We start from the raw sequence: 53470 nt of genomic DNA on the forward strand, positions 1-53470 counted from the left end.
TGAGGTGTGTCGGTCTCCCATCCGCCACCGCGCCTGCCATTACAGCCTCAAACGCGGCTTTCGGGAAGTTACAAGGTCGCCGCAAAGCGGCGGGTGGGGGTGAACAGCTGCGAGTTCGGCCTATCAGGTGATGGCAAGCGTGCTGCCGGTCACCCCACCCTGGAGCTTCGCTCCGACCCTCCCCCTCAAGGGGAGGGTGGCTCCGCCGCGTAAGTCCCAACCTTCCCATGCCTAAGACAGTCGCCACCCCGCCACCTCACTCGATCCGGACACGCGCCATCTCACCCTTGATGCGGATGTCTGGCTTGGCGCCCGGCGTGTTCGGCAGCGCGCTGTCGACATAGGAGGCAACCGCCTCGATCCCGTAGGAAACCGGCGTCGGCACGAGGAAGCGCAGCGTCGCATCCAGCATCTTGCCGGATATGCGGATTTCCTCCGTGTTCATGACCCGCTCGAAGGCGAGATTGGCCCGGAGCGCTGCCCCGGCAACAAGAACGGTTGTCGCATGGCCGGTAAAGGCGAAATCGCCGGCATCGCTGTCGATCCTGATTTCCGCAAAATCACCGGACAGCCGCATGCGGGCGGCATTCTGCCGGATCGAGACACTTGCCTCCGGCGCGAGCCTGGCAGTCAGCGTCAGCGTGCAATCGTCCCAGTCGTTCCAGCCGAAGAAGCCGCCACGCTCGCCCATGTCGACGCGCAGCGTATCGCCGTCGCGGCTCATCTGTGCCTGCCCGGTGCAGTCCCCGGCAAACCAGCCGGAGCGCCAGATCGCCCCCCAGCCACGCCGGGTGCCAGACAGCACGGCCTCCGTCGCGCCATCACCCCGTGTGGAGATGGATATGTCGCTGGCCGCGCCCGTCACCTCGAGCCGTGTGACGCCGGAAAGGTCGATCGGCCCGGAGATCCGATCGCTCGCCTGGATCACCTGCACGCTGCCGTCGAGGATGGCAAGGCCGACAAGACCGCCGAGAATGGAAAGGAGGATGGTACGTTTGCGCATCTGAGGCACTCCTGATTTGGTCGCCGCCTGTCCGGAGACCGGTTTCGATGCCATCATCTGCGGCCGTCCGCACATCATCCGCGACCTTGATCGCGATCCGGGTCGACCGGGAACGCGCTTTCGGTCATGGTCTGCCGACAATCCGATCCGCCATCACGAAACCTCCGCATGCTGCTTGTTCCGCTCTCCTTCCTCGTTGCGCTTTTCCTGTCAGTCTTTCTCGTGCGCCTCCTGCGCGAAGGCCGCGAAATCTGGGGCACGCATGGACTCTTCCTCGTGCTGCTGGCGCTTTATGTCGTCCAGAGCCTGATGGTTGGCCTGCGCTGGGGCTATGGGATGATGGAGGTCCTGCCGCTTCTGCCGGTCATGGCCAGCCTGGTGCCGGCACTTTCCTTCCTCGCCTTCCGCGATCTGACGCGCGACACCCCGGGTCTTGCCTTCAGCGACTGGCCCCATCTCCTGCCGACCTTGGCCACACTGCTCCTGCTCGCGATCGGCCGCATGCCGGTCGATCTCGTCATCATCGCCAATTTCCTCGGCTATGGCCTGGCCCTGCTATGGCTCGCGCGCGAGGGGCCTGATGGCCTCGTCGCCGCTCGCCTCGACGGGTCGATCAAGTCCTTCAGGGCAATGCTGCTGACCGGCGTGGCGCTGATCGCCTCGGCCCTGACCGACGTTGCCATCAGCCTGGACATGCTCTGGTCGGATGGCCGCTATTCACCGATGGTCGTCTCCGCCGCCACCACGCTGATCCTGCTGCTGCTTGGCATCGCCGCCGTTACCGCAGGCGGCGAAGACGCGGGCGAGGGGCGCTCTGCAGATCTTCAGGCCGGGACGCCAGGCATGGACGCGCCAACGCCGCCGCCAACCGGGCGCTTGCCCGCTGGCCTCATCACCCCTCTCAAGGCCGAGCTTTCCGACCAGGCCATGCCGAAAACCGCCAGCGACGAGCATCGGCGCCTGGCTGCGGATCTTGACCGGCTGATGACGGAAAAACGCCTCTGGTCCGACCCGAACCTCAACCTCGCCCGCCTTGCCCGCCGCCTCGGGGCGCCCGCCCGTGCCGTCTCGGAAGCCGTCAATCGCGTCAACGGGATGAGCGTCTCGCATTACGTCAACAACCACCGCATCACCGAGGCCTGCCGACTGCTGACCGGCACCGACATGCCCGTCACCCGCATCCTCTTCGAGGCGGGCTTCATCACAAAATCCAACTTCAACCGCGAATTCCTGCGTGTGACCGGCGAAAGCCCGAGCGACTGGCGACGGCGACCACTCCCACCTCCACCTTGAGCGTGGAGGTCGCCGCGAAGCGGCGGGTGGGGGCGATTGCTTGCGCAACCCAGAAAGGGTCACCCCTCCCCGGAGCTGCGCTCCGACCCTCCCCGTCAAGGGGAGGGTAAACCTCACCGCGAATACGCCGTGATCACCTCGAGAAACGCCTCCCCGTAACGCTCCAGCTTCGACTGGCCGATGCCGGAAATCCCCAGCATCTCGTCTTCGTCCATCGGCCGTTCGGTCGCGAGCGCAATCAGCGTCGTGTCGGGAAAGACGACATAGGGCGGCACGCCCTGTTCTTTCGCAAGCTCCATGCGCCGGGCGCGCAGCGCCTCGAACAGTTCCTGATCCGCCTGGTCCAGCCCCGCCTTGGCATTGGCGGTGCGCGACGCACTTGCCCCGCGCGCCGCCTTGCCCGTCGTCGGCCGGTCCTTGCGGAAGCGCACCTCGACCTCGCGCTTGAAGACCGCGCGTGCGCTCTCCTCCAGCGTCAGCGCGCCGTAAGCCGTGTGGTCGACGCGGATATAGCCGGCGGCCAGCAGCTGGCGATAGACCGACTGCCAGGTCTTGGACGACAGGTCCTTGCCCGCCCCGAAGACCGGCATGTCGCAATGGCCGAAGCGCTGGGTCTTCTCGTTCTCGGTGCCCATCAGCACGTCGATCAGATGTCCGGTGCCGAAGCGCTCACCGGTGCGATAGATCGCCGCCAGCGCCTTGATTGCAGCGTCCAGCCCGTCCCAGGTCTCGACCGGTTTCAGGCAGGTATCGCAATTGCCGCATTGGCCCGCGTGGCTTTCGCCGAAATGCTTGAGGATCGCCTGGCGCCGGCAGCCCGGCGTCTCGCAGATGGCGAGGAGCGCATTGAGCTTCGCCCGCTCCACCCGCTTGATCTCGTCGGCAGCCCCACCCTCGTCGATCATCCGCCCGCGCTGGATGACATCGGCCATGCCATAGGCCATCCAGACTTCGGACGGCAGGCCGTCTCGCCCCGCACGCCCCGTCTCCTGGTAATAGGCCTCGACAGAGCCCGGCAGATCGAGATGCGCGACATACCGCACATTCGGCTTGTCGATCCCCATCCCGAAGGCGACGGTGGCGACGAGGCAGAGGTCTTCCTCTTTGAGAAAGGCATCCTGGTTGGCGTCGCGCAGCGCCCGGTCCATGCCGGCGTGATAGGGAAGTGCCCGGATACCCTGCTCGTCGAGCCAGGTGGCGATCTCCTCGACCTTGGCGCGCGACAGGCAATAGACGATGCCGCTCGATCCCTTGTGGCGCGAGAGAAACCTCAGCAGCTGTTGGCGCGGCTGGTCGCGCTCGACAATCTCGTAGGCGATGTTCGGCCGGTCGAAGGAGGTGGTGAAGACAGCCGCATCCTGAAGCCTGAGACGCTCGATGATATCCCCGCGCGTATGCGGATCGGCGGTCGCCGTCAGCGCCAGTCGCGGCACGCCGGGAAAGAGGTCCGCAAGCTTGCCGAGCTCGCGATATTCCGGGCGGAAATCATGGCCCCATTGCGAAACGCAATGCGCCTCGTCGATGGCAAACAGCGCGATCTCCACGCCCTGCATCATCTCGACGAAGCCGGGCGTGGCCGTGCGCTCCGGCGTCACATAGAGAAAGTCGAGCTCGCCGCGATCGAGCGCCCTGCGGATCTCGATATAGTCCTCGCGCGACAGCGTCGAATTCAGCGCCGCGGCTTTCACGCCGAGCCCTTTCAGCGCCTCCACCTGGTCGCGCATCAGCGCAATCAGCGGCGAAACGACGACGCCAACGCCGGGCCGGCAGAGTGCGGGCACCTGGAAGCAGAGCGATTTACCCGCCCCCGTCGGAAACAGCACCACGGCATCGCCGCCGGACACCACATGGGAAACCACCTCCGCCTGCCGCCCGCGAAAGGCCGAATAGCCATAGACGCGCTTCAGCACCGAAAGCGGGCTCTCGCTAGTCTGGTCTGAGAACAGGGGATCGGTCAGGGAGTGAGTCGGCATGCGCAAAGGTCTAGCCGACAGGGCAGGGGATGGCCACCACGCAGGCATGTTTCCCGGTGGAGAAGGTTCATGCCGCCTTGCCAGTCCCTCCGTCGGCTGCTCCTGATCGGTTAACCCCTCCCAAGCATCCGGATCATCTCCCATGTCCCTCAAACTCTACCTCGCCGGCCCCGAAGTCTTCCTCCCCGATGCCCGGGCCATTCTCGACGCCAAGGCCGATCTGACCCGCGCTTACGGTTTCGAGCCGATCTGCCCAGGTGACCTCGTCATCCCCCCGGCGCCGACGAAGCACCAGTTCGGCCTGAACATTTCCGAGGTCGACGAGGGCTTCATGAACCGGGCCGATGGCGTGATCGCCAATCTGACGCCGTTTCGCGGCATCGCTGCCGATCCCGGTACGGTCTTCGAGCTCGGCTATATGTGCGGTGCCGGCAAGATCGTCGCCTGCTACACCAATGTCGCCGACAGCCATTATCAGCGCAGTGCCGATTTCTATGGCGGCGCGGTTCATGTCGGCGAGGATGGCCGAAAGCGCGCGCCCGATGGCACCATGCTCGAGGATTTCGAGATGATCGAAAATCTGATGCTGCATGGCGGCGTCGAGCGCCGCGGCGGCCCGGTGGCGGTGCATGCCGCCGATCCAAAGCGGCTCTGGACCGACTTCACCGCCTTCGAGCAATGCCTGAAGGCGCTGGCGGGGAGGGGATGATGTCGGCACCTTGATCAAGGTTTGAACGCTGATATCCTATGCGCGTAAAGATTGATAATAGGGTTGAATTTATATAATCTTAAAGTTATGTTTCATGTCGTGGGAAGTTGTTTTTGATGACGATTTCGCCAGGGAATTCGCGGACTTCGAGCAAGAAGTCAAAATTGAGCTGCGTGCAATGGTCCTTCTTCTTAACGCGCGGGGACCTGAACTCGGAAGGCCAAGGGCGGACACGCTCAAGGGTTCGGGTTATCCCAACATGAAGGAACTGCGTTTCGATGCGGCTGATGGTGTCTGGAGGGTGGCCTTTGCCTTCGATCCTGAAAGGAAAGCCGTGATACTCGTTGCAGGTGACAAGTCCGGTAAAGGTCAAAAGCAGTTCTATAAGACATTGATCCGTAAGGCTGATAGGCGCTACGCGGCCCATCTTGAAGCCCTGTTGAAGAAGGAAAAGTCTTGATGGCCAGATCCGCCGACGACGTGTTTGCCGAAACCATGACGCCCGAGATGATAGCGGCCTCAGAGTATCGGGCAGCCGAGTTGCTGGATGAGTACGACACGCTGCAGAAGCTCAGAAAGGCGCTTGACCTCACGCAGGAGCATATCGGGCGCAGGATGGGTAAGAAGCAGGTCTCGATCGCCCAGTTGGAAAAGCGCTCGGATTTCCTGCTCTCCACCTTGCGAGACTATGTCGAAGCGCTGGGCGGTGAGCTTGATCTTGTCATCCGGTTCAAGAACCATGCACCCGTGCGTCTCGCAGGCATCGGTGAAAAGAGCCTTTCGGAGGTGCCACGAAGGTCTGGGCCCGCACGCAATGTCGGGCCTTAAGGCCAGATTGCGCGACCGCAAGTTCCCAATCCCGGTCCATCATGCGCTTCCCGATCCGCACGGATCACCGCATAGACATCAATATCGAGGGCCGACTGCACGCTGATGCGTCGGTAAAATTCCGCAGCCGGTTCGCGACCCGTCTGCTGCGTCTCATAGGCTTCCAGCGCCCGTTCAACGATGTCGGCGATCGAGCGGTTCTCGCGACGTGCGAGCCGGTGCGCCAGATCGCGGGCTCGGGCGCTGCGGACAGAAAGCTGTGGTTCGGCCATGGTCAATCTCCCTGCTGGACAATATTGCCCCGCGACTGCCCGCCATCAAGATGGCAGCAGATGGCGAGCCATCTGCTGCCACATCTGTGCACCAGTTGAATCCCGAACTGAGCTCTCAAGCTGAAGCTGTCACCCTTTCTTCGCCGCCGGTTTGGCGGTCGGATCTTCGAACCGGATGCCGCAATTGTTCTTCAGTGAAGCCATTTCGATCGCCTTCATCTCGCCCTTGAGGCGCGCGACTTCCGCTGCCGTTGCGCCGTCGCCCTTGGCGAAGAACAGCGCAGGCCAGAAGATCACCACGCCAACGCCGACAGCGACCGCATCATTGTCTGCCTTCTTCTGCTGTGCGCCGCTGGCCGCGATCGCGCGGGCGGAAACGGCGGTTGCCTCTTCGCGCAGGCGGTCGCAGGACAGGCTTTCATAAAGCGCCGGCGAGACATAGGCCGCCTCGATATCCTGCGGCTTGCTGGCGCAGGCGGAGAGAGTCGCAGCGACGGCGACGGTGACGATAATGCGTGCAGACTTCATGGTGACCCCCGGTTGTAAAAACAGATCCGGCGTGTCCCTTTGCGCGCGAGTCGTCAAATCCAAAGATTGCAGGTTTTCCGTAAGCCAGGCTGCGTCCACAGCCAAAAGTGGCATTGATCCGAAACGGCAACGTCTGCGTACCTCTCCCTCTTCCAGAAAGGGCAGGGCAGGCACGCAGCGTGTCTCACCGGGGTGAGTTGTGTCCGCATCACTTCAGCGGTTCGAACACCATCGAATGGCCGTTGATGCAGTAGCGCAGACCCGTCGGCTTCGGACCATCGGGGAAGACATGCCCGAGATGGCCGCCGCAATTGGCGCAGCGGATTTCCGTGCGGATCATGCCGAAGGACATATCGCGATGTTCGGTCACCGCATCCGGTTTCACCGGCTCGAAATAGCTCGGCCAGCCGCAGCCTGCGTCGAATTTGGTGTCGGAGACGAACAGCGGCTCGTCGCACGCGGCGCAGCGATAAAGGCCCTTTTCGAAATTGTCCCAGTAGGGACCGGTAAAGGCGCGTTCCGTGCCGTGTTCGCGCAGGATCCGATATTGCTCCGGCGTCAGCTGTTCGCGCCATTCGGCATCGGACTTGACGATCTTCGGGGCGGTGGTGGAGGCGGTCATGGTCTTCTCCTTGGGCCGGCGCGGGGCGGATAAGCATAGCCCCGCTGAAAGTGAACTATAGATAGGGTGGCATCCCCATGGCGGCAATTGTCCCGCCCACGTCCTTTGTCGTCCGGAGCGTCTCGTCCTTTCACGACAAACTGAACGGATCGGCTTGATTTCACCGAAACGTGGGTTGACGCGTCCGTGAAGGGAAAGGGTTCCGTTTTTGCTTGAGACGAAGGTTGGGTTGTCCTAACACCGTATCACCTTGTATCGACTTATGATCGAGCGCCGATCCGATACCCGCGGGGAGATGGAATGCCTGAGATGACGAGCGACATGACCTGGGTCGCCATGCTGTTGCCGTTTGCCGCCGCCGTTCTGGCGCCATGGATCGTCTCCCGTCTCGGCGCACATGGCGCCTGGGTCCTGGCGCTTGCGCCCGCTCTGGCCTTTGCCCATTTCGCCGGCTTCCTGCCCGAAATCGCCGCCGGCGAACGGGTGACCGGCGGCTATGCCTGGGTGCCGAGCCTGAACCTCTCCTTCTCCTGGTTCATCGACGGGTTGTCGCTCACCTTCGCACTGCTGATCACGGGCATCGGCACGCTGATCGTGCTCTATGCCGGCGGCTACATGAAGGGTCATCCGCAGCAGGGCCGTTTCATCGGCTTCATCCTGCTCTTCATGGGCGCCATGCTGGGCCTGGTCGTCTCCGATAGCTTCCTGATGCTCTTCGTCTTCTGGGAGCTGACCTCGATCACCTCCTTCCTGCTGATCGGCTTCGACCACACGCGCGAGGCCTCGCGCCGCGCCGCATTGCAGGCGCTGGTCGTCACCGGCGGCGGCGGTCTGATCCTGCTCGCCGGCATGATCTTCATCTGGAATATCACCGGCGTCAGCCAGCTCTCGCTGCTGCTCTCCACCGGGGACGCGCTACGCGAAAGCCCCTTCTATCTGGCAGCTCTGCTGCTGGTGCTCGGCGGCGCATTCACCAAGTCGGCGCAGTTCCCGTTCCATTTCTGGCTTCCCAATGCCATGGAAGCGCCGACCCCGGTCTCCGCCTATCTGCATTCGGCCACCATGGTGAAGGCAGGCGTCTATCTGCTGATGCGGCTCAATCCGGTGATGGGCGAAACGCCGGCCTGGGAGATCCTGCTCCCCTTCTTCGGCGGGATCACGCTGCTTGTCGGTGCGGTGCTTGCCGTGCGCCAGACCGATCTGAAGCTCATGCTCGCCTACACCACGGTCGCCTCGCTCGGTCTGCTCGTCATGCTGACCGGCTTCGACACCGAAAGCGCCATCGAAGCCGCCGTGCTCTACCTGGTTGCCCATTCGCTGTTCAAGGGCGCGCTGTTCATGGTCGCAGGCGCCATCGATCATGAGGCGGGCACGCGTGACATCACGCGGCTCGGCGGGCTTGGCAAACTGATGCCGCTCACCTTCGCTGCTGCAATTCTGGCGGCCGTCTCCATGGCTGGCCTGCCACCGCTCTTCGGCTTTCTTGCCAAGGAAGAGATCTACTATGCGCTGGCCGGCACCGATCCGCGCGCCATCCTCTTCACGACGGTCGCCGTCATCGGCAATGCGCTGATGTTCGTCATCGCCTTCGCCGTCGGTCTCAGACCCTTCATCGGCAAGGAGGGCAAGACGCCGAAACATGCGCATGAGGGCCCGCTTCTTCTCTGGATCGGTCCGCTTCTTCTTTCGGTTCTCTCGCTCCTTGCGGCCGTGCTCTCAAGTCTCACCCACCGTTTCATCTCCTCGCCCATGGCAAGCGCCGTCGATGGCGAGACGCAGCCTGTGACCATCGGCCTGATCCCCTCGCTCGGGGTGGCACTTGCGCTCTCCGTGCTGACGGTCGTCATCGGCCTCGTGCTCTATCTCGGCCTTGATCGTCTGCGCGCCACCGTGGATCGCCTTGTCACCGGTCTTGGCATCAGCCCCGACCGGGGTTTCGACCACTTCATCTCGGGCCTCGTGCGCTTCTCGACCGCCATCACCCGTTTCGTCCAGAACGGCCGACTTGAAACCTACATCACCCTGTCCTTCGTCTTCGTCGCTGTCGTGCTGCTCGCGACCCCCTTGGCCTTTGGCGAGTTGCCCACGGCTCTGGCCCTGCCAACGGATGTCGACCTGCATGAAATGGCGATCCTGGTGATTGCCGTCATCGGTGTCGTCGCGGTGCTGACGGCCAAGGACCGCCTGACCGCCATCGTCTGCCTTGGTATCCAGGGCTTTGCCGTCGCGGTCATCTTCTTGCTCTACGGTGCGCCGGACCTGTCCTTCACGCAGTTCATGGTCGAGACACTCTCGGTCGTCATCCTGGCCTTGGTCATGACCCGCCTCAGGCTCTCGCTCTCCGACCATCGCCCGATGTCGGCGCGCCTGCTCGATGGCTCGCTCGCGATCGCCTGCGGCCTGGGCTTTGCGCTGATGCTCGCCGCCTCGACCGCCGGTCCCTTCGATGGCTCGCTCTCGGCCTTCTTCGCCGAGCATTCCAAGATCATTGCCCATGGCGCCAATGTCGTGAACGTCATCATCGTCGACTTCCGTGGCGTGGATACGCTGGGCGAGATCGCTGTCGTGATGATCACCGGTCTGTCGATCCTGGCCCTGATCCGCATCCGGGTCGGCCAGCCCGCCATCCCGACACCGGCGCCCTCCGCCGTCGTCCCGTCGCCGGCACCGGCGAAGAAGAAAAAGGGGGCAGGCAAATGAGTCTGGTCTGCGTGATGTCTGAGTTTGTGGCCCACCCCCCTCTGTCGGCTCCGCCGACATCTCCCCCTCAAGGGGGGAGATTGGCCACGACCGTTTCGCTCGCCTCCCGCCAATTCCAACATCTGCTGCGGGCACTGGAGCCTGCGGGGGTCCGATCTCCCCCCTTGAGGGGGAGATGCCCGGCAGGGCAGAGGGGGGTAGCCTACCCACCAAAACTTGCATTCTCCCGCCACCCATCCGTGGAGGCCCGGCCATGAACACCCTGATCTTCCGCACCTTCGCACCCTTCCTTACGGTGCTGATGCTGGTCTTTTCGATCTTCGTCCTTCTGCGCGGCCACAATGAGCCCGGCGGCGGCTTCATCGGCGGTCTGATCGGTGCCGCAGCCTTTGCCATGTACGGCATCGCCTTCGGCGTCCAGGCCGTGCGACGCGCCATGGTCTTTCATCCGATGTCGATTGCGGGCCTTGGCCTGCTCGTGTCCACCGTCTCCGGCTTCATCTCGGCTCCGCTCGGTTACCCCTTCATGACCGGCATCTGGATCTATCCGAGCCTGGCCGGCGTCGAGGTGCCGCTGGCCACGGTCATCTCCTTCGACATCGGCGTCTATCTCGTGGTCGTCGGCACCTTTGCCTCGATCGCGCTTGCACTCGAAGAAAGGGATGACGGCTGATGGAAGTCATCTTCTCGCTCGTTGTCGGCATCTTCTTCGCCGGCGCCGTCTATCTGATGCTGTCGAAGAAGATCGTCCGCATCCTGCTCGGCCTCGTCTTGCTCGGCAATGCCGTCAACATGCTGCTCTTCACCGCGGGTCGGCTGACCCCCGCCATTCCGCCCATCATTCCCGGCGGTGTGGACGTTCTGCCCGCGGGCACCGCCAATCCGCTGCCCCAGGCGCTCATCCTGACGGCAATCGTCATTTCCTTCTCCTTCTTCTGCTTCCTGCTGGTGCTGAGCTACCGCGCCTATCAGGACCTCGGCACCGACGACACGGGTGAAATGCGTGTTGCAGAGCCGCTGGACGAACCGCTGCCGCCGCGCGGCTACTGAGCGGGAGACACGAGGACCTCATGGCTGCCCCCACATCGACACCTGCCGACTACGCCGCCGCCTATGTCATGGAGCCGATGACGGCTGCCCACTGGCTTGCCGTCATGCCCATGGCGCTCTGCATTGCCTTTGGCGCGATCCTGATGATGATCCGCCACCGCACCGACTGGCATCCGCCCGTCGCGCTGACGGCACTGGCGCTGCTCGTGCTCAACAATGCCATGCTTTTGATGAAGGTCCTCAATGATGGACCTGTCACCATGATGATGGGGCGCTGGCTGCCGCCCTTCGGCATTGCCATCACCGCGGATCTGACCGGTGTCCTCATGGCGCTGGCGGCTTCGATCGTCGCCTTTGCGGGGGCGCTTTATGCGCAGGTCGAGATCAACACCAGCGGGCGTCGCTACGGCTTCTATCCGCTGCTTCTGCTGCTCATGGCCGGTGTCTGCGGCGCCTTCCTAACCGGCGATATCTTCAACCTCTATGTCTGGTTTGAAGTCCTGCTGATCTCGTCATTCGGCCTGCTCATTCTCGGCTCGGAGCGGGAGCAGATCGATGGTGCGCTGAAATACGCCGTCTTGAACCTGATGGCGACGACGCTGTTCCTGATCGCCGTCGGCTACCTCTATGCCATCTTCGGCACGCTCAACATGGCCGATATCGCCATGAAGGTCCCGCAATACACCGAGACCGCACCGCTGATGACGCTGTCGGCGCTCTTCATCCTCGCCTTCTCGATGAAAGCCGCCGCCTTCCCGGTCAATTTCTGGCTGCCGGCCTCCTACCATACGCCGCGTGTCGTCGTATCGGCTCTGTTTGCCGGCCTGCTCACCAAGGTTGGCGTCTACGCGCTGTTGCGCGTCATGGTCATGCTCTTCCCCGTCGAGCGCGAGGCGCTGAGCTTCGTCATCGCCCTCGTGGCGGCCCTGACCATGCTGATCGGCGCCTTCGGCGCGCTGGCCCAGAACGACATTCGCCGCTTCCTCGGCTTTGTCGTCATCGCCGGCATCGGTAACATGATGGCCGGTGTGGCGATCGGCGGTGACATGGCGGTCGGTGCCGCGATCTTCTACGCATTGCACTCCATCCTGCTGATGACCGCGCTCTATCTGGTGGCGGGCGAGATCGGTCGCATCGGCGGCAGCTTCCGGCTTGATCGCGTTGGCGGGCTCTGGATCGCCGCGCCCGCCTTCTCCGCGATTTCCCTCGCCCTCTTCTTCGCCGCGAGCGGTTTGCCTCCCTTCTCCGGCTTCTGGCCGAAGGCGCTTCTTGTGAAGGCCTCGATCGACATCGGGGCCTGGTGGCTGGTGGCCGCCGTGCTTGTCTCCGGCTTCCTGACCACGATCGCCTTCGGGCGCGTCTTCCTGTTCTCCTTCTGGCGCCCGGTTGCGGTCGAAGGCGGGGCAGGCGGGGTGGTCTCGGCTCCAGTGCCGGCCGGCGCCGTGCGGTGGCGGATGGCACCCATCGTCGTGCTGACCGGCTTTGTCGTCTGGTTCGGCCTCTTCCCGGACAGCCTGATCGTTGCCACGCAGCAGGCTGCCGCCGGCCTGTCGGATCCCACCGCCTACATCCGCTCCGTCTTCCCCGAAGGAGGTGCCCCATGAGCCTCTATGCAATCAGCATCCTGATGGCGGTGATCTGGGCCACCGTCTCCGGCAGCTTCACGCTCCTCAATCTGATCTTTGGCTTTGTCCTCTCTCTGCTGACGCTCTATCTGTTGCGCGAGCGCTTCGTGGGCCGCGATTACACCAGCCGCGCCCGCCGGGTTCTGTCGCTGGTTCTGCTCTTCCTCGTCGAACTGGCGAAATCGGCCTGGCGGGTCGCACACCTCGTGCTTAAACCGAAGATGGACCTGAAGCCCGGCATCTTCGCCTATCCTCTGACGGTGAAGAGCGACTGGGAGATTTCGCTGCTGGCAAACCTCATCACGCTCACACCGGGCACCCTCTCGGTCGATGTCTCCGAGGATCGCCAGACACTCTATATCCACGCGATCGACTGCTCCGATGTCGAGGCCGCCCGTCGCGACATCGCGGAAGGCTTCGAGAAGAAGATCATGGAGGCCTTTGCCTGATGACCCCGGAAATCATCGTCGAATACGCCTCCGTTTTCGCGATCGTCATTCTGGTGATCGCGCTGCTCTTGACCGTCTATCGCGCCGTGGTCGGTCCCACGCTGCCGGACCGAATCATTGCCCTCGACATGCTGGTCGGCATCGTCATCGGCTTCATTGCGGTGATTGCGCTCAGAACCGGCTACACGCTCTATATCGACATCGCGATTGCGCTCGGTCTCGTCGGCTTCCTGGCAACCGTCGCCTTTGCCCGCTTCATCCTGGCCCGCGGCCGGGTGGGGGAAGGCGAGGAGGTTCAGGCCGGGCCCTCGCCGAAACAATCCGCAGGCAAGGGCGGAAGCTCCAAATCCTCCAGACAGGCCCGGGACATAAAGTCGCCGACATCGCTCGGCAAGGAGGCCAAATGATCACGCTCCTCGTCGCCATTGGCATCGCGCTCCTGACTGTCGTTGGAGCATTGTTTTCGCTGATCGCCGCGATTGGCCTCAATCGCCTTCCGGATCTCTACACTCGCATGCATGCCGCCTCGAAGGCGGGAACGGTGGGCTCCGGCCTGCTGCTCCTGGCCGTCGGCCTGCATGCCGCCGATGTCGCGACCTTCGGGCGCGCGGTCGCCGGCATCGTCTTCTTCGTCCTCACCGCCCCAATTTCCGCCCATCTTTTGGCCCGCGCGGCGCACAAGGTTGGCTATAAGCTCTCCGCCGTATCGGTACGTGATGATATGTTGGGAAAATGAAACGGCTTGTATTGTGGGTTGAGTGACGCATCTCCATTCAAATCTGAGCTTTATCCACCAGTTCAAAACCTGTGATCAGCGAATAAAAAAGGTTTATACCCGTCATATCTAGTAGAATTATGATGTGGACATTTGCGAAGGGGATGATAATCCACTGTTGAGGGCGCTGATCTGTCGCGTTCACGATATGTAAGCGAAGTTGACTATTCGGTACTGGGCCTGTCCCACGTCTGATCTTCGCTGAAATCGATGTCGCAGAGCGCCGGACGGTTTGGGGCCGTTGCGGCAAATTGGTGATCTTCTCGGGGGTGTCTTTCATCTTCCGGATCGCGTCAGCGGTTCGGGGGAGCCACGATGTATTGACTGCTGGAGCGGCGGCTTTTGCAGTTTCTGAACAGGAGAACTCAATGAGTGAAGTACTACAGGGTCCGAGTCAGCAGCTGCTGGTCGAACTCACTGCGGACATCGTCGCTGCCTATGTCAGCAACCATGTGGTCCAGGTCAGCGATCTGACCAATCTGATCGCCGATGTCCACCAGGCCTTGAACAACACTGCCTCGCCCGCACCGGCGCCTGCAGTCGTCGAAAAGCCCAAGCCGCCGGTTCCGATCCGCAAGTCGATCGAGGACGACTATCTGATCTGCCTCGAGGACGGTCAGAAGTTCAAGTCGCTGAAGCGCCACCTCATGACCCACTACAACATGACCCCGGAAGAATACCGCGAGAAGTGGGGCCTGCCGGCCGACTACCCGATGGTTGCCCCGGCCTATGCCGAAGCGCGTTCGCGCCTTGCCAAGGAAATGGGTCTTGGCCAGCGCCGCAAGCGCGGCAAGTAAGCGGCCGCCGCCTTAAAGGCGGGAAGAGCTGAAGGCCGGTCCCCCGACCGGCCTTTTCTGCGTTTTGGCCTAGGAAAATAATCATTCCTTCATGGTCGCAACTTCGGATCATTCCGGGCAAGCATGCAGAATTTCTCGTCCCCCTGAAAATCGGGGGTTCAAATCATCGCACACTCTGATAGCTTGAATAGGAATAAAATCCTTATCCGGAGTCTGCGATGTCCCGTCTCGAACAGCCTGCCTCCCCGCAGCCGCCCATATCCGTTGCGCCCTCGCTCGAATGGTCGCCGGATGCAGAAGAAGACGAGCTTGCCGAAAAGGCACTGACGCCGGAGCGGCGGCTCCTCTGCATGATCGTCCGCCAGCTGACCGAAGAGTTGCTGCGCGCCACCGGGCTCGACCACGATCAGGAGCCTGGCCGCCGATCCACGAGCCATGTCCGCCAGGTCGCCATGTATGTCTGCCACGTGGCCTATTCCATGCCGATGGGGGAGGTCGCCCAGGCTTTCGGGCGCGATCGCTCCACCGTCGGCCATGCCTGCCGCATGGTCGAGGATCGTCGCGACGACCGCGCCTACGACACCTTCGTCGCCATCGTCGAGCGCATGGCAAGCGCTGTGCATCTTTTGGCCGGCAAACGCATCTGACAGGGGAGGGAAGCATGAACCGCCACGAAAGGAAGGAAATCCGCCAGATCCTGCGCCGCGCTCTGGCCGCGCCGCCTGTTACGGTATCGAGCGGCTCGCAGCCGGATCGCCTGGCCCGTCTTGTGGCGGCAGGTCTGCTCCGGCCGACGCCCGGGGGCTTCGTCGCCACGTCGGAAACGGCAAGCTGGCTTCGCCGCGACCTCTGCGATCTCCCGGAGGAGGTTCACGCCAGCCAGCACCGGAGCATGGCGCTCGAAACGATCGAACTGCCGCAGGGGCGCCAGGTGGTTCGCCGCAACCTGCAGGAATCCCCGCTGTTTCCGCTTCTGCGCCTGAAGGAAAAGGACGGCCGCGCCTTCCTGCCGGAGGAAGCGATCGCCGCCGGCGAGCGGCTGGCTGCCGATTTCGAATTCGCCGGTCTGCAGCCAAGGGTCACCGCCAGCTGGCAGCCGCGTCTCTCGAGCCGCATCAAGGGCGCCCCGCCCAAAGCCGGTGAACTGGCCGACGAAAGGCTGGCAGCCCGCAACCGCGTCACCCGCGCCATCCACGCCATGGGACCGGAACTGGCGGGCGTCGCGCTCGATGTCTGCTGCTTCGGCAAGGGGCTCGAAACCGTCGAACGCGAGCGGCAATGGCCGGCGCGATCCGCCAAGCTGATGCTGCGGGCCGCCCTGCTGGCCCTTTCCCGGCACTACACCCCGCCACCCCCGCGCCCACGCCCCCGCCACTGGGGCGAGGAGGGATTTCGGCCGGAGATGGGGTGAGGGATGGCTCCGTATCGCCGGCTTCCGGCGTCGTCTTGCTGCTGGATCGATGCGCCGACAGCATCACCCGGCGCGTCGCGCTGAGCCGGCAACCAGCCACAGGTCATCCTATGGGTTTCCATCATCGAGAGTAGGTATCAGGTCTTCCAGGAACTCCCAATTGCGGCGCCTTCATCGACCTCGTGAGGAAAATCGACGAACTTCCGCGCGTCTTCTGGCCGTCTTCCGGCCCGGCATCGGGCAGGATGATGGTGCACCTTTTCATCCCATCTTCCAGAGCTCTACGAAGGTCGCGGCCTGCTTTTCGATCTCTCAGATCGGAGGAAGCGGCAGGGGCAGATCAGCGTCTCCCAACGCGACGAGGAGATCGACATAATCCCTCAATCCGATACGGCGTGTGGTTTCGCGACCGGAGAGGAGGCCCTTGGAGTAGGCGAGGAGTGTGTCCTCAGCGAATGCCTCCGGTTGATCCAGGGTCGTGTGCTTCAACATCGAACAAGCCTGCGTTAACGAGGCATTCGCATGCTGAACGCCACCCCAAAACAAGGATTGCCGCTTCGCCATGCCTGCTCAACGAGGTAGGCGGGCCGAGGCATGACGACTTGGCGTAAGGCAGCGCTCACACCAGCCGGCGGGCGGCCTCTTCGCGGATCCGCTGGATCATCGAGCGCAACCCGTTGGCGCGCTGGGCGGTCAGGTGTTCCAAAAGCCCGATTTGCTTGAAAAGGTCGAGCGCGTCGAAGGCCACGACCTCCGATGCCTTCTTGCCGGAATAGGCGGCCAGTACGATCGCCACGAGACCGCGCACGATGAAGGCGTCGCTGTCGCCGCGAAAGGTCATCTCCGGATCAGCGCCGTCCCCGGCCGAGACCGAAAGCCAGACCTGGCTCGCACAGCCCTGCACCTTGTTCTCGGCTGTCTTCTCGCTGTCGGGCAGATCCGGCAGCGCCTTGCCGAGTTCGATGACATAGCGCATCCGGTCCTCCCAATCCTCGAGGAAGCCGAAGTCGTCGATCATCTCTTTCAAAGTCGCCATGCTGCACCCGCTCGTTTCGTCGGACCGATATAGTTGAGACGCCGACGCTTTTGAACCGCCTGCGGCAAGGAAACCTGTCGGAGACAGTCATGCAGCGAAAGGCAGGGTTATACCAAGTGTCGATGATAGGAACCGATAGGATGGCGTATTGTGGGTTTCTGGCTAGGCGCGGTGCGCCGGGCGATGCTGTCGCATCGGCCAAGCGGCGCAACAATGCCAGCGGCCTACAATACGCCACCTTTGGTCGGCTTCCCGCCCGTTCTGGCGTCGTCGAGCTCCTTGACCGATGCGTCAGCATCGCTCTTCGGACCTCTCCTAGCCAGAAAGGGCGGTCGAGCCGATCCTATGGGTTCCTATCATCGACACTTGGTATGAGCCGAGGTCCCGGGCATCAGGATCGTCCAGCTCCGGCATCGGTATCTGCATGCGGCCATGCCGGATGTTTGCGATCTCGATGGCACTCTCTGTGAGCCTATAGTCAATCAGATATTCGCCGGCGACGAGTGTCCGAAAACCGGCAACTTGCAAACCGTGGTGAGTGTTGCCGGCTTCGGGAAACTGTTGCGGCAACGCGCGCGCTCGTTTCATCGTTTCAGACAATGCGCGTGCCGCGGCGGGGCTGCGTTCTCTGAGATCGGTGCTTTCCCCGCGCAGGTAGTCTGCCGCCGCGCGGGAAAGCCGGACGGATCTCATGACACCTTGCCCGCGATAAGGCGGTCCATCTCTGCGAGCACGGCATCGAAGTCCTCATGTTCTCCGGCATCCAGTTGCGCTTGCCCGTCTATCGCGGCAAGCACATCAGCCCCCTCGTTCAGGAGATAGCCCTTTAAGGCGCGCAGAATGATGAAGCTGCGCGAGCGTTCAGTCGCCGTCGCAATTCTGTCGATATCCCTGAGGATTTCACCCGGAATCCGAAGCGTTACGGACTCTGTCGATTTACCGGCCGACATAGCGTTCTCCCTTGCTCTGCAAGACACTGTAAGACAGGTCCGCGCCGATGACAAATTGAGCCAGGGAAAAGAAAAAGCCGCGCAGCTTGCGCTACGCGGCCCGGCAAATGCCGAATTCAGTCAGGGACAGGCAGACAGGCAACCGCCTATGGCAGGACGGCTGCAAGCGGAGAGGGGGCAGGCAACCGCCCCGGAATTTTTAAGTGACCGCGCCGGGGCGGCCAGGGTTTGCCGATGCCTTAAGGCTTCGGCGGCTGATAGGGTTTCGGCAGATGCTTCGGCCGCTCGGTCGGTGACACCGTGCCCGTCACGATCGGCGTGTCTGCTTCGACATTGGCAAGCTGCGGCGCCTCGACCTCTGGCTTGATGATCTCCACGATGCCGGACTTCGGCGCCGGTGGCTCGACTGCACCGTCGGCTGCCACCTTGCTTGCGCCATCCGCGCTGAACTGACTGTCCAGCAGTTGGTAGGCAACCAGCGCGCCTTCGCGGGCTCGCTGGCCGAGTGCCTGGAAGGTCTGCGCGCCCTTTTCGCAGACGTCGGGTTTTTCGACGCATAGCGAAGTCACATAGTCATAGGCACCGCTGGCGGCGGTGATGGCCGCGCCCATGTCGAAGCCGGCGCCACCCTTCTCCTCGGCGGGCGGTGCCGCGAGGAAGGACAGCGCGACAAGCGTCGCGGTGCAGTAGAAAGTTCCCTTGATCAGAAACCACATGGTCTTCACCAAATCCCTGTTGCCGGTCTTTGCCGGAACGGTCCGGGTTTCTCCCCGAACTCGTAGACGCCACCCTAGGTTTGATTCGCCAAAATCGATTTGCGATCGACGCTCGGTTTTGATGCGAATTCGCCTAAAATTTGAGTGATCTGCCCGTTTCGGGACGCCTCGATAAAAGTTTAGCGGTCGCCGTTAAGCATAAATGTGGCCGCGCGCCGGAAATCCACCGCTTCTTCGGCAGGCTGCGCGACACAAATCTTAACGACACCTCGAAAAACTGAATGATTTCAGCGCTTACGCCCCGTTAACCATATCAGGGAAAGCCTCGATTGCCTGTCCTGTTTCAGGTCAGATTGGCCTCTCTTGGGCCGCTCGGGGGCTTCGCCTTATCTATTCCTTAAGCGCGAAGGGCCTATCTTCCGCAGGTATTTCAGATGAACCGGTCGCGGATTTCTGGCGTGGTTGTATTGCGTAGAATGTCGGATGCACTGACGGTGACAATGGACGGGCTGCTCGCCCGGCTCCTGTCGCGTCATGCTGCCGGCCGGCCCGTCGACCGGGCGGAAATCGGCGCCCTGCGCAAGCTGACCTTCGCGGCTCTGCCGGCCGTCGTCGCCGTGCCTGTGGCCCTCACCCTGGTCTTCGGCATCGCGACCGGCCTGCCGATCGGCTTTGCCCTCGTCACGGCCCTGTATCTCCTGGCTGCCCTTGTTCTCGTCTCCGGCCTTCGTCTCGGCACCCCTGCCGATGCACAGACGGTCGCGGCCAGCAATCCGGTCGACCCCTACGATTTCTGCCCGGGCCTGTTTCTGACGCTCGATCCGACCGGCATCGTGCGCGCTGCCGGTGGTCGTGATCGCCAGATGTTCCTCTCCTTCCTGCGCGAACCGCTGTCGCGTCCCTTCGTCGAGCAGGTCCACGTCTCCGACCGGCTTGCCTTCGTTCAGGCGCTCGATGAACTGCGCCTCGGCGCAGACGTCGTGGTGACCGACCTGCGTCTCGACCGTCCGGTGATCGGTCTCGATCAGGCCCAGTTCCTCAATGTCCGCCTCGACATGACCGCCATGCGCGCCGAAGACGGCGCGCTGTCCGGCGTGCGCGCCCAGATGCTCGATATCGAGGGCGAGATGCTGATACGCGACGAAGTCACCCGCCGTCAGGCCGAGGCAAGTGCTGCCCATGAGATCAAGAGCCGCTTCCTGGCGGCCGTCAGCCACGAGATGCGCACACCGCTCAACGCCATCCTGGGTTTTTCGGACATCCTGGCCGGCGAGTATTTCGGCAAGCTCGAGAACGATCGCCAGCGCGAATATGTCCAGCTGATCCGCCAGTCCGGCGCCCATTTGCTCTCTGTCGTCAACACCATGCTCGACATGTCGAAGATCGAGGCCGGTCGTTATGAACTGATGCTGGAGGATGTTGATCTGGCTCAGTCGCTGACCGAATGCGAGCGCATGCTCTCGCTGCAGGCCCAGACCAAGGGCGTGAAGCTGACGAGCCGCCTGCCGCGCGGTCTGGGTGACATCACCGCCGACGGCCGGGCGCTGCGCCAGATGGTCATCAATCTCGTCGGCAACGCGATCAAGTTTACCGATGCCGGCGGCGCCGTGATCATCGACGCCGCAAGGAGCGGCAACGAGGTGACCATCAGCGTCAGCGATACGGGCATCGGTATTGCGCCGGAGAAGATGGCGCTGATCGGCCGTCCCTTCACACAAGTGCAGAACGATCTCAATCGCAACTACGAGGGTTCCGGCCTCGGCCTTTCGCTGGTAAAGGGATTGACGGCACTGCATGGTGGCACATTCCGCATCGAAAGCCGTCCGGGCGAGGGGACCGTGGTCATGGTCACATTGCCGGCCGACGGGTCTGGAGTGAGGGCCGCAGACGAAACGAACATGGTCGAGTTCCCGCCGCGCCTGGCCGAGACGGGACCCGACGTAAGGACGGGTGGGAAAGCACCGGGGCATGACAAAGCGGAAGCGAAAATCGCCTGAGAAGAAGAAGGGGGGCTCGGCGGTCCTCCTCGTTCTGTCGAAGGGCGCAGGCGCCTTGGCGCGACTGGCCGGACGCCATCCGCGGGCCGTCGGCGGTGCTTTTTGCTTCACGCTGGTTTTCGGCACGATCGCCGCCAATGCCCTGTGGTATCAGCCCGGCCAGCACCCTTCACCTTTGCTTCGCACCCGTGACGCTGCCGATTTCACGGCGCTGGCGGGGGTCCCGCGGGCGCCCCTCCTGAGCCACGAAGACGCCGAAAACGTCACGACCTTCCGCATCGAGCGCGAGAAGCCCGGCAACGAGACAGAGGCTGCCGAGGCGCCGACGCCGGTATCGGTCCCCGCAGCGGGGGAAACGGTTGCTGCCCGGCCGGCAAAACTGCCGTCCGATCTGCCCGCCAATGCCGAGGAAGCCGCAGAGCTGATCCGCAACGTCCAGACCGAATTGCTCCGCCGCGGTCTCTATGACGGTGATGCGGACGGCGTCATCGGTCCGCGCACGGAAACCGCGATCGCCATGTTTCAGAAGACCGTCGGCATGGAAGCCAATGGCCTGGTGACACCCGAGCTTCTGGCCGCTCTCGCGGTCGATCGCGGCATCACCGCAGCCGTCCCCGCACAGCGTCCCGTCATGGATGTCGATGCCGGAAGCGAGGATCCGGTTGCCGTAGCAATCCGCAGCGCGGAGACGCAGGTCGTGACCGCGCCCCGCCGACCGATCGCCCCGATCCAGCCGGTGCCTCCGAAGGCTGTCGAGCCCTCGGCGCCACCGCCGGTCCAGCAGGCCAATTTCGATCCGGGCCTCGTGATGGAGATCCAACGCGGCCTCTCCAACATGGCCTACAAGGATATCCGCATCGACGGCGTGCCGGGCGACGACACGCGCGCCGCCATCCGTCGTTTCGAGCGCCACTATCAGATGCCCGAGACCGGCGAGCCGAGCGCCGCCGTTCTGAAGAAGCTCAAGGCGATCGGCGCGCTCTGACGCCCCTGGCAGCCGGATCTACTCGGTCCAGGGCAGCATGGCCTTCGGCTGTGAGACGACCGGCGCCTTGAAACGGGCGGGATGCAGGCTCTCTCCCGCTTCGATCCGTTCGTAAAGATCGAGATAGCGTTCGGTCATCCGCTCTGCTGTGAAGTTGTCGCGGAAATGCGCGTGGATTGCGGCGCGGTCGAAGCGCCCGATATCCCGGATCGCATCGGCAAGCACCTCCGCCTTCTCGGAAAGGCAGCCCACATGCTGCGGCACGAGCTCCGGCAGCGATCCATAGGGGGTGGCAAACACGGGAAGGCCGAAATACATCGCCTCGATCACCGCAATCCCGAAGGGTTCATGCCAGCGGACCGGGAAGAGCAGGCCGGCCGCCCGGCCGAGAATGGCGGCTTTGCCCGCGTCATCCACCATGCCGTGAAAACGCGCATTCGGATCCAGCGTCAGACGGAAGCCCATTTTCAGGTTCAGCCGGTAGCCGCCGAGCACCTCGAGAGGCCTTCCTGCCCGACGGGCGACGCGGATCGCCCCGCGCACGTTCTTCACCTTCCAGGCTGCCTTGGCCAGGAAGACGAGTGACCGCCCGCCATGGGCGAGGTCTGGCTCGGGATAGACACGAGGGTCAAGCCCGTTATGCACGAACACGGTCCCGCCATGCCGCCGGGCGTGATCGGCCGATATGAAGATCGAGTTGCGGTGCAGTTCGGCTCCGGCTGCGTTGCCATGCACGGTCTGGCAGGCCTTGCCGTCGAAATCGGGGTCGAGCCCGATATGACTATGAAACACGTCCGCCTGTGCGGGGATCTGTGCCTCCAGCGGCCGATGCGGATCAAGGATCGTCAGGGGACCATAGGGCCAGCTTGATCCGGCTGGACCCAGCAAACCCACAACATGGCCCCTTTCCGACAGGGCCCGTCCGAGCCACAATATGATGCGTTCGGTGCCGCCATAAAGACGAGCGGGAATGCGGGTGTGTGAGGCGAGTACGATATGCATGAGGCCCAGCAGTCAAGTTTTTGCGATCTAACACGCCGGCTGCCGCTCGCGCAATTCGTGCCCCGCCTGTGTTTGCTGATCGTTGGCCCCGCACAAGACTTTCGGCTAGGTGAATTTTCGCAGTCTCTAACGCAACCTCTCGTTAAGTATGCGGTCGGTACTCTTCTCCGATTGGAGGAGGATGATCCATGACTGCTGCGATGACCGCGCGTTTCGACGAGAACGATCACCTGCACGCGGAGACCGGGCCCGACAAGGCTGCGGTCGTCGACACGGCGAAGCTGCGCGACATCGTCCAGCGGCTCGCCGAAGAGGCCTCGACACTGGGCGTAGACCTTGTCGATATCGCCGGCGCGATCCAGGATATCGCCGGCATTTCCAAGCGCCACGCCTCGACCTTCGACGGTATCACCAGGACAGCGCTGTCGATCGCCGAAACCAATCGCGACGTCGCGTCCAGCCTGCGCGAGACCGATCAGACCGCCGGCGAAGCTCGTCGCATGCTGACCGACAGCGCCACCCGGTTGACCGGCGCAGTCGGCAAGATCGACCATATGGTCTCGACCTCCGAAGAGATCGGCACGGAAATCGGCAGCTTCTCCCAGTCGCTCTCCGAAGTCGACAAGGTCGCCGAGGAGATCGGTACGATCGCCCGCCAGACCAACCTTCTCGCGCTCAATGCCGCCATCGAGGCGGCCCGTGCCGGCGAGGCTGGCAAGGGTTTTGCCGTGGTCGCAGCCGAGGTTCGGGCTCTGGCCCTCCAGACCTCCCAGGCGACCGGCGCCATTCAGGAAACCCTGAACCAGATCCGCCAGAAGATAGTCCGCCTGACCGAGGCCGGTCGCGGCGCGACCGCCAGCGCCCGTGATGTGCGCGAAACCTCTCAGGCCATGAACCAGTCCTTCTCGGCCATGGAGCACGTCATCACCCGCATTCTCGATGGCTCCTCTGCCATGGCTCAGACAACAGACCAAGTCGATCGCCAGTGCTCGGAATTTGTCGCTACACTCAGCGACATGTCCGCGGAAGTGCGCCAGTCCGACCATCACCTGCAGCAGACCGCCGGCCGCGTCGACAAGGTGGTGGCGCTCTCCGAAACTCTGATCCAGTTGACGGCCAGTGCCGGGATCCGGACCGCAGACAGCGACTGGATCGATACCGCTGTGGATGTTGCGGCCCGTATTTCGCAGGCCTTCCAGAATGCCGTCGACAGCGGCCGCATCCGAACGAGCGATCTCTTCGACCGCAACTATCGTCCGATCCCGGGCACCGACCCCGTGCAGATGATGACCGGCTTCACCGAATTCACCGATCAGGTGCTCCCCTCGATCATCGAGCCGGTCGCCGCCTCATCCGACCGCATCGGCTTCTGTGCGGCCGTCGACGAGAACGGCTATCTGCCGACCCATAACAAGAAGTTTTCTGCCCCTCAGCGGCCCGGCGACAGCGTCTGGAACACCGCCAACTGCCGCAACCGCCGCATCTTCAACGACCGCGTCGGCCTGGCCGCCGGCCGCTCCACGGCCCCCTTTCTCGTCCAGACCTACCGCCGCGATATGGGCGGCGGCAATTTCGTCCTGATGAAGGACATCTCCGCCCCGATCTTCGTCGCCGGCCGGCACTGGGGCGGGTTGAGGCTGGCGGTGAAGGTGTAGCCCCAAATCTCCAGGATCCCAGCAGGGACGATCGAGCCGATCCTATAGGCCCCTATCATCGAGACGGGGTGTAAGGCGTCGCTTCAAGGTCTTGATGGCAAGCATCGCTATGTTTGTCTTGCCGCTGTTCCGACAGATTGCACACCTCCATAAGTTGTGGGAGTTGTGCGTGAGGGGACTATGGGAGCGTGTACGCAATGCTAAGTGATGAAGAGCGTCAAGAGCTCGACATGCTCTATGGTCCCGCACGTCCTGCTGGCGGCAACGGTGTTCAGCCGCACGAACTGACCCTCCATCCACGAAGCTGGCAGAAGCTCGACAGCGCGTCTGCGACGGCGCTCGATGCCTATCTTGCACGGGCCGCAGCGCTTCATCTCAGTAACCTGTTCCCAGAAATCTTCCATCTCCTTTGGATTGTCGATGAAGAAGGGGACCTGTGGTTCTCGGTTGAAGAAGTCGTCGATCAATCCGGAGTCACGATTGGGATGTTGCCAAAGACAGTGCAAGCTCGCCCTCTTAACTTGATGAAGCTCGGCCATCCGGCGCTGATCGCTGATCCACTCAAGCTTGGCCGTATAGGCGGGGAAGTCGTGTTCGATCCGGATGATCCAGACGACAGCGGTCGAAACTTTTGTCTCACAAACGCTTCTGGACGCTACGGCCTGCGCTCAGGCCAGCGTCGGGAGCACCTTCAGTCTGTTGCTGGTAAATTCGAGGAAAATGGCCTATCTTTCTGGCTGGACTTCCAAACCCCTCGATAATGGGAGGGTAGTAATGGTTGATATCGCGAACATGCGTCCTTCCATGCTCCGGAAGCTGCATGCCAACCTGGCCGATGCGGACTATGCCGAGGAGTTTCTTGCCAGTCTTGCCAAGTATCTGGCCTTGAGCGCCCCAGATGGCGGTGTCGATACTGATCGACTCTACGTAATCGGCCTCCAGCTCAGCAACGCAAAGGTCTGGGACTGCTTGAAGCCTGAGGATGTCATGCGTCGCGCAGGTCATATTTCATCTGAAACGCTTTTGACCTTCACAGCCGGCATGCCGGATTCCGTCGCCCGATCATTTCTTGAGAGCCGCTTGCGCGAGGCTGCCGAGTAGCGGGTGAGCACGTCTTGGTGACCGACCGTCAATCGCCTCCAGCCTCGCCCTCGACGCCGCCTCCGCAATCCCCTAAACCCTAGCCCATGCGCATCCGCTCCGACATCTTCGTCTCCGCTCTGACCCGTCGCGTCTTCTCCGATGGCGGTTATGCCGCTGTCGTGCACAAGGGCTCCGAAGCCTCGGGCGCGATCTTCGTCCGGCAGAGGTTTCGCGACGGACTGGAGACGCTCTACGGCCCGGCACCGCAGACCATGATCGGGCAGGGGGATCGCGACAACAGGCTTTTCGAGCCGCGCCTGACGCGATCTGAGCCGGACGCAGTGGAGGCTCTCATTGCCCGTGAGCAGAAATTCGACGGTGATCTCTGGCTGGTCGAAATCGAGGTCGAGGATCTCGGCAGCTATCTGACGCTCGCGGATGACACAGGCTGAAGGTCTCCAGCCCTTCAATTGAAGGGAGGCTCGGAGCAAAGCTCCGGGGCGGGGTGACCGCCTGATGTCGCAGTTCATATGCCGGCACCAGGCAGAGAGACCCACTGCCGACGGCCCAGTCCCCACTGCCTCAATCCTGCCGATTACCGCTTGCGGGCCCTGAGCACCTGGCGCCCGTGTTCGTCGCCCACCGGTTGGCGCTTGGCCGAGGCCTGGTTGGCCGCAGCAAGCGGCATTGCCGAAGACGTGACCTCGCGATCGGCCGTGTCCCGCGGTTCGGTCACCAGTTCCTCGCCGGCAAAGGTGTAGCGGTCGGCTCGTACCCAGCTGTCGATCCGGTCTTCTGCCTGATCGGGATCCATGCCGAAGAGCAGGTTTTCCGCCCGGCTGGCGCCGTCCTCGCGGCGGGCGAGATGCGGATAGATATGCTCGAGGATGAAGATGGCCTCCTCGTCCTCCATGGCGACACCCGCCAGTGTCGTGGCCAGTTGCCGGCCGGAAATGTCGAGCAGGATGCGCTCGGCCAGCCAACGGCTGGAAGACAGCATGTCGGCCAGCGTGGTGGCAAAGAGCCCGCCGTCATGCATACGCGCAAAACGCACGAGGAGGGCCGTCTGCACCGGGGTTGCCTGACGCCGGCCGAGGCGGTCGCCGCGCGGCGGGCGCTGCTGATGCGCCATGCGCTTGATCGTCTGTCGCAGCGCCTCGTCGCGGCCCTTATCTTGGACCGGCGGATGAACGGGTTTGGCCTTGAGGATCGCCGCCGGAAGGTCGGTCATTTCGAGTTCGGCCATCACCCGGTCGAAGGTCGAGGCGGCAACGGCGGGCCGTGTCTCGGACTTGGTCTCCGCATTCTGTGACAGCTCGATCTTGGCTTCTGCACCCCTTGCCTTCTCCGGCCGTGGCGGCAGCGCATGCCGGAGCGACACGAGCGCATCGATCACCGTCGGCGACAGCCGCTCGCGCTTGACGATCGCCCGGGCGTGATCGGCCCCTTGCGTGCGGGCGATCATGATCAGCATGTCGTCAGAAAGGGCAGGTGACGAGGCCAGGAAGGGCGCGGCAATCGCAATCGGCTGCGACGCGATGAAGGCGCAGACCGAGAGTGGCAGGTTCGGGCTTTGGGAGAGGGCTGCCACGGCGTCGCGGCGCGCTTCCATCGAAGACCCCGCAAAGAGCGGCAGAAACAGCTCCGCGAATTGTCGAAGCTCCGATTTGCCGGGAAAGGAGAGCGCCTGGAAACTCGTGACCGTGGCCATCAGAACGACATCCTTGTTCCGCGCGCCGGCCGGCTTTTCAAGCTCCCTGAACTGTTCGCTCACGACAAACCCACTCCAACGCAATACAGATAGATGTGAGCCAGATTAGAACGAATTTGTTAGCAAGCTGTTAACTAACCTATGGCTTCTTGTCGGCAGGTGGATGGTCATATCAGATGATTCACCGCATGTTTCTGATATTAGGCATATGCGTACCCCTTTTCGTGGGGTGAACCGCGACAGGGGGAACGCGTCGGAGATAGGCGCAGATGACCCCGGTGCGTGCGAAACTTTCCGCAGCATGAACCGGATTGTGCCGGCCCTCGTAATGGAAGGGCAGGGCGAGATGAACCTCTCGACCCTCTCGATCTTTCTTCTCGAAAGGAGACGAGCATGGCGGACATCATCAGGATTTCGGACCGGCTGAACCCCGCTCGCCGTTCGGACCGCAAGGTGTTTCAGAAGGCGGAGATCCTCTTCTTCACCGGCATTCGCTACGAGCGACTGGACCCCAATGCAATCTGGCCTCGCGTCGAACTTCCGACGCTGCCCGCTCTGCCGGCACCCCAGGGCCCGGTTTTTGGACCCGATCGCCGCCCCTGGTGAGCAGCACTTGTCCCGCCATACCCAGGCTTGACGGCGGGCCGCGCCGGTCCGCGAGCGCCAAAACGCGGCCATTCCCCTTCGCTCCACCGCGCAACTAAATGTGAAATCGCGCGTTAAAAAATAAACTGCAGATTTCACTTACTTTTATAATCTAAAATTAGAACATAGGGCTGTATTGATTCACCCGATGTTTCAGGATCCCCGCCGGGATCCGTCTTGGGGAGCCTTGATCCCGTCCCATGCTTGTCAAAATTGCCAAGGACCGTATCCGCAAGGGCATGTTTGTTGAGAGCGTTGCCTGTCCAAGCCGTGAATTCGCACGGCGGCGCTTTCTCCTGCAAACCGATGACGAACTTGCCGCGATCCGCGCCACCTCGGCGCAGGAAGTGTCGATCAACATCCGTCTCGGGCTTGATCCGGATGGCCGCTCGCCGAACAAGGAAACGCGCAAGTCGTCGCGCGTTTCTGCCGATGCTCGGCAGAAACAGGCGCTACGCGGCGAAATCCACCAATCTGCCAAGATGCTGAGATCAAGCCTCGGCAACCTCGTCACTGGCGGGGCACTCGACCTGCAGAGCCTCTCACGCGCGGCGGAAGACAATGCCGGTATCTGGACGGACAGCACCTTGCTCGCGCTGGAGGTCACGAGGCTCAAAAGCAAGGACGAGGCAACCTACCAGCATTCGCTGGCTGTGAGCGGCATGATGACCCTTCTTGCCCGGTCACTGGACCTCGATGACGACACCACCGGCATCCTGGGCCTGGCGGGCATGCTGCATGACATCGGCAAACTCCTGATCCCCGACGAGATTCTGACCAAGGCGGGCAAGCTCACCGACCGCGAACGTCTGATCATCCGCAACCATCCGGAAGCAGGCTATCGAATTCTCACGACCTATCCGGAACTGCCGCCCGTCGTGCTCGAGATCTGCCGCCTTCACCACGAGATGCTCGATGGCTCCGGCTACCCGCTCGGGCTGAAGCAGAAGGATCTGAGCCTGCCCGTCCGGCTGAGCACCGTCTGCGACGTCTTCGAGGCGCTCACCTCCGTACGGCCCTACAAGCGGCCCTGGACGACCCCGGAAGCCCTCGACTGGATGTTCGGCAGACCGCATCTCTTCGATCGCAAGATGGTCATCCGTCTCGGCAGCATGCTGACGGACGCCCCATTGCATTGAGCCGCGCGGTCGATCCTGCTTCAGGGCGAAGGTGCGGCTTGTAGGAAAACGTCAGCGCCCGGTGAACGGCAGACATTCGGCCTCGGCGAGAAACGCCCTCGCATCCGCCTCATAGCTGGCCTGCGGCGCCAGCACACGAAGCACAACATAACCTTCCGTCCCCGGATGTTCGACGAGAATGGTCTCGGCGAGCGCCGTGATTGGCGTCTTTCTGAGTTGCGCCACCTGTACGGGCGTAGCCACCAGCACATCGAGATCGCCGGCAACCGATGTCCGGTCGTTCATGGAGAATACTTCGTTGGCGTCGCGGTCGTAGATCGCGACCGACCAGAAATCGACGCCGCCACCCAGTGCCACCAGCGACAACGGCTGGCGGTTGATGTCGAAATGGCAGACGGCGACGCGCAGATAGGGATCGAGACTGGAAAGCCCCACCGCATCGGGTGTCGCGCCGAGCGAATGGAAGACAAAGGGCGCTCCCTCTGCCGTCACCCGCGTATAGGCGTCACGGCCGGTGAAATGGGGCACGCCCAGAATGATGATGATGTGCAGAAGCACCGCACCGAAGAAGCCCGTGAGGATGGCGTAGAGAAGCTTGCTCATTCGCCACACCCGATCTGTTCGATGACCGGCATCGCAAGACCGGAGAGGCCGGTGGAGGCCGCAGCCGGCGTGTCGAGCAGCGTCAGCACCAGCTGGAATGAACCCGCATCGGGTATGGCAAGCCAGTTACCGGCCTTGGCGGTCCGCGAGATGACGAGATCGAACGAGCCGTCGCGCCGCCGCAGAACCGTCTGCGAATTCTTCGCCGTCGGCAGGTCTGCTCCGGCATTCAGGGGATTGCCCGCAGCATCGGCAGCATAGAGTGTCCAGAGCCGCGCAGCCGGGGTGCGCCCGCTCATCCGGTAGCTGCAGGTGCCTGTCAGCGTCAGCCCGTCCTTGTCCCGCGAGGCGGTGAACTGCAGGCCCTCCGCCGACCCATAGAGCAGCCGCCCGCCCTTGGCCCTGTGGGCCTTGGCATAAGGGTCGGCAGACGCCGTCTGCGCTGTCGGAAACGCCCGCCACCCGGCGACCTCGATCGCCCCGAAACCGACCGAGGCATTCAGCATCGACAACGCCGAAAGGATCCCGCCCCCGAAGGCGATGATCAGCGCAGTGGCGACGATGAGCGGAACACGAAACACGGGCGGGTCGAGACCTTCGGGTATGCTGGCGCAACGGCGCCGGTCGGCAGTGCCCGAGGCGTATCACTGATTCGGGGGAGAGGGAAGTTTGGGGGTGTGGGGAGAACCGCCATGCCGTCTCCGGCGCAACAACGCCATGGGCCTGCAATAAGCCTCCTTTGGGGTGTCTGACCGGCTGACGCTCGTGAGATGCTGTGAGCAAGCAAGATGTCATGGTCCAAACGGACCTGGATCTTCGAGGACTAGGAGCGGCAACTTTCTCCAATTTTCAGGAAAAACGGAGACCCGTCGCCGCCACCAATCGATTCGCAGTTGCCGAGCCCGGCCAAACAGTTCGCTTGGCAACACGAAATACACCATGCCAAATCCGGCAAGTGCTGCACCCCACGGATACTCAAGTCCATACTTGTGCCCGAGAGCCAATCCTGCAATCAAACCGAACAGAGCGATAATCGACTTCGCCACTGGCGGGCGAAGCGCATTTAGAAGCGTCATCTCAATTGTCAGGATTACCAAGAGGATTGAGAATTCGAGCTTTTGCAATGCGAGCTTCCAATATCTTGACGATAGACCATACCGCTTGAGGGCGACGTAATCAGACGCATTCATGATCTGAGAATTGTCTCATCGAAATCGAAGGCGCGCAACCCAAAGTGAATACAATGCGAGGCGTCACGTTTTAGTTTTATGTCTCTGGTCTCGGCGGCAGGCTGCGACCTCTACTTCAGCACCCCTGCAGCCAGCGCCCGCTGTATCCCACGCACATCCGAGCCCTTCTTCAAGGTCTTCGTCACCGGCTCATGGCTGCCGGAAACCCAGATCTTCAGCTCGCTGTCGAGGTCGAAGGTGCCGGCGGTCTCGACGGAGAAGCGGGTGATCGCGCGGTAGGGCACGGAGGTATAATCGACCTTCGAGCCGGTGATCCCCTGAACGTCGATCAGGATCATTCGCTTGTCGGTAAAGACGAAGACGTCGCGGATGACCTTGAAGGCAAGCGACACCCGCTCGCCCTCGATCAACACGCCATCCAGCCGCTTGGCAAGATCGGAGGGGTCCACGCTCGATCCATGGCCCAGCAATCCGTCAAACAATCCCATCATGTTCCTCCTGTGGTGTTGGAGCGGAGATGGGAAGCGGCGGGTCAGGCGTCAAGATGACGTGCAGCGCTGCGCTGACGTCACGCCTTCTCACAAAATGCGACCCGGTTGCTGAACGGGTCGGTGACCGTCATCTGCAGGCCCCAGGGCGCATCCTCGATCCCTGGTTTCAGATAGCGATAGTCCTTGGCTGTCAGTTCCGCATGAAAGGCCCTGATGCCGCGCATCCAGGTGAAGGCCTTGGCGCCGGGGGAGGCGTCGCCGGCATGTTCGGAGAGATGCAAGACGCAAGTCCCGCGCGACACCTGGCAGTATAGCGGAAAATTCTCGCCGAAGCGGTGCTCGAAATCGACGGAGAAGCCCAGGAAGTCACGGTAGAACTCCATCGCCTTGTCGACATCGAAGATGCGGAAGATCGGTATCGGGGCTTCGATTGCGATGTCGGCTTGCAGGCGCTCATCGGCCGCGATCCGGGCCGCGAGAATGTTCCAATGCTCGAAGCCCATTTGCCTGGCCACCAGTTCCAGTGCCCGGGAATGGGTAATCTCAAGATTGGCTTTGGCCAGTTCCGCCTTCAGCGTCCTTGCCATCAGTTTGGCATCGCGAAAATCGCGCATGGTCTTTCCTTCCTCGGTGGCAACAGGTCACATCAGTGTCCGCGTTTGCTGATCCGTCGCCATCTTCCGCAGAGGGAAAGGATGAGGAGGTATTCTTGTGATGCATTCACCATCGCGTTCCAATGAACGTCGCGGAGCGGCAGGCTGCATCGGCCTGCCAGAGAGGCTAGCAGACCCCTTCGCCAAGGCAAGAGGGGGCAAGGCGCCTTTCTGCATCCCTGTCGCTTCCGCCGGCAGCGCCGTCATCCCACCTTTTCGTAAAACGCCTCAAGCGTCGCCACCTCTACACCAAGCTTGGTCAGGGAGGCATGCACGCTCATATGCCGTTCGTCATGCAGGATGAACCAGTCGTCGAAGCCGAAGCGGGTCTTGGATCCGTCGGCCTGGGGCACGTCCCGACTGTATTGCCAGCGGAAGGCACACCCGGCCTGTTCGCCCTCCGCCGTGCCGTCGATCAGTGTTTCGCGGCCCTCGTAGCGGCCCTTGTCCCGCTTCAGGATCGTCCAGGTCAGCGTGTCCGAATGACTGTCGTCGAAGAAGTAATCCTCCGTCAGCGACAGCACATTGGCGGAGGCATCGAAGCGCCCGCGCGCGTCGATCGTGAAACGGTTCTGGAAACCGCCGAACCGGCCGATCGTCATGCCATAGCCGCGCAAGCTGCCGGAGAAGAATTCCTCCAGGATGAAACGGGGCTCTTTGTCTGCAAAATCCTGAAGGTTCAAGGCGTCTCTCCTCGGTTGCCGCTGCGTCCGGGAAAACACGGCGAGGGCTCTTCCGGTTCCCGCGCCCGCCGCCCTGCGTTTTGGCCCCTTACTCTTTTGCAATGGTCGCGCTATCTGGTCATCCGACAACCAGTTCCAGGAGGAGGTTCATCATGGGCAAGCGGATCGTGTTCACCGGCGGCAGCGGCAAGGCGGGGCGCCATGTCGTGCCCTATCTTCTGGCCCAGGGGCACAAGGTGCTGAATGTCGACCGCACCGTGCTCGATGTGCCGGGCGTGCATACGCTGTTGACCGATGTCACCAATGCCGGAGAAGTCTTCAACGCGCTCTCCTGCCATTTCGGCTATGACGGCTATGAAGAGGAAGGCGGCCCGAAGACGGTCGATGCGGTCGTGCATTTCGCTGCCGTTCCCCGCATCCTGATGCATCCCGACAACAAGACCTTCGCCGAAAACACCGTCTCGACCTATAACGTCATCGAGGCCGCCGCCAAGCTCGGCATCCGCAAGGTGATCATCGCCTCGTCGGAAACCACCTATGGCGTCTGCTTCGCCGAAGGCGACAAGGACTACAAGGAATTCCCCCTGACGGAAGAATATGACGTCGACCCGATGGACAGCTATGGCCTGTCCAAGGTGGTCAACGAAAAGACGGCGCGTGCCTTTGCCATGCGTTATGGCATCGATGTCTATGCCTTGCGCATCGGCAACGTCATTTCTCCGGAAGACTATGCGAATTTCCCCGGCTATCTCGCCGATCCGCCGGTCCGCAAGCGCAATGCCTGGTCCTATATCGACGCCCGCGATCTCGGCCAGATCGTCGATCTCTGCGTCAGGAAGGACGGTCTCGGCTTCCAGGTTTTCAACGCCGTCAACGACACGATCACGGCCACGATTCCCACCCGCGAGTTCCTGGCAAAATACGCCCCGAACACTCCGATCACCGGTGACATTGACGGCTTCGAAGCGCCGCTTTCCAACCGCAAGATCCGCGAGGTCCTCGGCTTCAGGGAACAGCACGACTGGCGCAACTATGTGAAGGTCTGAGACCGGGCCCCTTCACATCCGGTTCACTCGAATGTCAGACGCCCCGGCCTCCCGGGGCGGAACACCAGGCTGAACTTGGCCATTCAACCCCTTGTAATCGCAACGAAGACAAAGGGAGACGGCCATGGCTCAGTCACGCCGGATGGAACTGAGATTGCTCGACGACAGCGAGAAGCAGCTTGTGGAGGCCTCGCGCCATCCGCACCTGGCCGAGCGCGACGACGAGGAACTGGCAGATCTGCGCAAGGCGCTTCGCGAGCGCCGCGATCGGGCCCGCGACATCGCCAACCGCCAGCGCCGCGAGATGCGCGGCAAGGCGGCTCCGGCTGGTGCAAAGCCGTCTGCGGACGATGCCGGAAGCCGCGAGAAGTTTGCGGCCCTCTCCGCCGCCCTGCAGCGCGTCAATGGCGAAGTTTCTCGCCGGCAACGTTACGCCTCCCGCGCTGAGCTGAAGCGCAATGCACAAAAGGCGCTGGAGATGCGCCGGGCCGCCAGCCGCCCCAACCGCCCGACATCCCGCCGCGCCGGAAAGGGCATGCGCTCCGTTCCCAATGAGCGCGGTCCGGACCTGGTCAATCCGATGGAGGTCGGGCGTGTGTCGCAATTCGTCAAGAATGGTCAGGCGCGACGCGACAGCCGTTGAGGCCCACCCGTTCCCTGTCGGCTTCACCGGTAGGGAACGCGGAATGCCTGCAAATTTTAGCGGTTAAAATCCTAAATTGGTGGATGAAACCAACGGGCTTTTCACATATGAGGAATATGGAAAAACCCTTCATATCTAGGGTTTGTGGACGGCCTGAAGCAGAGTTATGCCCGAAAAACGCATGGAAGTCGCCAATTGCGCACGGACCGAAGTGCATGGCCAATGGTTCGTCACATTCGACGTCGCCATGCAGGGTTATGTCATCACGACGGTCGATGCGCCGCTGATGTCCGGGCGCATTCTATGGTCACACGCGGCCTTTCACGGCTTCCGGGATTTCGATCCGAAAGAGAAGACCGAGCTTGAGGCAGCCGTTGGCCGGATTTTGCTCGGAGAGGCCGGTTTGCAGATCGAAGGGGATAAGGCCTCCGGTCAATGCCGCCATTGATGCGCCGACCTCAACGGTTCCAGCGCGGCAACAGATAGGCAAAGGCGATCGTCACCGCCAAAGCCGTGACGAGAGCGATCAGCAGGGCAAGCGCAAAGAGTGCAACGGCCTTTCCGGCGCCGATCCCAAGATCCCGGCGGAACCAGCGGATTTCCGCCTGACCGTACCAGGCAAGCGCAGCGAGCCCGAGAACCGCAGCATAGGGGATGCCCCGCCCATCCGGGATCATCAGGAAGTCAACCGTCAGCCCGAGCAGGAAGACAAACGGTCCCGCCACGTAGCACTGGCTGAAGAACGGCGGCCGCAGCGTGGAACGGGTCAGCACAAGCCGTTTGTGCAGAATGAGCGTCACCGCCATCACCATCGGGAAGACACCGAAGATCACGCCACGGGCGATCAGCAGGTTCGAGAGCGACTGGGTGAGTGCTGCCGCCTCCGCCGTGGAGCCCATCGTCGGGAACGCCGCGGAAACGGCCTGCGACAACAGCAGCGTGATCAACAGGAAAAGCGGTGGACTGATCGTATCGTCATACTGGTCTTCCGGCCGGTCGCCCAGTTCGTCATCGGCATAGCGCATCATGCTGAGCGGACGGGTCAGCGCCCGCCAGAAGGTCAGGGGATAGAAGACCAGCCACGAAACAAGCTCGTAAAGCAGTTCCTCCAGCGATTTCAGCAACCTCATGAAATCCATGTGCACCTGCCGCCTGACCGTGACGCGCCGGGATCGTCTCGCGGCAAGGGTCAGTGCGACGATGCCAGCCGGCAGAACGGCGCGCAAGTCCGCCCGACGACCCCGGAGGCGACATGCCAAAAGGCTGCGAAGGGGAACCTTCGCGTGGAACCGGCTGGCCCCGGGGTGCAGCCGGTCTCTTACCCTCCTCGAAATCGGCAGGATGGCAACGCGAAACGCGTGATGAGGGGGGGCAAAGCTCAGGCCGACCGTTTGCCGATCGGCAACCCTTGATCTCGCCTCTGCGTCTGCTTGGCGTTTTCGGCACGAGGGGAGGGTCTGTCACGCTGACGACGGCCCGCATCTTCGGCAAGCGCGAACTGTCGCCCTTGAGAATCGTCCCACCCCCTGCCAGTGTCGCCCGGTCGACATGCCTCCGGAGTTCCGATGCTCGCCCTTTTCCGCAAGACGCCGATCCTCGGCGCGCTTCTCGCCCAGGTCGTTGCCCTGCCGGTCGTGGCGGCCGTCACCGGGCCGCTCTCGACCTCTGTGGAGCGCGTGCCGCTGATCGGTATCGCGCTTCTCCTGCAAGGGCTGATCGCCGCCGGCATCACGGGCGCGCTGGGCCTTGCCCGCTGGTGGCTGCTGATTGCCTTTCTCTTTCCGCTCGCCTTGGGTTCGGCCATGTTGCTCGGCAATCTTCCCGCCTGGCCCTTCGGCATCGCCTTCCTGCTGCTGGCCCTGGTCTTTTCCAACACCACGCGCGGCCGCGTGCCGCTCTATCTCACCAATCCCGAGACGGCCTCGGTGTTGAAGGACCTCATGCGGGATCGCAAGGCCGCCCGCATGCTCGATCTCGGCTGCGGTCTCGGCGGCGTGGTGCGGGCGCTGGATGGGGAGGGCAGGCAGGCGCGCGGTGTCGAAAACGCCCCCGCCGTCTATCTTGCCGCCCGCCTGCTCTCGGCCGTCAACGGCAAGGGCAAGATCCGGCGCGGCGACCTCTGGCGGACGGATGTCTCGGGGGAAGACCTGGTCTACGCCTTCCTGTCCCCTGCGCCCATGGCTGGCCTGTGGCAGAAACTCTCGGCGGAAATGAAACCCGGCAGCCTCTTCGTCTCCAACAGTTTTCCCGTGCCGGATGTCGATCCCGACGAGATCTGGGAGCTGTCGGATGCGCGCAAGACGCGGCTGTTTCTCTACCCGATCGGCAAGGCGGAGGCGGGATGAGGCGGGCTGAAACCGGCTGAGGCACGTCCTCGGCCGGTGTCGGATCCCTTCCGGCGGACGGTCAGCAAATATCGAGGCGAAGGCCACCCGAGAGGGCACGCAGCCTGAGGGCTTTGCCATACCCAGCTTGACCTGCGGCCATCGAGCCGCCATTCCGCCGGAAGCGCGGGGCCCCCGCCTGAGAACCTGCGTTTGGCAGTCAGCGTCTCAAGCGCCGAGTTTCCATTCCCGGCGCAGGATCGCATATTGCATCGTATTTTCGTAAATCGGATTGCCGTCATCGTCATTGGTGAACGACACGAATTCGATGAACACGCCTTCCCGGCGCATGCCGAGTTTTTCGCACAGGCGCTGCGACGGGATGTTGTGGTCTTCCACATATGCATAGATGCGGCGAAAGCCCCGCGCGTTGAACAGGTGATCGAGCAGGGCCCTTGCGGCTTCAAACGCATAACCCCGACCGACGAACTGCGGGTTGAGGTGCCAGCCGACCGAGGTTGTCAGGCTGTCCTCGTCTTCCTCTGCCGCTTCGCCGCCAAAGAGGTCGCCGATCACCTGACCGGTCTCCTTCAGGCAGATCGCCAGGCTGCCCGGGTTGCGCGCGCGTTTCTGAACCTCGGCTTCCGCAGCGGCGAGGTCGGCGAGCGTCTCCGAGAGAAAGCAGGTGGCGGTCGGCGCGCGGAGATAGGCGAAGAGGTCTGCGGCGTCCCCTTTTCGGAATCGCCTCAGGATCAGGCGCTCGGTTTCGACGATCTGCATGGTGTCTGCTCTCACAAAACGGTCAATGATGGGCCTGCGACAGGCTGCGGTGCCTGGCCAGGGTAAAGAAGACGATCACAGCCAGCGCCGCAATGACCAGAGCCGCCGTCATCAGGAGGAGCGTGTGGGTCTGGCTGAACGCTGCCTTGCCGGCTTCAATCAGGGCCATGGCCTCGTTCTCTTGGAGCGTGCCGGCCACAATATAGGTGTCGCCGATGGAGCGGGACGCCTGGTCGGACAGGGCCGGGGAAAGGCTGGGCGGCAGCACCATGGCATGGCGGAACACACTTGAGATGAAAACGCCGAAAAGGGTGATGCCGAGACCGGTACCGAGCTCGTAGCCTGTCGCCTCCAGCGCGCCCGCCGCCCCACCCTTGCTCGCGTCGACGGAGCCCATGATGGCAATGGAAGAGGCCGTCAGTCCGATGCTCAGCGTGAGGCCGAGAAGGGCAAGGGCCGAGGGAACGACGACGCCCGGATTGTTGAAGTCGCTTCGCGCGAGGAGGACCAGCAGGCCCGCGGCAATCAGAAGCGAAAGTGTGGCGACCAGCCGCAATCCGAACCGGTTGGACAGGTAGCCCGCGACCGGACCGCCCACCGCTGCCGCCGCCATGATCGGGATCATGAAGATCCCGGCCTCGAGCGGCGTCTTGTCCAGCACATATTGCAGTTCCTGCGCCAGCGTCAGTTCGACGCCGGCCAGCGCACCCGATGCGACCAGCGCCATGAGCAACCCGGCGACGACAGCGGGATGCGACAGGAGCGAAAGGTCCAGCATCGGGTCGGATGAGCGCAGCTGCTTGCGGACGAAGAGCGTGAGCGCCACAAGTCCGAGGACAACCACGATGACGATGATCGTCAGAGGCTGTTTGCCCGCAAAGCTGGCCTTGATGCCATAGACCAGCGATATCATGCCGGTGATCAAGAGAAGCGCCTGGCCGATCGGCCATTTTCCGGATGTCGTCTGTTCGACGCGCGGCAGGAGGAAATAGCAGGCCGGCGCGACCACCAGCATGACCGGCACATTGATCAGGAAGACCGAGCCCCACCAGAAGTGCTCCAGCAGAGCGCCGCCGACGAGCGGCCCCACGGCAGCACCGGCGGCACCGACCGTCCCCCACAGGCCGAGCGCCATGGCGCGCTCGCCCGGATCTTCGAACGTCTTGCGGATGAGGCCGAGCACGCAGGGCATGATCATCGAGCCGCCCAGGGCCAGAAGCACACGCGCCGCAATCAGCATCGCGGCACTTTGCGCAAAGGCAGCGAATGTCGAGGCCATCGCAAAGATCGCAAGCCCGACAAGCAGGATTTTGCGGTTGCCGACCCGGTCGGCGAGGGTGCCCATCGGCACCAGAAGCCCCGCCATCAGCAGCGGGTAGATGTCGATGATCCAGAGCACCTCGGTGCCCGTGGCATTCAGCGATTGCGTCAGGGTCGGGATGGCGACATGCAGGATCGTCATGTCGAGCACCACCGGCAGGAAGGCCAGCATGACGGCGATAAGGACAAGCCAGCGATTGGCGGACACAGATGTGGATGGCATAACGGACCTACGGACAGGGATTGCGTCCGCCCATATAAATACATACGTATGGATTTCAATAGTGAGCAAGAAAAAGGAGAGCCGCGTTGGGCAGGAAGCCGACGATCACCCGCGAGGGGCTGCTCGAAATTGCGGAAGGCATCGTCCGCAATGAGGGGGCCGCAGGTCTGACGATCGACGCTCTGGCCAAGGCGGCAAGCATCTCGAAGGGCGGCGTTCAATACTCCTTCGCGTCGAAGGACGAGTTGGTGCGCGCGCTGATCGAGAGGTGGACCTCGCAGTTTGATGCACTGCTGGGGAACGTGGAGGGCGTCTCGCCGGTCGAGCTCGTGCGCAATTACATCAAGGTCATGCGCAGCTCGCAGACGACCATATACGCCAAGATGGCAGGCCTGATGATTGCCTATATCCAGAACCCGCAAAACATCACGGAAACACGCCAGTGGTACCAGTCCATGTTCGAGCGTCTGGGGGATGGATCGCGCGAAGCGCAGGCCGCCCGGGTCGCGCTCCTGGCGGCCGAGGGCCTCTTCCTTCTGCGCATTGCCGGCATCGACGAAGACGGCGAATGGAGTGCCTATCTCGACGATGTGGAGAGCGTTTTTGAACGCCTCGTGGCGGCGGATTCTGCCGGTTGATCAGGGGGGCAGGGCAACTTTCGCGCCGGATGATCCACGAGGCGCAGAACTCGCCTCCCGCCCCCGCGCCGCATGCTCGCGACGGCCGGACCCCTGACCGCGCCGAGGCTGGATCGAAGCCTGGACGCGAGGCTCAGGTGCAGCTCACGCCACCACCCGTTGCTCCTCGTCGGCCACGCTTACCCGCCAGGTATTTCGCCCGTCGGCTTTGGCGGCGTAGAGCGCCCGATCGGCCGCGTCGAGCAGGCGTTCGAAATCGCCTTCTGCCTGGATCGCACCACAGGCAGCCCCGACGCTGATGGTCACGAATGCATTGCGGTCGCCGGTAAAGGCATGCGCGACGCCGAGCTGCCGCACGGCACGGCGCAGGTTTTCGGCAAGCGCTGGCGCTTGTTCTCCATCGGCGCCGGAGAGGATGGCCAAAAATTCCTCGCCGCCATGGCGGGCGAGATGCGCTTCGATCGGCAGCGACCTGCGCATGGCGCGCGCCACGCGTTTCAGACAGTCGTCGCCAGCGCCATGGCCATAGGCGTCGTTATAGGCCTTGAAGTGGTCGACATCGGCGACGAGAACCACCACCCGCCGCGCATCATCCGCCACCTCCGTCATCAACCGCATCAGCTCCATTTCGGTGCCTCGGCGGTTGGCCAGCTTCGTCAGGGGATCGGTCACCGAAAGGCGTGCGAGCTCCTTGTTCTGGCGCGCCAGCTCGCGTTTAAGCGCCTCGTTTTCCTGCATCTGCAGATGGCTGGTCAGCGCCTCCACCTCCAACTGGTAGGAAACGAGCAGCGTCATGATCACGGTCGGCATGTAAACCGCCAGATGCTGGATGACATAGGAGGGGCTGGTCCCTGCGAGAAACCAGATCGCCGAATAATTCAGGCAGAATGTGAAGATGCTGGCCCTGAGCGCCGGCCGAAAGGGCGAGGCGGCGGCAATCGTGATGGCCATCTGAAAGCTTGCCGCGGCATAGAAATAGGAGAGCACGCCGGGGCTCTCGCTCGAGACGAGAATGGCACACCAGCAGACATTGGCGAGGAGCGCGACCAGGATCGCCGCGATCTCCTTCTTCTCGATGGGATGATCGCCGGCGATATAGAAAAGCAGGCCGATCGCGATCGGCAGCATCACGCCGAAGCGCAGCGTGGCGGACAAGGCGGTGACGTCGCCCAGCAACCACAGATCGAAGAGAAAACAGCTGAGATAGAAGATCAGGACGCAGAAGACGGCTGCGCGCAGCATACGGCTGCGAAGGGGCGCACGATCTTCCAGAAAAGCCGCATATTGTTCCGCCGAAAACCGGGGTCTTGCGGGAAGTCCGAGCCATCGCATCATAAAGGTCCAATCACCGATTGAAATATAGGATCCGTCAAAAACAGCGAAACGTTAGGATCGACCCCCTTAATTTGGGGTGAAGGTCATGTACCAATACGAGAAATCATGGATGAAGACATCGGCCATGGTTAGCGGAAGCTTAACGCGCCAGAACACTAGGCGACAGATCGAAAAAAACTGTTTCAATTCAGGATAGTATCGCCGCGACGGCCGTTGATCTCTTCTGCAGAGGCAGGTCGGTATGCCTGGCGAGCGCCATCGGAGCGTTGTGACAAGCGCCCATGATGTTTAGCGGTTGGTAAACTTGTGATTGTCTTAACGGCCGGATTTAACGACTTGTCGAGCCGGTGGTCTGCGGCTCGACGGCGGCCTGTGCCGTCCCGCCGGCCGGCACGACGAGCTGATCGGCTGCCTTGAGCCTCGCGGCGAGATCGCGGATCAGCTGCGTCGACTGCGACGACAGGGACCGCGGTCGCACCATCGGCGGCAGCGCGTCCGGGTTTGCGGCATCCGCCACCTGCGGTTTGGCTTCCTTTTCCGGCATCGGCTGGTCGACGCCGGGGATCGGCTTGATGTCGATGCCCTGATGGGCATAGTCCATCAGTTTCTTGAAGGTCATGGCCGGCAGCGACCCGCCCGTCATGTTGTTGGTCGAGGTGTAGTCGTCGTTGCCGAACCAGACGGCGGCCGTGTAGTTGCCGGTATAGCCGACGAACCAGGCATCGCGGTAAGCCTGGGTGGTGCCGGTCTTGCCGGCGGTCAGGATCCCGTCGACGGCGGCGCGCCGCGCCGTGCCGATATAGGGGATCTTCGACATCATCTGGTTCATCGAACGCGCCGCCTGTTCCGACAGGATACGTTCCCGCGGCGGTGCATCCCGCTCGAAATCGTAAAGGACGTCGCCGGCGTAATTCATGATCTGCGCAACGCCGTGGCGCCGCGACGCATAGCCGCCGGCCGGCAGCACGGCATAGGCCGTAGCCTGGTCCATGACGGTGACTTCCGAGGTGCCGAGCGGGATCGTCACATCCTTCTTGATCGGCGTCTCCACACCCATCGCCTTGGTCGTCTGAATGATCGCGTCGATCCCGAACTTCTCCTTCGCAAGACGAACGGGGATCGTGTTGATCGATTTCGCCAGCGCCGTTTCCATGGTCACCCGGCCGGAAAAGCTGCGGCCGTAATTCTGCGGACTCCAGTTACCCCAGGCGACCGGCGCATCGACGACAACGGTTTCCGGTGTGTAACCGTTCTCCATCGCGAGCGCGTAAGTATACATCTTGAAGGACGAGCCCGGCTGGCGCAGCGCCCTCGTGGCGCGGTTGAACTGGCTTTCGCCATAGTCGCGACCACCGACCATGGCGCGCACGGCCCCGCCATTCTCGATCATCACCAGCGCGCCCTGCTTGACGTTATAGCTTTCGCCATATTCGCGCAGGGACGAGGCAACCGCCTCTTCGGCTGCCTGCTGCAGGCCGAGATCAACAGTGGTGCGCACGACCAGCGTATGATCCTTGAAGCGCGCCGCAATCCGCTGCACCTCCTCAAACGCCCAGTCGAGGAAGAAGTCTGGCGCATCCATCTCGTCACGGTCGATGACGGAAGCCGGATTGCGCCGGGCGGCAACCACCTGGCCCTCGGTCATCAGCCCGCTCTGCACCATGTTGGTGAGCACGTCGTTGGCACGTGCGCGCGCCGCCGGCAGGTTGACATGCGGCGCATATTTGGCCGGCGCCTTGAAGAGACCGGCGAGCATGGCGGCTTCCGCCAGCGTCACCTCGGTGATGTTCTTGCCGAAATAGAATTGCGAGGCGGCTGCTGCGCCAAAGGTGCCGCCGCCCATATAGGCGCGGTCGAGATAAAGCGACAGGATCTCCTGCTTGGAGAGATTGGCCTCGAGCCAGAGCGACAGGAAGGCTTCCTTGATCTTGCGCTCGATCGACCGCTCATTGGTGAGGAAGAGGTTCTTCGCCAGCTGCTGCGTCAGCGTCGAGCCGCCCTGGACCACTTCGCCCGCCTTGGCGTTTTCGGTCATGGCGCGAGCGAGGCCGAAGAAGTCGATGCCGAAATGCTCGAAGAAGCGCCGGTCTTCCGTGGCCAGCACCGCCTTGACCAGATGGTCCGGCAGCTCATCGACCGGCACGGAGTTCTCGTGGATGATGCCGCGATGTCCGATCGTATTGCCGTAGCGGTCGAGGAAGGTGACGGCGAAATTGTCGTGGTTGCGCCAGTCTTTCTTGGTTTCCTCGAAGGCCGGCTGGGCAAGCGTCAGCAGAACCACCATGCCGGCAGTGCCAAGCGTCATCGCTTCGCCGGCGATCTCGAATCCGAGCTTCTTCAGGCCCCGAACGCGAAAACGGCGGAAGAAGATGGTGATCTCCTCCCAGGCCTCGACCAGATCGTAACCGGCATTCCACAGGGTCGAGTCGAGCCAGCTGTCGATCTTCAGGAAGATATGGCGCTTGAGCTTCGGCGGCGTCTCGGTCCTGGCCTCGGTCCCGAGCGAAGCCGGTCGATCGGCGCTGTCGGCAGCACCCAGGCGCTCCGTGGCGTCGAGATCATCAGGCTTGTCTGTGTCGGCCACCGTCGCTTTTTCCCGAAATCGTGTTGCCCACTCCCTTGACGCGCCCGTCGATTGGGATCAGGACCCAATGGGAGAGGGGCAGGTCGTCATTATGCGAGTGATGGGCGATTTGCCGGCAAAGAACAAGCGGTTTCGCCGCGCATGGTGAACCCGGCCCGGCCCCGGGCGCGCTTTTGAGCCAGGGCGTTGCACCCCTGCACCGGCCGCGACACGAAAGCCGCCGCACGCCGCTGCCCCATCGCAGGACCAAAGCCAGTTGAACAAGACAATGACCGAACAGCCTTTCTGGAAGACCAAGACGCTCGCGGAAATGAGCAACGCGGAGTGGGAAAGCCTCTGCGACGGCTGCGGCCTCTGTTGTCTCAACAAGCTCGAGGACTGGGACACCGGCGAGGTGGTCTTCACCTCGGTGGCCTGCAAGCTCTTGGACGGTGAGAGCTGTCGCTGCAAGGACTATGAAAACCGCCAGGACACCGTACCGGACTGCATCCAGCTGACACTGAAGGGCCTGCGCGAAATCAAGTGGCTGCCGCCGACCTGCGGCTACCGCCTGATCGACGAAGGCCACGACCTCTACTGGTGGCATCCGCTGGTGTCTGGCGACCCGGAAACCGTCCACACCGCCGGCGTCTCCGCCCGCGGTCGCACGATTTCGGAAGAGGGCATGGATGTCGAGGATCTCGAGGACTACGTCGTCGACTGGCCGCTGAAGGTGGGGGCGGAACGGGGGTAGGGGAAGAGCCTAAAAACTTAGCCGTCTCTTCCGTCTCCGAGCCTGCGGGCTCGTCTTGCAATGGATTTCAGTTCCAGCCACAGGCCAAAGATGGCGACCGTTACTCCGACGCCAAACAGAAGGATCATGAGCAACACGTCCCTGTCGGTGATGTCTGGCACTGCCTTGAGCAGGGTGATGGGGGGAGCAAGAGATACAGGAGAATGCGAAAGGCCGCGCCGGCATCAAGTGCCCGCATCCAATCCTGAGGTCGTGTTTTCCTGTGTTTCATGGTCGTAATTCCAGCCTGAGTGACAGCAACGATTGACCGACAACGGTGATTGCCTTTTTTCACCTCAGTGAACCCTCAACCCATCCCCAAAAACACAGCCAGATTGCGCGTCACCGTCATCAGCGTCTCTTCACGCACCCGACCGATGGCCCGACCGACCCGTTCGCGTTTCACGGACATGGCCTTGTCGATCATCACCCAGGATGGCTGCAGAAGGCCGCTCTCTGCGTCCGGCTCGACAAAGACGCGGAGAAGCGGCGCCTCGATGGCCGTGCTTGTGATCATAAGCACCGTGACAGTTCCCGTCTCTCGAAAACTGTCGCTCTGGATGACAAGCGCCGGGCGCGGCTTCCCGAAATCACCTGAAATGGCAACCGTCACCAGGTCGCCGCGTGTCACGCCTGTGGCTCCGCAGGCAGATCGTCAAGTATGTCGTCGAGCAGGGCGTCGAGGCCGGCATCACGGCGGTCGGCTTCCGCCGTCAACTGCGCCTGACGAGCGCATTCTTCTGCAAATCCCGGCTGACGTATATCTGGCAGCCAGAGTTGTACGGGCCTGAGACCCATGGCCCTCAAAGCTTCACGCCTTTTCTCCACGCGCTTTCCAACCGGCAGTGCCATGACCGAAACCCTTTTTCGCGTCGTTACATGTAACACATGGCGACCAAGACAGCAACCGAAGTCAGGCCAGGTCCCCTCACTCCACCGTCTGCGATGACCACAGCACCCTCGAATCGGGGCCGGCAGCGGGAAGACCCAGCACCGCGCGGGTATCCGGGCTGAGACCGGGGCCGGAGGAGGTTGTACTGGTGAGTTGATACGCAGCCTCCCTTGAAAACTCGAAGGCGAGCTTGTTCAGCCGCTTTGAGGCGCCGTAGTCCGGCGCCTTTGGCCCGCCGCCGACGATCATCACCGTGCCGTCGTCGATCTTGGTGATCGGCGGCACCTGGATCAGCGTCTCACCGGTCTGGATATCGACGATCCTGAGGCCGGCCCTCAGCTGCGGATTGTCGGGCCGCCGGACGCCGTCGATGGTCACCTGGGTGCCGGTCAGCTGTTGCAGGCTGAGCGGGCTGCGCAGGAAGACGGAGTAAACAACGACTTCGGCCCGCGCCGGCCGCGTGCCCTTGAACAGCGGCGTCAGCTGGTCGCGCGCATGCGGGGTGATGTGGGCGGTGATGGCCTGCTGCAGCGCCGCCTTCTTGGCCTCCTGATTGGTCAGGCCGAGCCGCGTGCCAAGGCCATCGAGCGCCGACGGTCCTGAGACCGCGCGGTTGATGTCGCCCTCCAGTTCGGACACCAGCAGCGGCTGGTCGAGCCTGGAATAGTCAACCGTGATCTCCGCGAGCGCAAACTGGGCGAGGAAGCTCGGCGCCTGCGTCGCGGGGGGCGCCTGGCAGGCCGCAAGCCCGGTCAGGAGAGCGGCGGCAAGCGCCAGGCGCAACCGGACAAACGAGGAGCACAAGGCAAGCGAGGCGCGCATGAAAGACATCGGTTCTCTCCGTCTCGGTGTCTTCGCATGGAGGCAAAGACCGCAACTGCAGGCGTTCTGGACCGAAGGCTAGGATGAAATCTTCCCCTTGTCTCCGTGGCTGAGAGGCGAGACGCCCGGTTAGCCACAGTTTGACGTCTTGCCGATGGACGAGGCGATGTCCTGAGCTCTATCGGGGAAACGCTGCGAGAAGCGGGGTTTCGCCTGCAAGTCTATGATCATGAAAGATTTTCCGCTTGATACTTCCTCAGGCCCATTCCTTCGCTAAGACGCGCTACCCGGCCGGAGGAGGTTTGCGTGAAAATCTTTCTGATCCTGTCACTGTCCATCATCGGGCTTGCCGCCCTTGTCTTTGTCGCAGGGCTCTCCCTGCCGCCGACCCGCGAGGGCAGGGCGGATATGGAAGTTGCGGCGCCGCCCGAGCGGGTGGCCGCCGTGATCACCGATGTCGCCCGCCAGCCGGAGTGGCGCGACGGTATCACCACAGTCGAGGTGGAGGGCGATGGCTGGGTCGAGACGACCACGCGCGGCGAGGTGATCCGCTTTGCCTGGACAAGGCGCGAAGCCCTGACGCTTGCCCTGACATTCCGCTCCGATGCCGGCTATCATGGCACCTGGCAGGCTGATCTTCAGCCGCAGGCGACCGGCACGCGGGTGACGGTGGTGGAGCGCGCCACGATCGATAATCCGCTCGGTCGCATCATCGCCCGCCTCATGTTTGATCCGCAGGCCTTTGCGGCACGTTATCTGCAAGCCCTGAAAATCGAAGCCGAGCGTTGAGAGGAGGAGGCCCATGGCCAAGAGCGAGAAACCGAAGAAACCGACCGACTGGCGCAAGCGCTTCGCCGCCGCCAAGGACCCGCATGTGGTGATGCTCTCCTCGCCCTTTGCCGGCGTGCCGGCCGGCGCGATGATGCTGATCTCCTCGCCGGGCGAGATCGCCCGCTATGTCGCCGCCATCCCTGCGGGCGAAACCCGCACCATCGCCCGCCTGCGCAGCGATCTTGCCAAACGCGCCAAGGCGGATGCCATGTGCCCCGTCACCACCGCGATCTATCTGCGCGTCGTGGCCGAAGTGGCGCTCGACGAACTGGAGGCGGGAAAGCCGATGGACGAGGTCGTGCCCTTCTGGCGCGTCATCGAACCGAAGGACAAGCTCGCCGGAAAGCTCTCCTGCGGCCCCGAGCGCATCGAACATTTGCGGGCACTGGAGACGGGCTGAGACCCACCTCCCCCTCGAGGGGGAGGTCGCCGCAAAGCGGCGGGTGGGGGTGACATGTCGACGAGTTCCGCCGCTGGGATTGTGGTGCCGGTCGCGCGCGTCACCCCACCCCGGAACTGCGCTCCGACCCTCCCCCTCAAGGGAAGGGTGGGCGTCAAGCCGCGTCGCGGATCTGCAGGTCGACCGTCAGGCCGGCAGCAAGTGCCATCTGGACGAGGCCGTCGAGTGCGAAGAGATCGATCTTGCCGCGCTTCAGGTCGGAGATCCGCGGCTGTGTGACGCCCAGACGCCGGGCGGCCTCGGCCTGGGTCCAGTTCCTGGCCTTGATGTGCTGTTCCAGGGCCATCATCAGCTTCGACCGCAGTTTCATGGTCACGGCTTCTGCCGGGCTGTCTTCGAGGACGTCCCAGATGCTCGTGCCGCTGTCCTGGCTCATGCCTTTCGCTCCTTCATCATTTGCTCGTAACGCCTCGTAGCAAGCTCGAGATCCCGTTTCGCCGTCTTCTCACTCTTCTTCTGGAAGCAATGCAGCACATAGACCGCCTCGACGAACCTCGCGACATAGATGATCCGGAAGGCGCCGCTCAAATCCCTGATCCTGATTTCCTGAACGCCCGATCCTATGCTGGACATAGGTTTCCAGTCGCCCGGTTCGAGGTTGTGCTGAACGCGGTCCAGCTGATAGCCCGCATCACGTCTGGCTCCGGCAGGGAACTGCCGGAGGTCATCAAGAGCGCTGCCGACGAAGAGCACGGCTTTCATGGCGGGATCATACAAAATTTTGTATAAACAGCAATTCCAGATTTCTCCGCAAAACCCTCACCCCACCCCGGAGCTGCGCTCCGACCCTCTCCCTCAAGGCGAGGGTGGTGGGCGCGTGATTGTCGACGTCATGCAATTGAAGTACAGTGCTGTGAGGAGAACGGCACGACCAAAGCACTCGTCCAGACACGCATCGATCCCGAGATCCGCGACCGCGCGGCCGCCGTGCTGGAGGGCATGGGGCTGACGGTGTCCGATGCCGTGCGGATTCTGCTGACCCGCACCGCCAACGAAGGCGCTCTCCCGATCGAACTCCTCTCGGATCCCGCCATGCATGATGCCTGGTTCCGGGCCAAGGTGCGCGAGGCGCTGGAAGATGTGCGCGACGATATCGAGGATGAGGCTGTGAGCAGGGGTGGCACAACGAAAAAATAGTTAGCAGAGTGGGGAGTATACTGATCAATAGTTGTCTTGGCTGCGGACTCTGCTACCATTTCAGATGGCGCGGGAGCAGGCGAGGCTGAGATGAGTTCGTTCTGGAAGTGGGTATTGGGGATAGTTGCTGGAATTGCAAGTGCCGTCTTCATCGGTATGCAGCAGTACGTGCAAGACAAAACCTCTGAAATTCTTCAATCGCTGAATTTTTTTCAGAGGGATGACGTAAACAATGATCCTTTGCTGAAGCAAAAGTGGTATTTGACGCTTTTTTACATGAACTTGGATTCCGCAGGTGGATGGAAGCCAGCATTCGAGGAGTACAGTGTCACATTTAACCGAAGCCCCAATCTGGAGGGGCAAATGGTACATATCGAAGACGACGGTAGAACTTACCAAATCGCTGGTTTCAAATGGCCTAAGAAGCTTGCGTTTACCTATAAGCCCCTAGACGATGAGGGGCCCGGTTTTGGCACATATATTCTTCAGCGTGTAGAAAGAATCACCGGCGGTCTCGATGTTTATGTGGGTAGCGCTTATGTAAATGCTTGCGCTAATACTTTAAAAGGCTCTTGTGACGATGCTGGCCCCCAGAAGGTTTGTCGAGTAACCCTATCCGACAAGCCGCAACTCATCATGAATATGCAATACAGCAGGCACTACAATACGCCTTGCGTGCAAATTGATGGCGGTTTGCTAGGAAAATTCGCGCCAAGGCTGAACGAAGCTGATTTGCGATAGACCATCCTTCACTTCATGTGATTCCGCAAAATCGTCACCCCACCCCTTGACCCTCCCATGATGGGAAGGTCCATGGTGGATAGCGGAGGTGACCGCTATGAACATGCAGTCCAGGCCGGATCAGGCCGAGAACGTTGACGATACCATTCTCCTGCCCGTCGAGGGCATGACCTGCGCCTCCTGTGTGCGGAGGGTGGAGAAGGCTGCGGCCGCCGTGTCGGGCGTGGCCGAAAGCTCCGTGAACTTTGCCAGTGAGACCCTTGTCCTGAAGCCGGGGCCGGGCTTTTCGGCAGAGGCGCTGCTCGCGGCGATCGACAAAGCCGGTTACGAGGCAAAGGCCGAGACGCTGGTGCTGGAGGTCGAGGACATGACCTGCGCCTCCTGCGTGTCGCGGGTGGAAAAGGCGCTGAAGGCGGTGCCGGCGGTCGAGTCGGCGAGTGTCAATCTCGCGACCGGCGAGGCGGTGGTGAAGGTGCTGGGCGGGGTCTCTGCCCTGCCGGCGCTTGCCGCAGCCGTGGCCAAGGCGGGTTATGCCGTCAGGCTTGCCCATGGTGAGAGCGGTGCCCAGGCGGGCGGGCAGGGGGGCGGCGGCCATGAAGGGGCTCATGACGGGACCCATGACGCAACGTCCACGCATCCGGCGGGTTCGACAGGCCAGGCCGTCGACGGCCGCGAGATCAGGCGCGAGAAGGAGATCGCGGGGCTGAAGCGCGATGTCCTGATCGCGCTGGTGCTGACCCTGCCGCTCTTCGTCGTGGAGATGGGCGCGCATATCTACCCACCGCTGCATCATCTGCTGATGGATATTTTCCCCGGCAACAGCCTGTACCTGCTGCAATTTGCGCTGGCGACGGCGGTGCTTGCCGGCCCCGGCCGGCGCTTCTACGTGAAGGGTGTTCCGGCCCTCCTGCGGCTTGCCCCCGACATGAATTCGCTGGTCGCGATCGGCACCGGGGCGGCCTATCTCTATTCCCTGGTGACGACCTTTGCGCCCGGCCTGCTGCCGGAGACCGCCCGCTTCGTCTACTACGAGGCAGCGACTGTCATCGTCTCGCTGATCCTGCTCGGACGGCTGCTGGAGGCCCGCGCCAAGGGGCGCACGGGAGCGGCGATCCGCAAGCTGGCGGGGCTGCAGGCGAAGACCGCCCGGGTCGAGCGCGACGGGGCGATGCGCGACGTGCCGCTGTCAGAGGTGAGGCTCGGTGAGACTGTTGTGGTGCGTCCGGGCGAGCGCATTCCGGTCGATGGCCGGGTTATCGATGGCGCGACTGCCGTCGACGAGGCGATGATTTCGGGCGAGCCGATCCCGGTCGAAAAAGGGCCGGGTGCCACCGTCATCGGCGGCACGGTCAACGGCTCCGGCTCCTTCCGTTTCGAGGCGACCGGCATCGGCGCCGACATGATGCTCTCGCGCATCATCCGCATGGTTGCCGAAGCGCAGGGCGCGAAACTGCCGATCCAGAAGCTGGTCGATGAGGTGACGGCCTGGTTCGTGCCCGCTGTCATCGGCATTGCGCTTGTGACTTTTTTCCTATGGCTGATCCTCGGGCCGGAGCCGGCCTATACGCACGGGCTGGTGGCGGCGGTGGCCGTTCTGATCATCGCCTGCCCCTGCGCCATGGGGCTTGCCACGCCCACCTCCATCATGGTCGGCACGGGCCGCGCCGCCGAACTCGGCGTGCTCTTCCGAAAGGGCGAGGCGCTGCAGAGCCTGGCGGACATCCAATGGGTGGTGATGGACAAGACCGGCACGATCACCGCCGGCAAGCCGGAGGTGACGGAGATCGTCACCGCCGAGGGCTTTGCCGAGGCGGAGGTGCTGCGCCTGACGGCAAGCCTTGAGGCTCGCTCGGAGCATCCCCTGGCGGATGCCATTGTGCGCGCGGCGGAAGGCCGGGGCATTGCGCTGGCAGCAGTGGATCAGGTCGAGGCGGTGGCAGGCTTTGGCGTGACCGGCATGGTCGAGGGCAGGCGGGTTGCTGCCGGTGCCGACCGGTTCATGGTGAAGCTCGGGGTGATGACCCACGGCCTCTCCCCCCTTGTGGGGGAGATGCCCGGCAGGGCAGAGGGGGACTTTGCACCAGCCTCGTCGCTAGCGGAAAAGCCCCTCCCCAACCCCTCCCCACAGGGGGGAGGGGCTGTCTCCGCCGCCAGTCTCCAGGCTGCCGTGACCCGTCTTGCCGATGACGGCGCAAGCCCGCTTTATGTGGCCATCGATGGCAGGCTTGCTGCCGCCATTGCAGTTGCCGACCCGATCAAGCCGACGAGTGCGCAGGCGATTGCGGCGCTGAAGGCCCGGGGCCTGAAACTGATGATGGTGACTGGTGATAACAGGCGCACGGCAGAGGCCGTGGCGCGTCGGGCCGGCATCGATGCCGTGGTCGCGGAAGTGCTACCGCAAGGAAAGGTGAGCGCAATCAAGGACCTGCAGGCAAGGGGCGAGAAGGTTGCCTTTGTCGGCGACGGCATCAACGATGCGCCGGCGCTGGCCACGGCGGATGCCGGGATTGCGATCGGCACGGGCACGGATGTGGCAATCGAAAGTGCCGATGTCGTGCTGGTCGGCGGCGATTTGCTCGGCGCGCTGCATGCGATCGAGCTTTCGGACAAGGTCATGGCCAATATCCGCCAGAACCTCTTCTGGGCCTTCGGCTACAATGTGGCGCTGATCCCGGTGGCGGCGGGGCTGCTCTATCCGCTCTTTGGCCTGACCTTCTCACCGATGCTCGGGGCCGCGGCCATGGGGCTGTCGAGCGTGTTCGTGTTGACCAATGCGCTCAGGTTGAGGGCGGCGAAGGTGACGGGGTGAGGGGACACTCTCCCCCTTGTAGGGGAGATGTCGGCGGAGCCGACAGAGGGGGCGATCTTGGTGGGACATGTCGGCGGACAGGGGTGGCGGGCGTGGCACCCCCCTCTGTCCTGCCGGACATCTCCCCCACACGGGGGGAGAGCGGATTGCGGCTGATGTCGCCATCAAAAGGGCGAGGACCGGAAGGAGAAAACGACGATGACGATGAATATCGGGGACGCCTCTGCCGCCTCGGGCGTGTCGGCCAAGATGATCCGCTATTACGAGGAGATCGGGTTGATATCGCCGGCGGGGCGGACCACTTCGAATTACCGGGTTTATGATGCAGACAGCGTCAACCGGCTGCGTTTCGTGCGGCGCTCCCGCAATCTCGGCTTTTCGCTGGAGGAGACCGAGCGGCTGCTGAAGCTGTGGGATGACAAGGAGCGGGCGAGTGCCGAGGTGAAGGCGCTGGCGCTACATCATGTCGAGGAACTGGAACAGAAGATTGCCGAGATGCAGGCCATGCGCGACACGCTCGCGCATCTCGCCGAGCGCTGCCAGGGCAATGACCGGCCGAACTGCCCGATCCTGGCCGATCTCGAGGGCAGGCCGCTGCGACAAAAGACCACCGTCAAGACAAAGGCCGGCGACTGCTGCGGGGATTGACCTTGCCCCCATGGGAAGGTGCAGAAAGGACGTTAGCTGCCAACCGCTGACACACCCTGTGGGCTTTGCCGACGGCACCTGCTCATCGGCAGGGAGTGGAGCGCGACCGGCAATCGGCGTGCGGCCATGGCATTCCGGTGGAACGTCGCCCTGCAGGCATGAACATGAAAGACCGCCGGGCCAACCGGCAACGGACCAGGAAGGATAACAGCATGATCGGACAGACGATTTTCAGGATCGAGGACATGACCTGCGGGCACTGCGAGAAGACCGTGGTCAAGGCGCTCGCGGAAGTACTGCCGGGCAAGGCCGTCACCATCGACCTCGCCGCCCGCAAGGCCTTTGTCGAGGGCGATGCAGTGCTTGCCGAACAGGCGATCCGCGAGGCGGGCTATACGCCGGTGCGGGAAGGGTGAGGGAAGCTAGGCAGTAGGCAGTGGGCAGTAGGGAGTGGGGAGTGGGGAGTGGGGAGTAGGAAGTAGCCAATAGCCAATAGGGATTAGGAGTTGGTGGGTAGCGGAGAGCGATGAAGACGTAGGGTTGCCATCCTGCTCGCGAATCAATCCCATCTCCCTGCCTACTGCCTACTGCCTACTGCCTACTGCCTGTTCCCACCTTGCAATGTCCACAAGTCTCAATATATATGAAGTATCGTATATATTGGAGGCATCGCCATGAGCAAGGACTACATCGCCATCACCCGGCAAATCTCGAGCGGGATCAAGACGCTGCGCAAGGATATTCCGGATGTGATGCAGGGCTTTTCCGCCATGGCGGGCGCGGCGACCAAGGACGGGGCGCTGTCGAAGAAGGTCAAGGAACTGGTGGCGCTCGGCATTGCGATTTCCACCCGCTGCGACGGCTGCATCGGCTTTCACACGGAAGCCCTGA

64 protein-coding genes (1 of these 64 cut by a window edge) are annotated in these 53470 nt (G+C 62.6%); 36 read left to right on the forward strand and 28 right to left on the reverse strand.

The window, feature by feature from the left end; all coding sequences use genetic code 11:
- Positions 1 to 256: 256 nt before the first annotated feature.
- Positions 257 to 1003 (reverse strand): hypothetical protein, encoded by a 747-nt coding sequence (locus H6M51_RS22190; RefSeq protein WP_185811992.1) that lies wholly within the window; start codon positions 1001 to 1003, stop codon positions 257 to 259.
- 168 nt (positions 1004 to 1171) lie between these two features.
- Here H6M51_RS22190 and H6M51_RS22195 point away from each other — a divergent pair, with 168 nt between their 5' ends.
- Positions 1172 to 2296 (forward strand): helix-turn-helix domain-containing protein, encoded by a 1125-nt coding sequence (locus H6M51_RS22195; protein WP_246780642.1) that lies wholly within the window; start codon positions 1172 to 1174, stop codon positions 2294 to 2296.
- 113 nt (positions 2297 to 2409) lie between these two features.
- Here the strand turns inward: H6M51_RS22195 and recQ are convergent, their stop codons facing one another.
- Entirely contained in the window at positions 2410 to 4269 is a 1860-nt protein-coding gene (recQ, locus tag H6M51_RS22200) for a DNA helicase RecQ (RefSeq protein ID WP_185811994.1), read from the reverse strand.
- Positions 4270 to 4411: 142 nt separating this feature from the next.
- Between recQ and H6M51_RS22205 the strand changes: the two genes are divergently transcribed.
- The 3 genes from H6M51_RS22205 to H6M51_RS22215 all read left to right on the forward strand — a co-directional run bounded on the left by H6M51_RS22205 (position 4412) and on the right by H6M51_RS22215 (position 5806).
- Positions 4412 to 4978 (forward strand): nucleoside 2-deoxyribosyltransferase, encoded by a 567-nt coding sequence (locus tag H6M51_RS22205; protein WP_185811995.1) that lies wholly within the window; start codon positions 4412 to 4414, stop codon positions 4976 to 4978.
- Positions 4979 to 5072: 94 nt separating this feature from the next.
- Complete coding sequence (locus H6M51_RS22210; RefSeq protein ID WP_185811996.1) at positions 5073 to 5438, forward strand: type II toxin-antitoxin system RelE/ParE family toxin; 366 nt, start codon at positions 5073 to 5075, stop codon at positions 5436 to 5438.
- Complete coding sequence (locus tag H6M51_RS22215) at positions 5438 to 5806, forward strand: helix-turn-helix domain-containing protein (RefSeq protein WP_185811997.1); 369 nt, start codon at positions 5438 to 5440, stop codon at positions 5804 to 5806. Before H6M51_RS22210 ends, H6M51_RS22215 begins: the two co-directional genes overlap by 1 nt.
- On the opposite strand, the gene H6M51_RS22220 is transcribed toward H6M51_RS22215, so the two are convergent.
- From H6M51_RS22220 to msrB, 3 genes are all read right to left on the reverse strand, one after another.
- Positions 5803 to 6078 carry a plasmid stabilization protein gene (locus tag H6M51_RS22220; RefSeq protein ID WP_185811998.1) on the reverse strand — a complete coding sequence of 92 codons (276 nt, stop codon included), beginning with the start codon at positions 6076 to 6078 and terminating at the stop codon, positions 5803 to 5805. The two genes, H6M51_RS22215 and H6M51_RS22220, sit on opposite strands and share 4 nt — an antisense overlap.
- A gap of 129 nt (positions 6079 to 6207) precedes the next feature.
- The gene (locus H6M51_RS22225; RefSeq protein ID WP_185811999.1) at positions 6208 to 6606 is read right to left on the reverse strand and encodes a hypothetical protein; all 399 of its coding nucleotides are present in this window, start codon (positions 6604 to 6606) and stop codon (positions 6208 to 6210) included.
- Positions 6607 to 6814: 208 nt separating this feature from the next.
- A complete protein-coding gene (msrB, locus tag H6M51_RS22230; protein ID WP_185812000.1) occupies positions 6815 to 7228 on the reverse strand; it encodes a peptide-methionine (R)-S-oxide reductase MsrB in 414 nt (137 codons plus the stop codon).
- Between the two features lie 309 nt (positions 7229 to 7537).
- On the opposite strand from msrB, the gene H6M51_RS22235 reads away from it, so the two are divergent.
- The 10 genes from H6M51_RS22235 to H6M51_RS22280 all read left to right on the forward strand — a co-directional run bounded on the left by H6M51_RS22235 (position 7538) and on the right by H6M51_RS22280 (position 16035).
- Positions 7538 to 9928 (forward strand): putative monovalent cation/H+ antiporter subunit A, encoded by a 2391-nt coding sequence (locus H6M51_RS22235; protein WP_185812058.1) that lies wholly within the window; start codon positions 7538 to 7540, stop codon positions 9926 to 9928.
- A gap of 253 nt (positions 9929 to 10181) precedes the next feature.
- Positions 10182 to 10601 carry a Na+/H+ antiporter subunit B gene (locus H6M51_RS22240; protein WP_185812001.1) on the forward strand — a complete coding sequence of 140 codons (420 nt, stop codon included), beginning with the start codon at positions 10182 to 10184 and terminating at the stop codon, positions 10599 to 10601.
- Positions 10601 to 10978, forward strand: a complete 378-nt coding sequence (locus H6M51_RS22245; RefSeq protein ID WP_185812002.1) for a Na+/H+ antiporter subunit C — start codon at positions 10601 to 10603, stop codon at positions 10976 to 10978. Before H6M51_RS22240 ends, H6M51_RS22245 begins: the two co-directional genes overlap by 1 nt.
- Before the next feature lie 20 nt (positions 10979 to 10998).
- Positions 10999 to 12582: a Na+/H+ antiporter subunit D gene (locus H6M51_RS22250; RefSeq protein ID WP_185812003.1), complete on the forward strand. Its 1584-nt coding sequence runs from the start codon at positions 10999 to 11001 to the stop codon at positions 12580 to 12582.
- Positions 12579 to 13052 carry a Na+/H+ antiporter subunit E gene (locus H6M51_RS22255; protein ID WP_185812004.1) on the forward strand — a complete coding sequence of 158 codons (474 nt, stop codon included), beginning with the start codon at positions 12579 to 12581 and terminating at the stop codon, positions 13050 to 13052. Before H6M51_RS22250 ends, H6M51_RS22255 begins: the two co-directional genes overlap by 4 nt.
- Positions 13052 to 13459: a cation:proton antiporter gene (locus tag H6M51_RS22260; RefSeq protein ID WP_185812005.1), complete on the forward strand. Its 408-nt coding sequence runs from the start codon at positions 13052 to 13054 to the stop codon at positions 13457 to 13459. Before H6M51_RS22255 ends, H6M51_RS22260 begins: the two co-directional genes overlap by 1 nt.
- Positions 13456 to 13788, forward strand: coding sequence for a monovalent cation/H(+) antiporter subunit G (mnhG, locus tag H6M51_RS22265; protein ID WP_185812006.1), 333 nt, complete (start codon positions 13456 to 13458; stop codon positions 13786 to 13788). Before H6M51_RS22260 ends, mnhG begins: the two co-directional genes overlap by 4 nt.
- A 407-nt stretch (positions 13789 to 14195) precedes the next feature.
- Positions 14196 to 14624 carry a MucR family transcriptional regulator gene (locus tag H6M51_RS22270; RefSeq protein ID WP_185812007.1) on the forward strand — a complete coding sequence of 143 codons (429 nt, stop codon included), beginning with the start codon at positions 14196 to 14198 and terminating at the stop codon, positions 14622 to 14624.
- A 218-nt stretch (positions 14625 to 14842) separates the two neighbouring features.
- Positions 14843 to 15271 (forward strand): helix-turn-helix domain-containing protein, encoded by a 429-nt coding sequence (locus H6M51_RS22275; protein ID WP_185812008.1) that lies wholly within the window; start codon positions 14843 to 14845, stop codon positions 15269 to 15271.
- Between the two features lie 14 nt (positions 15272 to 15285).
- Positions 15286 to 16035, forward strand: coding sequence for a DUF6456 domain-containing protein (locus tag H6M51_RS22280; RefSeq protein WP_185812009.1), 750 nt, complete (start codon positions 15286 to 15288; stop codon positions 16033 to 16035).
- Between the two features lie 312 nt (positions 16036 to 16347).
- Here the strand turns inward: H6M51_RS22280 and H6M51_RS22285 are convergent, their stop codons facing one another.
- The 5 genes from H6M51_RS22285 to H6M51_RS22305 form a co-directional block, all read right to left on the reverse strand.
- Positions 16348 to 16527, reverse strand: coding sequence for a hypothetical protein (locus H6M51_RS22285; protein ID WP_185812010.1), 180 nt, complete (start codon positions 16525 to 16527; stop codon positions 16348 to 16350).
- A 127-nt stretch (positions 16528 to 16654) separates the two neighbouring features.
- Complete coding sequence (locus H6M51_RS22290) at positions 16655 to 17071, reverse strand: SufE family protein (RefSeq protein WP_185812011.1); 417 nt, start codon at positions 17069 to 17071, stop codon at positions 16655 to 16657.
- 315 nt (positions 17072 to 17386) lie between these two features.
- A complete protein-coding gene (locus H6M51_RS22295) occupies positions 17387 to 17764 on the reverse strand; it encodes a type II toxin-antitoxin system RelE/ParE family toxin (protein WP_185812012.1) in 378 nt (125 codons plus the stop codon).
- Positions 17761 to 18021, reverse strand: coding sequence for a CopG family ribbon-helix-helix protein (locus H6M51_RS22300; protein ID WP_185812013.1), 261 nt, complete (start codon positions 18019 to 18021; stop codon positions 17761 to 17763). Before H6M51_RS22300 ends, H6M51_RS22295 begins: the two co-directional genes overlap by 4 nt.
- A 239-nt stretch (positions 18022 to 18260) precedes the next feature.
- Positions 18261 to 18737 (reverse strand): DUF5330 domain-containing protein, encoded by a 477-nt coding sequence (locus H6M51_RS22305; protein ID WP_185812014.1) that lies wholly within the window; start codon positions 18735 to 18737, stop codon positions 18261 to 18263.
- Between the two features lie 500 nt (positions 18738 to 19237).
- On the opposite strand from H6M51_RS22305, the gene H6M51_RS22310 reads away from it, so the two are divergent.
- Both H6M51_RS22310 and H6M51_RS22315 read left to right on the forward strand, forming a co-directional pair.
- Positions 19238 to 20734: a HAMP domain-containing sensor histidine kinase gene (locus H6M51_RS22310; RefSeq protein ID WP_185812059.1), complete on the forward strand. Its 1497-nt coding sequence runs from the start codon at positions 19238 to 19240 to the stop codon at positions 20732 to 20734.
- Positions 20706 to 21719, forward strand: a complete 1014-nt coding sequence (locus H6M51_RS22315; protein ID WP_185812015.1) for a peptidoglycan-binding domain-containing protein — start codon at positions 20706 to 20708, stop codon at positions 21717 to 21719. The genes H6M51_RS22310 and H6M51_RS22315 overlap by 29 nt, the downstream gene beginning before the upstream one ends.
- A gap of 18 nt (positions 21720 to 21737) precedes the next feature.
- On the opposite strand, the gene H6M51_RS22320 is transcribed toward H6M51_RS22315, so the two are convergent.
- A complete protein-coding gene (locus tag H6M51_RS22320) occupies positions 21738 to 22721 on the reverse strand; it encodes a glycosyltransferase (RefSeq protein ID WP_185812016.1) in 984 nt (327 codons plus the stop codon).
- A 188-nt stretch (positions 22722 to 22909) separates the two neighbouring features.
- Here H6M51_RS22320 and H6M51_RS22325 point away from each other — a divergent pair, with 188 nt between their 5' ends.
- From H6M51_RS22325 to H6M51_RS22340, 4 genes are all read left to right on the forward strand, one after another.
- Positions 22910 to 24376 (forward strand): methyl-accepting chemotaxis protein, encoded by a 1467-nt coding sequence (locus H6M51_RS22325; protein WP_185812017.1) that lies wholly within the window; start codon positions 22910 to 22912, stop codon positions 24374 to 24376.
- A gap of 197 nt (positions 24377 to 24573) precedes the next feature.
- Positions 24574 to 25137 carry a hypothetical protein gene (locus H6M51_RS22330; RefSeq protein ID WP_185812018.1) on the forward strand — a complete coding sequence of 188 codons (564 nt, stop codon included), beginning with the start codon at positions 24574 to 24576 and terminating at the stop codon, positions 25135 to 25137.
- Positions 25138 to 25150: 13 nt separating this feature from the next.
- Positions 25151 to 25477, forward strand: coding sequence for a hypothetical protein (locus H6M51_RS22335; protein ID WP_185812019.1), 327 nt, complete (start codon positions 25151 to 25153; stop codon positions 25475 to 25477).
- Positions 25478 to 25563: 86 nt separating this feature from the next.
- Positions 25564 to 25911, forward strand: a complete 348-nt coding sequence (locus H6M51_RS22340) for a DUF1491 family protein (protein ID WP_185812020.1) — start codon at positions 25564 to 25566, stop codon at positions 25909 to 25911.
- Positions 25912 to 26054: 143 nt separating this feature from the next.
- On the opposite strand, the gene H6M51_RS22345 is transcribed toward H6M51_RS22340, so the two are convergent.
- Positions 26055 to 27233 carry a DUF2336 domain-containing protein gene (locus H6M51_RS22345; RefSeq protein WP_348644567.1) on the reverse strand — a complete coding sequence of 393 codons (1179 nt, stop codon included), beginning with the start codon at positions 27231 to 27233 and terminating at the stop codon, positions 26055 to 26057.
- Positions 27234 to 27563: 330 nt separating this feature from the next.
- On the opposite strand from H6M51_RS22345, the gene H6M51_RS22350 reads away from it, so the two are divergent.
- Together H6M51_RS22350 and H6M51_RS22355 are read left to right on the forward strand one after the other, a co-directional pair.
- The gene (locus H6M51_RS22350) at positions 27564 to 27776 is read left to right on the forward strand and encodes a hypothetical protein (protein WP_185812068.1); all 213 of its coding nucleotides are present in this window, start codon (positions 27564 to 27566) and stop codon (positions 27774 to 27776) included.
- Positions 27777 to 28015: 239 nt separating this feature from the next.
- Entirely contained in the window at positions 28016 to 28954 is a 939-nt protein-coding gene (locus H6M51_RS22355; protein ID WP_185812021.1) for an HD-GYP domain-containing protein, read from the forward strand.
- A 51-nt stretch (positions 28955 to 29005) separates the two neighbouring features.
- Here the strand turns inward: H6M51_RS22355 and H6M51_RS22360 are convergent, their stop codons facing one another.
- The 6 genes from H6M51_RS22360 to H6M51_RS22385 form a co-directional block, all read right to left on the reverse strand.
- A complete protein-coding gene (locus H6M51_RS22360; RefSeq protein WP_185812022.1) occupies positions 29006 to 29557 on the reverse strand; it encodes a DUF1254 domain-containing protein in 552 nt (183 codons plus the stop codon).
- Complete coding sequence (locus H6M51_RS22365) at positions 29554 to 30138, reverse strand: DUF1214 domain-containing protein (RefSeq protein WP_185812023.1); 585 nt, start codon at positions 30136 to 30138, stop codon at positions 29554 to 29556. The genes H6M51_RS22360 and H6M51_RS22365 overlap by 4 nt, the downstream gene beginning before the upstream one ends.
- Before the next feature lie 210 nt (positions 30139 to 30348).
- Complete coding sequence (locus H6M51_RS22370) at positions 30349 to 30681, reverse strand: hypothetical protein (protein ID WP_185812024.1); 333 nt, start codon at positions 30679 to 30681, stop codon at positions 30349 to 30351.
- Positions 30682 to 30857: 176 nt separating this feature from the next.
- Positions 30858 to 31235 (reverse strand): PH domain-containing protein, encoded by a 378-nt coding sequence (locus H6M51_RS22375; protein WP_185812025.1) that lies wholly within the window; start codon positions 31233 to 31235, stop codon positions 30858 to 30860.
- An 80-nt stretch (positions 31236 to 31315) separates the two neighbouring features.
- The gene (locus H6M51_RS22380; protein ID WP_185812026.1) at positions 31316 to 31852 is read right to left on the reverse strand and encodes a glyoxalase superfamily protein; all 537 of its coding nucleotides are present in this window, start codon (positions 31850 to 31852) and stop codon (positions 31316 to 31318) included.
- A gap of 242 nt (positions 31853 to 32094) precedes the next feature.
- Positions 32095 to 32574: a DUF3833 family protein gene (locus tag H6M51_RS22385; RefSeq protein WP_185812027.1), complete on the reverse strand. Its 480-nt coding sequence runs from the start codon at positions 32572 to 32574 to the stop codon at positions 32095 to 32097.
- A 152-nt stretch (positions 32575 to 32726) separates the two neighbouring features.
- Between H6M51_RS22385 and H6M51_RS22390 the strand changes: the two genes are divergently transcribed.
- The 3 genes from H6M51_RS22390 (at position 32727) to H6M51_RS22400 (ending at position 34711) form a co-directional block, all read left to right on the forward strand.
- Positions 32727 to 33620, forward strand: a complete 894-nt coding sequence (locus H6M51_RS22390) for an NAD(P)-dependent oxidoreductase (RefSeq protein ID WP_185812028.1) — start codon at positions 32727 to 32729, stop codon at positions 33618 to 33620.
- A 124-nt stretch (positions 33621 to 33744) separates the two neighbouring features.
- Entirely contained in the window at positions 33745 to 34263 is a 519-nt protein-coding gene (locus H6M51_RS22395) for a hypothetical protein (protein WP_185812029.1), read from the forward strand.
- A gap of 166 nt (positions 34264 to 34429) precedes the next feature.
- Positions 34430 to 34711, forward strand: coding sequence for a hypothetical protein (locus H6M51_RS22400; protein ID WP_185812030.1), 282 nt, complete (start codon positions 34430 to 34432; stop codon positions 34709 to 34711).
- 10 nt (positions 34712 to 34721) lie between these two features.
- On the opposite strand, the gene H6M51_RS22405 is transcribed toward H6M51_RS22400, so the two are convergent.
- Entirely contained in the window at positions 34722 to 35393 is a 672-nt protein-coding gene (locus tag H6M51_RS22405; RefSeq protein ID WP_246780643.1) for a permease, read from the reverse strand.
- A 435-nt stretch (positions 35394 to 35828) separates the two neighbouring features.
- Here H6M51_RS22405 and H6M51_RS22410 point away from each other — a divergent pair, with 435 nt between their 5' ends.
- A complete protein-coding gene (locus tag H6M51_RS22410) occupies positions 35829 to 36608 on the forward strand; it encodes a hypothetical protein (RefSeq protein ID WP_185812032.1) in 780 nt (259 codons plus the stop codon).
- Positions 36609 to 36815: 207 nt separating this feature from the next.
- Here the strand turns inward: H6M51_RS22410 and H6M51_RS22415 are convergent, their stop codons facing one another.
- A complete protein-coding gene (locus H6M51_RS22415) occupies positions 36816 to 37367 on the reverse strand; it encodes a GNAT family N-acetyltransferase (RefSeq protein ID WP_185812033.1) in 552 nt (183 codons plus the stop codon).
- A gap of 22 nt (positions 37368 to 37389) precedes the next feature.
- The gene (locus H6M51_RS22420; protein ID WP_185812034.1) at positions 37390 to 38910 is read right to left on the reverse strand and encodes an MFS transporter; all 1521 of its coding nucleotides are present in this window, start codon (positions 38908 to 38910) and stop codon (positions 37390 to 37392) included.
- Between the two features lie 86 nt (positions 38911 to 38996).
- Between H6M51_RS22420 and H6M51_RS22425 the strand changes: the two genes are divergently transcribed.
- Complete coding sequence (locus H6M51_RS22425) at positions 38997 to 39548, forward strand: TetR/AcrR family transcriptional regulator (protein WP_185812035.1); 552 nt, start codon at positions 38997 to 38999, stop codon at positions 39546 to 39548.
- A 144-nt stretch (positions 39549 to 39692) separates the two neighbouring features.
- On the opposite strand, the gene H6M51_RS22430 is transcribed toward H6M51_RS22425, so the two are convergent.
- The gene (locus H6M51_RS22430; RefSeq protein ID WP_246780644.1) at positions 39693 to 40880 is read right to left on the reverse strand and encodes a GGDEF domain-containing protein; all 1188 of its coding nucleotides are present in this window, start codon (positions 40878 to 40880) and stop codon (positions 39693 to 39695) included.
- Positions 40881 to 41211: 331 nt separating this feature from the next.
- Positions 41212 to 43338: a PBP1A family penicillin-binding protein gene (locus H6M51_RS22435; RefSeq protein WP_348644568.1), complete on the reverse strand. Its 2127-nt coding sequence runs from the start codon at positions 43336 to 43338 to the stop codon at positions 41212 to 41214.
- Positions 43339 to 43735: 397 nt separating this feature from the next.
- On the opposite strand from H6M51_RS22435, the gene H6M51_RS22440 reads away from it, so the two are divergent.
- Positions 43736 to 44200: a YcgN family cysteine cluster protein gene (locus H6M51_RS22440; protein ID WP_185812062.1), complete on the forward strand. Its 465-nt coding sequence runs from the start codon at positions 43736 to 43738 to the stop codon at positions 44198 to 44200.
- Between the two features lie 346 nt (positions 44201 to 44546).
- Here H6M51_RS22440 and H6M51_RS22445 read toward each other — a convergent pair whose 3' ends face one another.
- The 3 genes from H6M51_RS22445 to H6M51_RS22455 form a co-directional block, all read right to left on the reverse strand.
- Positions 44547 to 44870: a type II toxin-antitoxin system PemK/MazF family toxin gene (locus H6M51_RS22445; protein ID WP_185812037.1), complete on the reverse strand. Its 324-nt coding sequence runs from the start codon at positions 44868 to 44870 to the stop codon at positions 44547 to 44549.
- Positions 44867 to 45091, reverse strand: coding sequence for an antitoxin MazE family protein (locus H6M51_RS22450; RefSeq protein ID WP_185812038.1), 225 nt, complete (start codon positions 45089 to 45091; stop codon positions 44867 to 44869). The genes H6M51_RS22445 and H6M51_RS22450 overlap by 4 nt, the downstream gene beginning before the upstream one ends.
- 76 nt (positions 45092 to 45167) lie before the next feature.
- On the reverse strand, positions 45168 to 45962 hold the full coding sequence (locus H6M51_RS22455) for a hypothetical protein (protein WP_185812039.1): 795 nt from the start codon (positions 45960 to 45962) through the stop codon (positions 45168 to 45170).
- Between the two features lie 297 nt (positions 45963 to 46259).
- Between H6M51_RS22455 and H6M51_RS22460 the strand changes: the two genes are divergently transcribed.
- The gene (locus H6M51_RS22460) at positions 46260 to 46742 is read left to right on the forward strand and encodes an SRPBCC family protein (protein ID WP_185812040.1); all 483 of its coding nucleotides are present in this window, start codon (positions 46260 to 46262) and stop codon (positions 46740 to 46742) included.
- Positions 46743 to 46755: 13 nt separating this feature from the next.
- The gene (locus tag H6M51_RS22465; RefSeq protein WP_185812041.1) at positions 46756 to 47184 is read left to right on the forward strand and encodes an MGMT family protein; all 429 of its coding nucleotides are present in this window, start codon (positions 46756 to 46758) and stop codon (positions 47182 to 47184) included.
- Positions 47185 to 47338: 154 nt separating this feature from the next.
- Here H6M51_RS22465 and H6M51_RS22470 read toward each other — a convergent pair whose 3' ends face one another.
- Positions 47339 to 47620, reverse strand: coding sequence for a helix-turn-helix domain-containing protein (locus tag H6M51_RS22470; RefSeq protein ID WP_185812042.1), 282 nt, complete (start codon positions 47618 to 47620; stop codon positions 47339 to 47341).
- Positions 47617 to 47946, reverse strand: coding sequence for a type II toxin-antitoxin system RelE/ParE family toxin (locus H6M51_RS22475; RefSeq protein WP_185812043.1), 330 nt, complete (start codon positions 47944 to 47946; stop codon positions 47617 to 47619). The genes H6M51_RS22470 and H6M51_RS22475 overlap by 4 nt, the downstream gene beginning before the upstream one ends.
- A 135-nt stretch (positions 47947 to 48081) precedes the next feature.
- Here H6M51_RS22475 and H6M51_RS22480 point away from each other — a divergent pair, with 135 nt between their 5' ends.
- From H6M51_RS22480 to H6M51_RS22505, 6 genes are all read left to right on the forward strand, one after another.
- Positions 48082 to 48381 (forward strand): type II toxin-antitoxin system RelB/DinJ family antitoxin, encoded by a 300-nt coding sequence (locus tag H6M51_RS22480; RefSeq protein WP_185812063.1) that lies wholly within the window; start codon positions 48082 to 48084, stop codon positions 48379 to 48381.
- Between the two features lie 36 nt (positions 48382 to 48417).
- Positions 48418 to 49122, forward strand: coding sequence for a hypothetical protein (locus H6M51_RS22485; RefSeq protein ID WP_185812044.1), 705 nt, complete (start codon positions 48418 to 48420; stop codon positions 49120 to 49122).
- Positions 49123 to 49219: 97 nt separating this feature from the next.
- Positions 49220 to 51931, forward strand: coding sequence for a heavy metal translocating P-type ATPase (locus H6M51_RS22490; RefSeq protein ID WP_185812045.1), 2712 nt, complete (start codon positions 49220 to 49222; stop codon positions 51929 to 51931).
- A gap of 204 nt (positions 51932 to 52135) precedes the next feature.
- Positions 52136 to 52579: a Cu(I)-responsive transcriptional regulator gene (gene cueR / locus H6M51_RS22495; protein ID WP_185812064.1), complete on the forward strand. Its 444-nt coding sequence runs from the start codon at positions 52136 to 52138 to the stop codon at positions 52577 to 52579.
- Positions 52580 to 52791: 212 nt separating this feature from the next.
- Positions 52792 to 52995 (forward strand): heavy-metal-associated domain-containing protein, encoded by a 204-nt coding sequence (locus tag H6M51_RS22500; protein WP_210314909.1) that lies wholly within the window; start codon positions 52792 to 52794, stop codon positions 52993 to 52995.
- Between the two features lie 258 nt (positions 52996 to 53253).
- On the forward strand, positions 53254 to 53470 hold the 5' portion of the coding sequence (locus H6M51_RS22505; protein ID WP_185812046.1) for a carboxymuconolactone decarboxylase family protein. Its footprint extends 134 nt past the window's final position; 217 of the gene's 351 nt are visible here — the first part of the coding sequence; its start codon is at positions 53254 to 53256; its stop codon lies off the right edge, out of view.

This window comes from Rhizobium sp. AQ_MP (assembly GCF_014237835.1).
GTDB lineage: Bacteria > Pseudomonadota > Alphaproteobacteria > Rhizobiales > Rhizobiaceae > Allorhizobium.

What these genes read in the sequence shown, in the direction of transcription:
- recQ (WP_185811994.1), bottom strand. Translation starts at nt 4,269, where the DNA reads ATGCCGACTCACTCCCTGACCGATCCCCTGTTCTCAGACCAGACTAGC.
- H6M51_RS22205 (WP_185811995.1), top strand. Translation starts at nt 4,412, where the DNA reads ATGTCCCTCAAACTCTACCTCGCCGGCCCCGAAGTCTTCCTCCCCGAT.
- H6M51_RS22315 (WP_185812015.1), top strand. Translation starts at nt 20,706, where the DNA reads ATGACAAAGCGGAAGCGAAAATCGCCTGAGAAGAAGAAGGGGGGCTCG.
- H6M51_RS22225 (WP_185811999.1), bottom strand. Translation starts at nt 6,606, where the DNA reads ATGAAGTCTGCACGCATTATCGTCACCGTCGCCGTCGCTGCGACTCTC.
- msrB (WP_185812000.1), bottom strand. Translation starts at nt 7,228, where the DNA reads ATGACCGCCTCCACCACCGCCCCGAAGATCGTCAAGTCCGATGCCGAA.
- H6M51_RS22310 (WP_185812059.1), top strand. Translation starts at nt 19,238, where the DNA reads ATGGACGGGCTGCTCGCCCGGCTCCTGTCGCGTCATGCTGCCGGCCGG.
- H6M51_RS22210 (WP_185811996.1), top strand. Translation starts at nt 5,073, where the DNA reads ATGTCGTGGGAAGTTGTTTTTGATGACGATTTCGCCAGGGAATTCGCG.
- H6M51_RS22335 (WP_185812019.1), top strand. Translation starts at nt 25,151, where the DNA reads ATGGTTGATATCGCGAACATGCGTCCTTCCATGCTCCGGAAGCTGCAT.
- H6M51_RS22260 (WP_185812005.1), top strand. Translation starts at nt 13,052, where the DNA reads ATGACCCCGGAAATCATCGTCGAATACGCCTCCGTTTTCGCGATCGTC.
- H6M51_RS22285 (WP_185812010.1), bottom strand. Translation starts at nt 16,527, where the DNA reads ATGTTGAAGCACACGACCCTGGATCAACCGGAGGCATTCGCTGAGGAC.
- cueR (WP_185812064.1), top strand. Translation starts at nt 52,136, where the DNA reads ATGAATATCGGGGACGCCTCTGCCGCCTCGGGCGTGTCGGCCAAGATG.
- H6M51_RS22280 (WP_185812009.1), top strand. Translation starts at nt 15,286, where the DNA reads ATGAACCGCCACGAAAGGAAGGAAATCCGCCAGATCCTGCGCCGCGCT.
- H6M51_RS22220 (WP_185811998.1), bottom strand. Translation starts at nt 6,078, where the DNA reads ATGGCCGAACCACAGCTTTCTGTCCGCAGCGCCCGAGCCCGCGATCTG.
- H6M51_RS22400 (WP_185812030.1), top strand. Translation starts at nt 34,430, where the DNA reads ATGCCCGAAAAACGCATGGAAGTCGCCAATTGCGCACGGACCGAAGTG.
- H6M51_RS22500 (WP_210314909.1), top strand. Translation starts at nt 52,792, where the DNA reads ATGATCGGACAGACGATTTTCAGGATCGAGGACATGACCTGCGGGCAC.
- H6M51_RS22190 (WP_185811992.1), bottom strand. Translation starts at nt 1,003, where the DNA reads ATGCGCAAACGTACCATCCTCCTTTCCATTCTCGGCGGTCTTGTCGGC.
- H6M51_RS22465 (WP_185812041.1), top strand. Translation starts at nt 46,756, where the DNA reads ATGGCCAAGAGCGAGAAACCGAAGAAACCGACCGACTGGCGCAAGCGC.
- H6M51_RS22250 (WP_185812003.1), top strand. Translation starts at nt 10,999, where the DNA reads ATGGCTGCCCCCACATCGACACCTGCCGACTACGCCGCCGCCTATGTC.
- H6M51_RS22235 (WP_185812058.1), top strand. Translation starts at nt 7,538, where the DNA reads ATGACGAGCGACATGACCTGGGTCGCCATGCTGTTGCCGTTTGCCGCC.
- H6M51_RS22390 (WP_185812028.1), top strand. Translation starts at nt 32,727, where the DNA reads ATGGGCAAGCGGATCGTGTTCACCGGCGGCAGCGGCAAGGCGGGGCGC.
- mnhG (WP_185812006.1), top strand. Translation starts at nt 13,456, where the DNA reads ATGATCACGCTCCTCGTCGCCATTGGCATCGCGCTCCTGACTGTCGTT.
- H6M51_RS22340 (WP_185812020.1), top strand. Translation starts at nt 25,564, where the DNA reads ATGCGCATCCGCTCCGACATCTTCGTCTCCGCTCTGACCCGTCGCGTC.
- H6M51_RS22215 (WP_185811997.1), top strand. Translation starts at nt 5,438, where the DNA reads ATGGCCAGATCCGCCGACGACGTGTTTGCCGAAACCATGACGCCCGAG.
- H6M51_RS22255 (WP_185812004.1), top strand. Translation starts at nt 12,579, where the DNA reads ATGAGCCTCTATGCAATCAGCATCCTGATGGCGGTGATCTGGGCCACC.
- H6M51_RS22440 (WP_185812062.1), top strand. Translation starts at nt 43,736, where the DNA reads ATGACCGAACAGCCTTTCTGGAAGACCAAGACGCTCGCGGAAATGAGC.
- H6M51_RS22300 (WP_185812013.1), bottom strand. Translation starts at nt 18,021, where the DNA reads ATGTCGGCCGGTAAATCGACAGAGTCCGTAACGCTTCGGATTCCGGGT.
- H6M51_RS22330 (WP_185812018.1), top strand. Translation starts at nt 24,574, where the DNA reads ATGCTAAGTGATGAAGAGCGTCAAGAGCTCGACATGCTCTATGGTCCC.
- H6M51_RS22325 (WP_185812017.1), top strand. Translation starts at nt 22,910, where the DNA reads ATGACTGCTGCGATGACCGCGCGTTTCGACGAGAACGATCACCTGCAC.
- H6M51_RS22420 (WP_185812034.1), bottom strand. Translation starts at nt 38,910, where the DNA reads ATGCCATCCACATCTGTGTCCGCCAATCGCTGGCTTGTCCTTATCGCC.
- H6M51_RS22470 (WP_185812042.1), bottom strand. Translation starts at nt 47,620, where the DNA reads ATGAGCCAGGACAGCGGCACGAGCATCTGGGACGTCCTCGAAGACAGC.
- H6M51_RS22475 (WP_185812043.1), bottom strand. Translation starts at nt 47,946, where the DNA reads ATGAAAGCCGTGCTCTTCGTCGGCAGCGCTCTTGATGACCTCCGGCAG.
- H6M51_RS22430 (WP_246780644.1), bottom strand. Translation starts at nt 40,880, where the DNA reads ATGCGATGGCTCGGACTTCCCGCAAGACCCCGGTTTTCGGCGGAACAA.
- H6M51_RS22295 (WP_185812012.1), bottom strand. Translation starts at nt 17,764, where the DNA reads ATGAGATCCGTCCGGCTTTCCCGCGCGGCGGCAGACTACCTGCGCGGG.
- H6M51_RS22240 (WP_185812001.1), top strand. Translation starts at nt 10,182, where the DNA reads ATGAACACCCTGATCTTCCGCACCTTCGCACCCTTCCTTACGGTGCTG.
- H6M51_RS22490 (WP_185812045.1), top strand. Translation starts at nt 49,220, where the DNA reads ATGAACATGCAGTCCAGGCCGGATCAGGCCGAGAACGTTGACGATACC.
- H6M51_RS22415 (WP_185812033.1), bottom strand. Translation starts at nt 37,367, where the DNA reads ATGCAGATCGTCGAAACCGAGCGCCTGATCCTGAGGCGATTCCGAAAA.
- H6M51_RS22275 (WP_185812008.1), top strand. Translation starts at nt 14,843, where the DNA reads ATGTCCCGTCTCGAACAGCCTGCCTCCCCGCAGCCGCCCATATCCGTT.
- H6M51_RS22320 (WP_185812016.1), bottom strand. Translation starts at nt 22,721, where the DNA reads ATGCATATCGTACTCGCCTCACACACCCGCATTCCCGCTCGTCTTTAT.
- H6M51_RS22245 (WP_185812002.1), top strand. Translation starts at nt 10,601, where the DNA reads ATGGAAGTCATCTTCTCGCTCGTTGTCGGCATCTTCTTCGCCGGCGCC.
- H6M51_RS22375 (WP_185812025.1), bottom strand. Translation starts at nt 31,235, where the DNA reads ATGGGATTGTTTGACGGATTGCTGGGCCATGGATCGAGCGTGGACCCC.
- H6M51_RS22355 (WP_185812021.1), top strand. Translation starts at nt 28,016, where the DNA reads ATGCTTGTCAAAATTGCCAAGGACCGTATCCGCAAGGGCATGTTTGTT.
- H6M51_RS22405 (WP_246780643.1), bottom strand. Translation starts at nt 35,393, where the DNA reads ATGAGGTTGCTGAAATCGCTGGAGGAACTGCTTTACGAGCTTGTTTCG.
- H6M51_RS22195 (WP_246780642.1), top strand. Translation starts at nt 1,172, where the DNA reads ATGCTGCTTGTTCCGCTCTCCTTCCTCGTTGCGCTTTTCCTGTCAGTC.
- H6M51_RS22410 (WP_185812032.1), top strand. Translation starts at nt 35,829, where the DNA reads ATGCTCGCCCTTTTCCGCAAGACGCCGATCCTCGGCGCGCTTCTCGCC.
- H6M51_RS22270 (WP_185812007.1), top strand. Translation starts at nt 14,196, where the DNA reads ATGAGTGAAGTACTACAGGGTCCGAGTCAGCAGCTGCTGGTCGAACTC.
- H6M51_RS22450 (WP_185812038.1), bottom strand. Translation starts at nt 45,091, where the DNA reads ATGGCACTGCCGGTTGGAAAGCGCGTGGAGAAAAGGCGTGAAGCTTTG.
- H6M51_RS22455 (WP_185812039.1), bottom strand. Translation starts at nt 45,962, where the DNA reads ATGTCTTTCATGCGCGCCTCGCTTGCCTTGTGCTCCTCGTTTGTCCGG.
- H6M51_RS22395 (WP_185812029.1), top strand. Translation starts at nt 33,745, where the DNA reads ATGGCTCAGTCACGCCGGATGGAACTGAGATTGCTCGACGACAGCGAG.
- H6M51_RS22350 (WP_185812068.1), top strand. Translation starts at nt 27,564, where the DNA reads ATGGCGGACATCATCAGGATTTCGGACCGGCTGAACCCCGCTCGCCGT.
- H6M51_RS22290 (WP_185812011.1), bottom strand. Translation starts at nt 17,071, where the DNA reads ATGGCGACTTTGAAAGAGATGATCGACGACTTCGGCTTCCTCGAGGAT.
- H6M51_RS22305 (WP_185812014.1), bottom strand. Translation starts at nt 18,737, where the DNA reads ATGTGGTTTCTGATCAAGGGAACTTTCTACTGCACCGCGACGCTTGTC.
- H6M51_RS22360 (WP_185812022.1), bottom strand. Translation starts at nt 29,557, where the DNA reads ATGAGCAAGCTTCTCTACGCCATCCTCACGGGCTTCTTCGGTGCGGTG.
- H6M51_RS22380 (WP_185812026.1), bottom strand. Translation starts at nt 31,852, where the DNA reads ATGCGCGATTTTCGCGATGCCAAACTGATGGCAAGGACGCTGAAGGCG.